The following is a 57,671-nucleotide window of genomic DNA, read 5'->3' on the forward strand; positions in this document are numbered from 1 at the left end:
ACAAAAACTAAACAACCTTAGTCCAATTGAGTACCGAACTAAGGTTGCTTAAGGCTGCTTTTTAAGGTTGTCTACTTGACAGGGTTAAGTTCATTAACCAGCAGCTTTCATCCATAAAGATCGATTACTGAAAGTTGTTTATGGCGTCAATGAAAACCCTAACCGGATAAATCTCCCTTGTTTCTGCGCGAAGCGAAAACGTTTAATAACTTACCAATTACACTGCTTCCGAAGGAGGGGTGTCCATGGATATGTTTATCGATTTAGGAGTCAAACTGATCATCAGCTTTTTCGGACTATGGATCATCACGTTTGTTACTGGGCGCAAAACCATCAGTCAGCTTACACCGCTTGACTTCTTATCCTCCTTAATCCTGAGTGAAATCGTTGGGGCAAGCCTCTATGATGATAAAGTAAAATTGTCCCATTTGTTATTCGCTTTAGCGTTATGGACAACCATGTCTTTCCTCTTCGAGAAGGCAACCACGCACTTTGTCAAGTTCGGCTATTTAACGGAAGGACGGGCGGTTCTTCTGATCGATAACGGAAAGCTCAACCAAAAGCTGCTCGATAAATACGACATGGAATATAAACAGCTGTTGTCCATGCTCAGACGGCAAAATATTTTCTCATTAACCGAAGTCAAATACGCCATTCTGGAAACGGACGGCTCGCTATCCGTCATGCGCAAACCCGAATACGAGCCGCCGACGGCCCAGGATCTTGGCATCGAAGCCAAGCCGGATCCCTTTACGGTAACGGTTGTCGACAAGGGAAGGCTGCTCGAGGAATCCATGCTGGGCAAGCACATCGAACACGATGAGATTCAATCGAAAGCGCGGGAACAAGGTTTTGAATCCTTGGAGGATATCGCATACGCGGAGTATGGGGATGACGGAAAGCTCTATGTATTCACCAAAAAAGAGGTTCAGGATTGAACTTATATCCTTAGATGATCACAACGCAAAAAAAGCCTGATTCCCAGGCTTTTTTATGTGTTTCATATATTCTAACGACAAAGTGAATGCGACGATACTCTTCCGGAGCACCAAGTCTATCCCTTTCTCAAAAGAAATCCATGAGGTAGGTTTGGCCTGCAGGAATCATCGTTTCCAGTTGTGCGGCAGCCTTGGCATCTCCGGTCAGGCGGTGGATGGAATACAGTGCCTGCGGTCTTTTATATCCGGTAAACAAGGCCGACAGTGTCTGAATGTCGGTAGACAGGTCCGCCTGCTCCCCTCGATCGGCTGGGAGCTCTGACAGCTCCGCTTTCCCCTCCCCATTCACCGACAGCCTCCACAGGCCTGCATTCCAAGGCGCTGCGGAATCCTCCACCTCGATGGTCAGGACAGCTCCCCGGCCCGCTTCAAATGCATACTGCTCCACGAAGAATTGTAAATCCACGATACGGGCCATGAAGTATGGGACCGTTTCCCGGGTAACGCGGGGATCCGGCAGCATGTAGGGCAGCTGGTCATCCGTCGGCACCATCGTCATGGTCACCTGCTCGATCCTGGAATCATGGTTTGCAAAAAAAGTCCAGAGCGCGCTTCGGGCTTCTTCATTCAGGAAAACAAATTCGTCGCACACCAGTTCTTTGTCTTTTAGCTCATATAACGCATAACCCGTCGGTTTGCCTTCAGCTGAATAATAAACAACGCTATGACTGTCCCCCTGCAGCACGGATCTTGTCCACCATGCTTCATCCCGCACAAGCGTACCGTTATAGCGGCTGGCATAGGCTTGATACATGCCGTCCAGCGTTGGAATATCGGTTACGCCTCTTACAATGCGGCCAGGCACTTCCACCTTACGCGGGAATTTAGACACCGGGATGATGTACTTTTTATATTCCGCGTAAAGTTCCCAGCCAAATTTACGATAGAACGGGATCGAAAACGGATGCAGGAAGGAAAGAGTCTGGCCTTTACTCTTCATCTCTTGCAATGCATGCTTGAGCAAGGTGGATACATGTCCCTGTCTGCGGTTCTCCGGCCATGTTGCCACACCGGCAATACCGCCCATATCGAATTGATTTCCATGCAAATACACTTGCAGCGGGATGATGGTCAGCTTCGCTTGCAGCTCTTCCCCATCAAAAATCCCCCAGAAGTTCTCCGGTTTAAAATGTTTTTGATTGGACTCGCGCTGCTCTGTCGTTAGCGTATATTGAAAGGCATATTCGGATAATTTCGTGCTGATCTCAAACTCGTCGGTTCTTAATTGTCTAAGTTCCATTCTTGCTTCACCTCTCCAATCTTCATATGTACGTTAATTGCTGAATAACGCGTGATATCCCGGGACGAAAAAGTTGGATCCAAGGCACATGACCAGTATAACATCGCAGCTGCCTGTGCGGTACAAAACAGCATCCGATTTCAGGTGAATATCCACCCGTCCATGGATGGAAAAAAACTCAGAAAATTTTACACAAACTTTTAGTAAGCTGCTTGACAAAGATAACCCACTAAGATTATGATTAGCACATGCAAAATAACAAGCACACCATGATCACAATATATTCAGAATAATCGGGAGGTAAGAACAGTGTCCAAATTGAATATCGGTATTATTTTAGGCAGTACCCGTCAAGGTCGTTTAAGTCCGCAAGTAGGTGAATGGGTTAAACGTATCGCTGACGAGCGCGGAGATGCAAACTACGAAATCGTTGATATCGCTGACTACAAGCTCCCGCTTTTGGGTGAAGCTGATGCTACAGAGCAAGCGACGGCTTGGAACAACAAGCTGAATAGTCTTGATGGCTTTGTATTCATCGTACAAGAATACAACCACAGTATTTCTGGCTCTTTGAAAAATGCACTCGATTTTGCTCGTGAGCCATGGAACAACAAAGCTGCAGGTATCGTAAGTTATGGTTCGGTTGGCGGCGCTCGTGCTGCCGAACATTTGCGTGGAATTCTGGGCGAATTGTCCGTAGCGGATGTTCGTGTACACCCAGCACTTTCGTTATTCACGGATTTCGAGAATGGCTCCGTGTTTAAACCGGCTGATCTGCATCTCGTCAACCTGAACGGCATGCTTGACCAAGTGCTTGCATGGAGCGGAGCATTGAAAACACTGCGTTAATTTCTGAATCAAGGACTGTCCCCTTCATCTTCGGATGAGGCGAGGACAGTTCTTTTTATTTTACTGCATCCATAAGTCTATCTGAGCCATATGACTATATCTAAGCCACGTTCCTACTCCACGTCAATATCGAATGTTTTCTTCAAGCCCTTCTTACCTTCGGTCGTGATCGTTATGGCTCTTGTTCTTGGAACGCGTTGTATCCAATGTAACTCGAGCAACCTATCTAGCAGGGCATGTCCCAATGCCCCGGCCAGGTGATGGCGTCTTTCACTCCAATCCAGGCATCGATGCGTGAAAGAGCGGCGTTTGCGCTTAACACGACTCAGATCAATCTGAAATTCCTTGAAAAAGTTCTCCCCTTTTTCTGTAACCATATATTGATCTTCCACTTCGGATATGACCCCGGCGCTTAGCAGCGAATTCGTCAATTGGATTCCCAAATTCCCCGCTAGATGATCGTAGCAAGTCCTTGCCCGACGTATGGCTTCAGTCTCGGAAGCTTGGTTCAATGACCTTATTTCGACAGGAGGCGTTATGGATAGAAGTGTCTCCATGGCCTGGGCAACCTCCTGATTCTGTATTCCGTAATAACGATGTCTTCCCTGTTGTTCGACGGTGACCAGATTCGCCGCTACCATTTTCGATAAATGGAAGCTGGCCGTTTGCGGTTTTATTTTTGCCATGTACGCCAGTTCGCTTGCCGGGTGATAACGCCCATCCAATAAGACGGTTAATATGGCCGCTCTCGATGCCTCACTAACGAGTGATGCTACCAAGGCTGCATTTGGATTCGCATGCATCTGTATCCCTCCTCATGTAATCCACATTTCGATGAGCATCGAATCTTTTCTATTTTACAATGATTTTGGATAGAACAGATCATTTGGGAGGAATCTTTTTATGAAGGAAGTTACTGGCAAGATAGGCACAAATATTATTAAACCGAAAATACTTTACTATGGAACCCCGGTTGTTTTACTCAATACCCTAAATGAAGATGATACCGTAAATATTAGTCCCATATCCTCTTCATGGGCGCTCGGAGATTACATTATTCTAGGAATCGGACTCGGGGGTAAAGCGATAGAGAACTTGGAAAGACATCCGGAATGTGTCATCAACCTTCCTGACCCTTCCATATGGGAAAATGTTGAGCAGTTAGCCCCTCATACAGGAAAATATCCGGTTCCTGAGGATAAGGCAAAGAACGGTTTTACATATGAAAAAGATAAATATGCAGTATGTAAGTTAACGCCTGCGGATTCTGTTGCCGTAAAGCCTACTCGCATCATGGAGTGCCCCATTCAAATCGAGGCCACCGTGAAAAATATCCGGATTCCTGACTATTCTTCCATGTTTGCTATTGTCGAAACACAGGCGATCCATGTACACGCCCATAGCAACATCATTTGGAATGACCATCACATTAATCCCGACCAATGGAGCCCGCTAATCTATAATTTCCGGCATTATTACGGCCTTGGCAACCCGTTAGGCAAAACATTTCGGGCCGAAACTTAAGCCAGAATGATGAAAGAGAGGCCGTCCCAAACGTAGATTTAGGTGCTTGACGTACGGCTTCTCATAAACAGAAAGTGTGTCAAATAAAGCCATGGCGGTGCTCAGGAAGTTATTCCCGACACACCGCTATGGCTTCTGTTTTGATCAAGAGGGCCTCCCGCAAGATCTAAGATCTTTTGGCCCCCTATTCTTGCACTCGTTGTTATGGCTGAACCGGAATGGTCAGTTCCAGATCCGTCAGATATGTTTTATCTCCGAAGCTGTCCTTCCCTTGACCGACTATGCTCCAATCCTTGTTGTTTACGGTCAGGGTAAACGGTTTAATCGTGATGGATTTCGGAGTTCCGTTTACAGGACTGTACAGTTGATCGATATGATATTCGGTCTCCGGCTTGCTGTTAAAGTAATCGAACTTCCGCGGAGTCAGCACATTCCCTTGATCATCCACCAGCTCGTAATAAACCATGCTGGCGCTGTAATCGCCTGTTTGCTCTGCAGAAGCCGGCACCTCGCCTTTACTGTCCAGAACCAAGCGGGTCGATACCGGTGAAATATCCAATTGCTTGACGGTATAACTGAATGGTCCATCCGATTTCGTAGCCTGGTCCGGCTTCACGACAACCGATTTATTAGTGACATTCACAGGGACCTTGAATTCAAAGGTTTCATTCACTTGAGTTACGTTGGCCTGAATAGTCAGCTCGAATTGATCGGGTAATTTCAGACCTTTGGTAAGCTCAACGATATAGGCATTGTCCTGTTGCGGATAATCTCCAAAGTTCCCTTCGTCCATCGCCACTTCTTGTCCGTCTACTAGGATTCGCGGTCTTTCGATATAGCCTTTTTCCTGATCTTCCTTAGCTACTGTCCTCGACTTAATATACTCGCTATCGGGATTACCGATGAATTTAGTGTCTTTGCTAAAATACGGAGAAGCTGTACTCGGTAAATTCACGCCCTCGCGCTCCAGAATAAAGGACAACCGGGTTCCATCATATAGAACGTCAGCTACCTTCAACGTCACGCCATCGTGAGTTACGCTCAAGTTAGGTTCGGATAGAATCCCTTGCTCTATAGCAGCTTTCACTGCATCTTCGCTGGTTCCTTCGAATAACACGCCGAGCACTGGGATTTGCTTCAGGGTTGCTGCCATGACCGGCGATACAAATCCTGACCCGATTACGCTTCCTCCCAGCACAGCAGCTGCGGATGCAACGAGTATTGTTCTTTTTAAAACGTTCGGTTTTCTTTTGGAAGATGTTCTTGTCCTTGTCATTTCACGTTCTCCAATCCTGTTCATAATTTGATAGCTCATGCTACTCTTCGGTAAAGACGATTCTCGAATCATATCTTCTAGTACGTTCATTTCAGCGAATTCCGTTTGTTTTGGCGATTGTCCCACGTGCTACCTCTCCTTTTTGGCTTATTCGGTCCATCAGTTTACGTCGTAACCGTTCATACTTCTTTCGTATCGTTGCCGACTTGAGTCCCATAATGTCGCTGATTTCCTCAAAGGTATACTGTTCAACGGCCTTCAGCAGCAATATGTGTCGTTCTTCTCCCGTCAAGTAGGCTAACAGCTCGTACACAACCGGCTCGTGCTGAGATATTTGCATAACCGGCTGTTGTTCCTTGTAATGCTCAATCAGGTTAAGAAAACGGCTCTGCTTCTTTTTGATATTGATCAAATGATGATAGGCCATTTTATACAACCAGGCGGAGAAAGACACCTGTCTCTTGTACTGATGAAGATGTACATAGGCACGAATAAATATTTCTTGCACCGCATCTTCGGTCTCCGCATGATTCTTCAGAATATAGTAGCAGTACGTGTACATCTGCCGCTCAAACTGGAGGATGATCGCTTGGTATGCGTGTTTATCTCCTGTTTTGACTTGTTCTACAACCGCTTCAATGGCTTCTCTCTTTCCTTCCGCTTCCCCGGGGATGGTTGGCTGCAAGCGAGCTCACCTCCTTCTGTGTTTACCTATATAACAATTCCAACAAGCGATTTTGTGACACGGATTGTTTTATGTAATGAAATAACATGAACGAAGCTCTTGCCTTGTAATAGAGCCTGGAAGCTGGGTATGAGCTTCATATCGCACCCGTCTGGTAGCTACAGCTTCGGGTAACTTTTAACGTAATTCAAGAATCGTTTCGTTGCCGGAGATACTTCCCGCAAGGAGCTTACCGCAATGCCAAGCGATCTGAAGCTCTTCTCCTTCAATTCGATCAGCCGTATATTCCGCCGCTGCCCTCGCAGCACAAGTTCGGGAAGAATGCTGATGCCCAGGCCCTTCTCCACCATGGCCATAATGGCATAATCGTCTCCAAGCGTATATTTGATATCCGGCTTGGTCGGGGCTTTCTCCAGCACCCGGTTCACATCGTAATCAGAGCCTTTGCTGGGCATAATAAACGGTTCATTCTCAATTTGGGCTAAGGCAATGGAGTCCTCGGAGCTAAGCGGATGTTCCACTGGCAGCAGTACGAGCATCGGGTCTTGATGCAGAGGAATCGCATCGAATGTATCCCATGTCGGAAGTGACAGAAAGCCGCAATCAATCTTGCCCTCCGCGATCCAATCCTCAATCTCCCGGTAATCTCCTTCGACCAAACGAATCTCGATATGGGGATAATCCTGCTGGAAATCCTGGATAATCCCAGGCAGCCAATGAACGCCGACGCTGGTAAAGGTACCAATGTGAATGGTTCCCAGCTCGATTCCATGAATGGAAGCCACCTGCTGCTCCAAATGCTCGTTCCATTTCAATATTTCCCGCATCGTCTTCACGATCTCCTCGCCATTGGTCGTCAGCTTCGCGCCTGAACGGTTTCGAATCAGCAGCGAGAAGCCGAACTCATCTTCCAGGCTGTTGATCATATGGCTGACGCCGGACTGCGTAAATCCCATCACTTCGGCGGCTTTGGTCAAGCTACCGAGCTCGACGACCTTTACTAGAACTTTGAATTTATTAATACTCATAGGGAATCCTCCGGCCATATTTTATACATGAATTTTACTCATGTTTATTATTAAGAACATTCGTTTTACTTGTCTATTGTACGTGAGTATACTGATTCTGTTCAATCACTTGAAGGAGGAAAAGAACTTGAAACCGCTGAAGGCCGATCTTATGATTTTGTTAATCACCATGTGCTGGGGCTCTTCCTATCTTTTTATGAAAATGGGACTGGATTCGATGGGAGCGTTCAATTTGATAGCCCTACGATTTGGATTGGCCTTTATGCTTGCAGGAGCGATTTTTTTCCCGCGCATGCGCCGGGTTAACCTGAAGACGATCCGTTACGCCATGCTCCTGGGCTTTATATTGTTTATCATGTTCACTGCCTTGACCTTTGGCCTGAAAACAACGACAGCATCCAATGCCGGGTTTCTGATCAGCTTAACGGTGGTGTTTGTCCCATTGATACATACGTTCCTCTTTAAGAAAAAAATAGAGAAGAAACTGATCGTCAGTATTTTGCTGGCCTTAACGGGCATCGCGCTGCTGACCATCCAGCTCCCTTTTGCGTTTAAGATCGGGGACCTGTTCTGCATAGCTGCGGCATTATGTTATGCGCTTCATATCAATATCGTCAGCACGGCTGCGCAGAAGGTCGACGCGTTAAGCCTCGGCATCCTGCAGCTGGGATTTACCGGATTGTATGCGTTCCTCTCGTCACTTCTCTTGGAAACACCGGCATGGCCAAGCTCCACCGACTCATGGACGGCTGTCCTGATCCTCAGCGTTGTATGCAGCGGATTGGGGTTCATCTTCCAGACGATCGCCCAGAAGTATACAACCGCCACCCGAACGGGTCTCGTATTTTCGCTGGAACCTGTATTCGCCGCGCTGTTCGGATACTGGTTTGCCAACGAGGTCATGGATTCCAATCAGTATGCCGGAGCTGTGCTTGTCCTTCTTAGCGTTGTTCTATCCAGCGTGGATGTGAACTTCAGAAAACGGTCAGCCATGAAAAACAGACCCGTTGCGTTGGAGTCCTATTCCGCTGAATTCAAGTAAAAAAGCTTGACTTATCTCTAAAAAATTTATATCTTTATATCACGGCTTAACTGAGGGCGATATCAGTTATGCAGGAACGTGATTAAAGGGGAGTAGCTGTCACAGCAAAGTCGTCATTACGGGAAATGTCCCCGGCTTTGTTGGCAACGATACGTTGTTTGCGAGACCTTTACCACACACTCTGTGGTGAAGGTCTCTTTTTGATTTCAAAAGACCTTCACCTGCCGGTGGAGGTCTTTTTTGTGCCTTCAATAATACGACAAGGAGGAAATGGCATGGAGCTTTTATTGGAGTATGGATGGGTGCTGTTAGTGCTCATCGCACTGGAAGGATTGCTGGCGGCGGATAATGCGCTGGTCCTTGCCATCATGGTCAAACATTTACCGGAGAACCAGCGCAAAAAGGCTTTATTCTACGGGCTGCTCGGAGCCTTTGTGTTCCGGATCGGATCGCTGTTCTTAATCTCGTTCCTGGTGGATGTATGGCAGGTACAAGCCATCGGCGCACTCTATCTTCTCTACATTTCGATCAATCACACGTTGAAACACTTTATTAAAGGCAAAAAACCGACGGAAGACGCAAAACCGAAACCGGACAAGCCCAAGAAGCAATCCGGCTTCTGGATGACCGTCTTCAAGGTCGAAGTGGCGGACATCGCGTTTGCCGTAGACTCGATCCTCGCAGCCGTTGCGTTGGCGGTTGCATTGCCTCCAAGCGGATTGTCGAACATCGGCGGCCTGGATGGAGGTCAATTCATCGTCATCTTCCTGGGCGGATTCATTGGTTTGATCATCATGCGCTTTGCGGCATCCTACTTCGTAAAATTGCTGCAGCAGCGTCCAGGTCTGGAAGTGGCGGCATTTCTGATTGTTGGTTGGGTAGGCGTCAAGCTTGCGGTGATTACCCTTGCACATCCTGATGTAGCCCTAATCGACCATCACTTCCCTGAGAGCTCGATCTGGAAGGCTTCCTTCTACATCGTTCTCGTGCTGATTGCCGTGATCGGATGGTTTAGCTCTTCGAAAGAGAACGTGCAGGATGAAGACAATGCCATCAAGGAAGTGGAAGAACAACAGCCGGGCAAAACGCTGCAAGGCTAAATCCCCTTCCGCGTGCAATGTATACCACGCATGTGGCAGCTTCATAACATGATTCATCTAACAAGACAAGGCGATTTGCTGACGGTGCTTGAACCGTTCACAAATCGCCTTTCTTCCATGCTTATATTGTCAATTGCATATGATATAAATTCGCATAAGCGCCTTGACGGGCAAGCAATTCTTCATGCGTGCCCTGTTCTTGGATCCCGTCCTCGGACAATACGACGATTCGCTGGGCATTCCGTACCGTTGTCAACCGATGAGCGATGACAAGCGTTGTTCGATTATCGCTTAACCGTTCCAGCGAATCTTGGACCGCTCTTTCGCTTTCATTGTCCAGGGAGCTGGTCGCTTCGTCCAATATGAGGATCGGCGGGTCCTTCAGGAACACACGCGCAATGCTCAGCCGCTGCTTCTGTCCTCCGGAGAGCTTGACGCCGCGCTGCCCGATATCCGTATCATAACCGTCCGGCAATGCCATGATGAAATCATGGGCATTCGCTCTTTTGGCTGCTGCGATGATCTCGTCCTCGCTAGCCTCCATGTTGCCATACCGGATGTTATCGTAGACGGAGCCGGCAAACAAATATACATCCTGCTGCACGATCCCGATATTTTTTCTTAAAGAGTGCTGCGTAATCTCCCGGATATCGCGCCCATCCAGCAGTATGCGTCCTTCACTTACTTCATAGAAACGCGGAATCAGCGAACACAGCGTGGTCTTGCCTACGCCTGAGGGACCAACCAGAGCAACATACTCGCCAGGCTTGATGTTCAGCGATACCTGGTTCAGCACGAATCCATAGCGGTCCTTGTATCTGAAGCTGACATTCTGAAACTCGATGTTCCCCTGAACCTGCGTGATCGTCTCGGCAAAATCGGCATCCTCGATATCGGGTTCTACCTCCAGGATCTCCATGAACCTGTCAAAACCCGTAATGCCTTCCTGGTACAGTCTGGCGAAATTAACCAGGCGCTGGATCGGTTCGATCAGAATGCCGATGCATAAGAAAAAAGTCAGCAAATCCGCCAGTTCCAGCGAGGCATCCACGATTGCGGCTCCGCCGAACACAATAACGGTTATCGTAATAAGTTGGGTAAAACCGACCAGCCCTTCGTGAAAGTACGTTTCGCTCTTATACCCTTCCCTTCTGCTATCAACGAACCGCTTGTTGGCATAGGCGAATTTCCCCTTCTCTATATGTTCGTTCGTAAAAGACTTCACCACGCGGATACCCGAAAGAGAATCCTCTACCTGTGCATTGATATCCTCGATCCGGTCCTTGCTTACCCGCAACGCCACATTCATCTTCTTATTAAAATAAAATGCAAACGCGGCCATGACCGGGAGAAAGAGAAACACGATCAGGGTAAGCTTCACGTCGATATACATTAAGATGATGAATGCACCCAGAAACTTCAGAACGGAAATGACGATATCTTCGGGACCATGGTGATACAATTCGGTCAGCGACAGAATGTCATTGGTGGTCCGTGTCATAAGCTGCCCGGTTTTGTGCTCATCGTAAAATCCAAAGGACAGCTTCTGAAAATGGTCAAACAGCTCCCGTCTCATGTCACTTTCCATATAAGCCCCCATCATATGTCCTTTGTATGAAATGAACATATCGCACAGAGTATGGATGATGACCATGGCCAGCATGACGGCACCCACCGCATAGATTTGAATCAGCGGGCTTTGAGAATTCCCTTCCAGCACGTTGATGGTGATGTATCGTATACAGAGCGGAAGCGTAAGCGTAATGGCCGAGACAACAAAAGCACATGCCAAATCTGCAAATAATAACCCCAGGTAGGGTTTATAATAGGATAAAAATTTCTTGGTCCGAGAATTCAATTCGCTCTCCTCCATTATGCCGGAGGGTTAATTATTCATATCCCTCCAAACTTGATTCATGATAAACTCCATGGTTGTTCTCATCGTAAACACCCTTCCTTGTACTTAATAATTTCATCATAGCCGATAAATGACCCCAATTCGGAGTGTAAGAATGATTTAGAATTAAAAAATCCCCTAGGAACGAAAAAACAGGCTTGGATGCTAACCAAAGCCTGCCTCTCATAGTTTAACGATTCCATTGTTCGTTAAGCAGCTCGCCGTTGATGGCGGCCGCTGCCAGGGCTCCCATCGAAGCGGCCGCAATGGCCTGATACATCTCGGTGGCTGCATCGCCGGCACTGTAGATGCCCGGCACGCTTGTTTTACCGAAGGCATCAATGACCACACTTCCGCCTTCGTTGATATCACAGCCTACAGCCGCCGGCAATTCAGAACCAGGGACCAGCTTCGGCGCGAAAAAGATGCCCGTGCACGGAATAACCGCTCCGTCCTCCAATACAACGTGCCGTACCATCCCCTCGTTCGATTCAATGCGCTGTATCGGGGAGTTGAACAGAGGGACGTCATGATCCTTTAATTCCTGCCGTTGTTCATCCGTCAGTTCATCCGGTCCGTTCGTACAGATGGCATACCGGTCGCTCCACCCTGCGATCACTTTGGCTAAATGCAGCGCCCCCGCACCCTTGGCAATGACGACGAGCGGTTGATCCCGCAGCTCCCATCCATCGCAGTAAGGGCAGACGAAGGCGCTCTTTCCGTATACGTCGGCTAATCCGCTGATATCCAGCGGGCTGTCCTTCTTCCCAACGGCGAACAGCAGCTTTTTACTGCGGACTACCGTTCCCTCTTCCGTGGTAATCCGGAAATCTCCGTCAACTCCCGCCACGGCGGCAGCTGTATTCTCTACGAAGCTAACGGAGGGATAGGCGGTAATCTGTTCTCTTGCAATGCGGCGAAACTCCGATGGGCTTGTGCCGTCTCTCGTAAGAAAACCGTGGGTTTCCCGCGTAACCCTGTTTCGCGGCTTTCCTTCGTCAATCAACACCACGTCTTTCCTCGCTCTTCCCAATACCAGCGCAGCATTCAATCCTGCCGGACCTCCGCCGATAATAACGACATCATGCAATTGCTCCGTCATGCACACCATCACCTTTCTGGATCTTTAATGTCCATAATATGAACGCAAGAAGACATGACTTCTTGTTTATTTCCTCTTTGCCCAAGAAAGAATGCCAAGGACGAATCATATTACGGACTTATGACATCCATTATAGATAATCAAGGTCTGTAATGCAATGCCCTCCTTCTATAAAATTTTAAAAGTTGGTCGAGTCGTAATGCCGTTACCTCTATTTATACTTTACATACTCTATTGTGATATAGGAATTATCCTCATAGATAAGGAGAGTGATGTAATGGCAGCAAGCTTCAACAATTTATCCAAAACGCAAGGCGTATCCATTATTACCTGTACGAATCGCCCTAATTATATTAAAAACCTGTTCCATAATTTCGCTAGACAATCCCATGCCAAGAAAGAGCTCATTATCGTTGTCAACGATAGTACAATCGCCCTCTCTCCTTACCAGCAAATAGCCAACAAGCATCGAAACATACAAATCTACCGCATGCCGGAGCATGTCACTTTGGGTGCGTGCCTAAATTACGCCGTAAGCAAAACGAAATACGGCATCGTTGCCAAATTCGATGATGACGACTATTACGCCCCCCACTATTTGTCGGACAGCCTGAAGTCGTTAAGAAGATCGAACGCCGATATTATAGGGAAACGTGCACATTATATGTATTTACAAGGCTCCAAAACACTAATTCTACGGTTTCCTAACGATGAAAATCGAACCGTAACCATGCTGCCGGGGGCTACGCTCATTTTTAAGAAGAACGTCTTTAACAAAGTGCGCTTTCCGAATCAAAACGTCGGTGAAGACGATCTTTTTTGTACAAGAAGTAAAAGCAAGGGCTTCAAAGTCTATTCCGGCAACAAGTATCATTTTACGGCAGTGCGGCGGAAAAATTCATCCGGTCATACATGGATCATTAGCGATCGGGAACTCATGGCCAAGCACCCTAAAGTTCCGGATGTGCGAGATTTCAAAAAATTGGTACAGCGGACGACCGGAGGCGGTCCAGCATGAGGCACCGGTCATCATCCCCATCACAGCCTGCCGTATCGATCATCACCTGCACCAAAAGACCGGAATGCCTGTACAATCTGTTGGAAAATTACGCCAGACAGAATTACAGGAACAAAGAGTTAATCGTCATCTTAAATCATAGCAGTCTCAAGCTACCGGAATATCAAATGGCAGCCAAGTCATATCGCAACGTCAGAATATATAGCAAACCGGAACGATTATCTCTCGGCAGCTGCCTTAATTATGGAGTAAAGACCTCCAAACACGGCCTCATTGCTAAATTTGATGATGATGACTATTACGCACCTGATTATTTGAACGAAAGCGTCCGTCTCATGATCAAGACTCGCGCTGATATTGTAGGAAAGAGAGCGCACTTCATGCAGCTTGCCGGACAAAAAGCTCTTCTCCACCGTTACCCTAACATGTCCAATCAATGGGTTCCCCTTGTACAAGGCGCGACCATGCTGATTAAACGGCATGTATTCGATCAAGTATCATTCCCGAATCAAAATCGCAGCGAGTGCGTCCAATTTTGTGCTGATTGTATAGCTCGTAACTATAGAATATACTCGGGCAGTCCGTATCATTTCTTAGCGAATCGAAGACGCAACTCCAACAATCACACCTGGATCGTCAGTGACAAGAATCTATTAACTCAACATGTTAAAAAGCTGGACGTAGACAATGCGAAGAAATTCGTGAGCAGAGGCTAAGCGCTTCATGCATCTCCACAGAAACAGCGAGCTCGAGTCTGGCGTGTAGTTTGTTTAACTGAATCGAAAGAACGGTTAAGAGCCACTCCATTGGAGCGGCTCTCATTCATGCCTAGCGAATCGAACGTCTCATTTCAAATAAACGCCATAATCCAAGATGATATTCCCCTGCTCATCCGGCGTCATGAAACGGACGGGATGATAACGTTCAAAGAACCACGGGTTCTCGCCCAAGCTCCAGCCTTGTTCGGCGATTTTCGCCATGCATCGTTTATGGGGATCCATACCGAATAGCTCCCCGTTATCCTTGCCATATAACCAACATATCCCCGCAGCGCCTTCTTCCAGATCCGCATGGTCAAATCCTTCCGGCACTTCGGTATGCTTCGGGAAAAGCAAACCGATCCAATATTCAAACTGAATCCCGTTCATTCGCATAAGACCGTAAGAAGCATCCTCCGATTCCGGCAAACAACCAAGCTGCCCGATCTTTTCGAACCAACCATTGGCGAACCATTCTTCCCATTGGTCCGCGAAGCTTCCTGCCGCATTTCGATGCTCGTCCGTATACCGTTTGCCGATCAAACGCGCTGACGGGATCTGTTCTTTGTACACCTTGGTTATTTCTGCAGCCATCTTCTTAACCTCCTGGGTTCATCTTTTTGAAATATTACCTAATGAATTCTCGTCTGCGCATGGGAATCCTGCAAGGGAGCAGCCCGGTTTCAACTTTTGACTTGAATTCCTGATAGTAGAGAACAGCGGTGTGACATTGTTCAAATCAGAAGAGAACATTTATACGGAACGAACCTTCATCCCGGCCTATGGGATCAGCCGGAGCTGTTCACGCCGGATCGTCATTCGAAAAGTAAAGGCCCTGCATTAAGGATGCGGTGAATCCAAGGTTGCTTCCGAAATCGCATGCGGGATCCATAACCCACATTGCTGCATGGGAGAGAAAATTAAGCTTGTACATTGCGCCGTCTGCATGTCACAATACACTAGAGACTGTCAGCATGAACCTATTCATCTAGTCGTTCGCTTACACGATCTCGGCTGCCCCTGCATTATAGCGCGGGGCCGTACAATCAACCTATTTTGAATGGGAGGACCGCAATCATGAAAACGATGAAACTAGGAAGCAGTTCACTGGAAGCACCTGTTGTAGCCGTGGGTTGCATGCGCATAAATTCGCTGGAAAAAGCCGAAGCCGAACGTTTCGTGCAATCCGCACTGGAGCAAGGAGCCAACTTCTTCGACCATGCCGACATCTATGGCGGCGGAGCTTGCGAGGAGATTTTTGCAGATGCGATACATATGAATGCGGAAGTCCGCGAGAAGATCATTCTTCAATCCAAATGCGGTATCCGTCAGGGCATGTTCGATTTCTCCAAAGAGCATATCTTGAATTCCGTCGACGGCATCCTCAAAAGACTTCGTACCGAATATCTCGACGTTCTCCTGCTCCACCGTCCGGATGCTTTGGTTGAGCCTGAAGAGGTGGCTGAAGCATTCGATCAGCTCGAAAGCTCCGGGAAAGTGCGTCATTTCGGCGTATCCAACCAGAATCCGATGCAGATCCAGCTGTTGAAAAAAGCAGTGAAACAGCCGCTCGTGGCCAACCAGCTGCAGCTTAGCATCACGAATACCACCATGATTCAAAGCGGAATCAACGTGAATATGGAGAACGACGCCGCGGTTAACCGCGATGGCAGCGTTCTGGATTTCTGCAGACTGCACGACATTACGATTCAGCCTTGGTCGCCTTTCCAATACGGGTTCTTCGAAGGCGTATTCCTTGGAAGCGACAAGTTCCCTGAGCTTAACCAGAAGATCGATGAAATCGCTGAAAAATATAACGTTACCAATACGACGATTGCCATTGCTTGGCTTCTTCGCCACCCTGCACAAATGCAGCCCATCATTGGAACAATGAATATCAACCGCTTGAATGACTGCATCAAAGCAGGCGATATTACGCTGACTCGCGAGGAATGGTACGCCATTTACCGCGCGGCCGGCAACATCCTTCCTTAAGCCATAACTGAAAACGGCCTCCTATCGACTTCGATAGGAGGCTGTTTCATTATTATGACTGGGGGGAGGATGACAACGATAAGGGGCCTTTTGCACAATTTTCCAAGGATGGACGACCTCCTGAACCTTACAGTTGTGCGATGCTCCGCCCCGCCTGCCTTCCCGTAAACAGGCAGCCGCCCAAAAACGTTCCCTCCAATGCACGGTAACCATGAACGCCCCCACCACCAAAGCCGGCCGCTTCTCCAACCGCGTAGAGCCCGGGAACCGGTTCGCCGGATGCACTCAGCACCCTCCCCGATAGATCCGTTTGAAGCCCGCCCAGTGTTTTCCGGCTAAGAATATGCAGGCGCACCGCAATCAATGGACCATGGGCCGGATCAAGAAATTTATGCGGCTTGGCTACGCGCACCAAGCGATCGCCTATATAATTCCTTGCTCCCCGGAGCGCCGTGATCTGCAGATCCTTAGTAAAAGCCTGGTCCATCTCGCGGTCTCTGGCGGCAAGCTGGCGCTTCAAATCGTCCAGCTTGACCAGATCGCTGCCTGCAAGCTTATTCATGCCGTCCACAAGCTCGTGCAGTGAATCGGCGACAACAAAATCCTCCCCGTGATCCAGAAATGCCTGCACAGGGCCAGGAATGCCCGAGCTTGCCCTTCCCAGCACTTTACGGATGCTCTTTCCGGTCAAATCCGGGTTTTGTTCCGAGCCGGACAGGGCAAATTCCTTCTCAATGACCTTTCTGGTCAGAAGAAACCAGGAATAGTCAAAGCCCGTATCCTGAATGGCTTTCAGGGTTCCCAGCGTATCGAAACCCGGGAAATTCGGAGCAGGAAGACGTTGCCCCTTGGCATCAAGCCATATTGACGATGGACCCGGCAGTATCCGGATGCCGTGCTTGGACCATACCGGGTCCCAGTTCTTAATCCCTTCCGTGTAATGCCACATCCGGTCTCGATTGACGACCCGCCCGCCGGCTTGCTCCGTTATTCCCAGCATCCGTCCATCCACATGCGCGGGAACGCCGGAGAGCATCGCTCGTGGAGGCTTGCCTAGCCGGGACGGCCAATGCTGCCTGATCAGCTCGTGGTTGGCGCCGATGCCTCCGCTGGAGACAACCACAGCCTCCGCATAATATTCATAGTCGCCAATGACCTCGCGGGAGCTTTCTTCGCCCCGGCCGGCCGAGCTCGGTGCAAGGACCGAGCCCCTTACTCCGATGACGGCATTCTCGCGCGTAATCAGCTCATCGACTTGGTGACGCGGACGATATTCAACTGCGCCGGAACGGATGGCGTCTCTGACCCTGGACTCAAATGGCTGTACGACACCTGGCCCTGTCCCCCACACAATATGAAAACGCGGAACGGAATTGCCGTGGCCCTCGGCGAGATATCCGCCGCGTTCCGCCCAGCCGACGACTGGGAAGAACCGAATTCCTAACGAATGCAGCCATGCCCGCTTCTCGCCGGCGGCAAAGTCGACATAGGCCTCGGCCCATTTCCGCCCCCACAGATCCTCGTCCTCCTCCCGATCGAAACCAGCGGCTCCAAGCCAATCCTGCCATGCCAGTTCACGGGAGTCCCGGATCCCCAATCTTCTCTGCTCGGGCGAATCGACAAGGAATAAACCGCCAAAAGACCACCATGCCTGCCCGCCAATAGAGCTTTCCGGTTCCTGGTCAAGCAGCAGCACCCGCTTGCCGGCATCGGCCATTTCGGCGGTAGCCACAAGACCCGATAAACCGGCTCCTATCACGATGACGTCATATTTCATGCATTTCCCCCGTTCTTTCCCTTTACTAAAACAAATAATTTCGACTTCACTCCAGCTTGATCGTTACAGATGGTGTAAACATGATATTCTTCGAGGTGTAAGCGTTTTCCTCTCTCAGCGGCAAAGAATCGGATATTCTCGAATGCCGGGTCCGTATTATTGTATGCCTTCCCATCCCCGCTAACATGTTCCACAGCAAAATAAAGTGAACCCCCAATCAAGAAGGGTTCACTCCATGGTTAAAAGTATCTAGCGTAATTGCAGGCTGCGCATACATCTCCTCATGTCTGCACAAGGGTTAACCTGTCTTCTCCTGCGCTCCGCCGCCAGTTTCAGGAGCTGCTCTCTGACCCGCACCACTTCTCCAATGATCAGCAGGGCCGGATTTTTCACGTTCATCCGATGAGAAATCCTGTAGATGGTTCCGAGCGTACCCGTGAAGATTCTCTCTTCCGCCCTGGTTCCCTGCTCGACGATGGCGGCGGGAGTCCACGGCGGCTTGCCATGAGCGATCATTTCTTTACAGATGCCGTCCATTCTGCTGACACCCATGTACACCACAAGCGTATCCACGCTGTGCGCCAGCAAGTCCCACCTCACGCTCTGCTCCTTACCATGGCAGCTCGTTCCGCTGACAAAAGCGACCGAGGTACTGGCTCCGCGGTGAGTCAGAGGAATTCCTGCGGACGAGGAAGCGCCCACAGCCGAGGTAACGCCTGGCACGAATTCGAAGGGAATGCCGCGTGCAGCCAATTCGCAAGCTTCTTCTCCCCCTCGACCGAAGATCAGCGGATCGCCTCCCTTGAGTCTGACGACATGATGACCGTCAAGGGCAAAGGCCACCAAGTTCTCGTTGATCCTCTCCTGTGTAAGAGAATGGCGTCCGGGTGCCTTGCCGCAGTATACAAGCACAGCATCCTTCTTCGCGTAATTCAACAGCTCCTCGTTCACCAGTCGATCGTACATGATGACGTCCGCTTCCTGGATACGCCGGAGGGCTTTCAGCGTAATCAGCTCCGGGTCTCCCGGTCCTGCGCCGACGATATGCACCATGCCCGGCCTCATCGTCTTTTCTCGACGGAAACGGCCGTCGCCTCCATAACCCCGCGGCCAGAATAACCGGTCGCCATCCGCGTAACCCCGCGTCTCTTACCGAATCCATATTGGGCAATGTACAGCATCGCCCCGGTACATACCGATCCGCCGATAAAGTTACCTATAAGCACGGGGATTTGATTCCAGAGCCACACCTTCTTCTGCAGGACGGCTAACGGCAAGAGTGCAAAGCTTCCGGTGACCAGTTCTAAACCCAGCACTACAATGATGACGAAGCCAACCGGAAATAGGAGCGCGCCCGCCATCGGGGTATTCGTTTGGGTCGAAGCTGTAAATGCTAGCGTGGTGGCGCATGCCAGGATAGAGCCGGACAGTATGCCGCGAATAAGCATCTGCGAAGTCTTCTGCCGCGCCTTCGCGGCCCCAGCCTCAACCATGTCATGCATCACCTGATCCGGTTTCACGTAATCCATGTCGGTCTACTCCTTCTAATGAGATCAATCCTTAACATTTATGACAGCCTCAGACATGACAGCGGAAAATGGCTGAAAACGCGTTATGCTGTAAGATCCAGCAAGTAAATCGCGCCGCTTGCCGGATCCACTTCGATCTGGTAAGTGTTTACATGACCCGTGTCCGGCTCTTGAACCTGCCCGCTGCACAGATCGATTTTCCAATCATGCAGCGGACAGTGTACTTGCTTCCCGCAGACCATCCCTTCTGAAAGCTTGCCTCCTTTATGCGGGCACTTGTTTTCGACGGCCAGAATATTCCCGTCCGACAAGCGGAACAGCGCAATTTCCGTTCCCCCGATTTCAATGGTTCTTGATCCCTTAGGATCGATTTCGTTCACATACCCTACATGCAGTTTCGCCATATTGGTTCTCCCCCTATTTCGTCACAGCTTCGGCGTCAGGCAATGGCACGAAATTTTTACGAAGCTCGCTGTCTGACGTAATCTCCTTCCACGGATCCTTTTGTTTGCTTAAAGCCAGCTTTATTCTGGAAACAAGAGCGGCGCGGTCCTCTTTCTTCTCCAATGCTTGTTTCACATGGTCCAGGCCCACCCGCTCGATCCAAACCGACGTCCGTTCATTCCATTGAGCGTTCTCGCGGTAATATTGGATAAAGGCTCCGGCCCATTCGACCACCTCGTCTTCGGTTTTAACGACGCATAACAATTCCGTGGCCCGGACATGAACGCCTCCATTGCCGCCGACGTGCAGTTCCCAGCCGCCATCAATTGCCACAACGCCAAAATCCTTAATGGTGGCTTCCGCGCAGTTTCGAGGACATCCGGAAACCGCCAGTTTCACTTTGGCCGGGGTGCTCAGCCGCTCAAATTCTTTCTCCAAACGCACGCCCATACCTATGGAATCCTGCGTGCCGAATCGGCAAAACGTGGACCCTACGCAAGTTTTAACCGTACGGAGGGCTTTACCGTAAGCATACCCGGAAGGCATATCCAGCTCCTCCCACATCCTCGGCAAATCCTCCTTCTTGACGCCGAGCAGGTCGATCCGCTGTCCGCCCGTAATCTTGACCATCGGCACATCGAATTTTTCCGCAATCTCGGCGATTTTCTTTAGCTCCGAAGGCGACGTCACCCCACCGTATATCCGGGGCACCACGGAATACTTGCCATCCTTCTGAATGTTGGCATGGTACCGCTCGTTCGTGAAACGGGATTCCTTCTCGTCTACGTAGGATTCCGGAAACAGCATGCCGAGATAGTAGTTCAGCGATGGACGACACTTGGAGCACCCCTCCGGATTGTCCCATCCCAGCACGTTCATCACTTCTTTCACGGTACCCAGTCCAAGACGGGTGATCTCGGCGATAATTTCATCTCTTCCAAGGGAAGTACACCCGCATATCCCTTCTTTTACCGGCTCCCCGGCAGCATCCCCGGCGTATAATTGAACGAGTCCCTCGACCAGAGGTTTGCAGCCGCCGCAGGATCCCGAAGCTTTGGTACAAGCTTTAACGGATGCGACGGTGTTGCAATTCTTCGTAAGAATGGCATCTTTGATCGCTTCTTTCGATACGCCGTTACAGCCGCAAATGATCTCATCATCCGCCAGCTGAGCCAGCCGCTGCTCCGTGGATACAACGCCTGCGTTAGACGCGAAGCCTAACAGAAGCTCCTTCTCTCTGCCTTTGATGGATTCCCCGCTCTTCATGAGCGAAAACAGCTTGGGTCCATCCCCCGTATCGCCGAACATAACAGCCCCGATGAGCCGGTCTTCGCGGACGACGATTTTTTTGTAAACCCCTTCGACCTCGTCTTGATATCGCATGGATCTGGTTCCTTCCGGGTCTGCAAAATGACCTGCGGAGAATACATCCACGCCGGACACCTTTAATTTCGTTGACGTGACGGAACCGGCATATCCGCTCGTCTCCACACCTGCCAGATGCTTGGCGAGTACCGCTCCTTGTTCGTACAGCGGGGCTACAAGCCCATAAGCGATGCCCCGATGTTCCGCGCATTCGCCCACCGCATAGACGCCGGGGACGTTCGTCTCCATATAGTCGTTAACGACGATTCCGCGGTTAACCTCAATCCCGGAGGACTGTGCCAGAGAAACGTTTGGCTTGATCCCGACGGCCATCACAATCAGATCGGTCTCGACGCTGCTGCCGTCCGTAAAATGGAGCGCCCTCACCCGCTTCCGACCCGAGATCGATTCCGAATGTTTATTCAGCAAAAACGTCATTCCTTGGGTTTCGAGTTCACGTTGCAGCATTTTGGCTGCCGTCTCGTCCAATTGCCGTTCCATTAAATAGGGATTCAGGTGAACCACGGATACATCCATGCCCAGATGCAGAAGACCTCGAGCAGCCTCCAGACCCAAGAGACCTCCGCCGATGACCACCGCTTTCTTATATTGCTGCGACGTCTTCACCATCGTTTCGCAATCCTGGATGTCCCTAAAGGCGATCACGCCTTCCTTGTCGGCACCCGGCAAAGGCAGCATAAACGGATTGGAGCCGGTCGCAATAATCAAAGCATCATAGGGAGCGACAGCTCCTTGCTCGGAGAATACTTTGCGATGCTGAGTATCGATCCGGTTCACCGTATGGCCTGGATGCAATTGGATCCGGTTCTCCTTGTACCAATCCCAGTCATTAATAATGATTTCCTTCAAATCGGTTCCGCCTGCGAGGACGGATGACAGCATGATCCGATTGTAGTTTGGATGAGGCTCCGCTCCGAATATCGTAATCTCATACGCATCGGGCGCAAGCTTGATTAGATGCTCGATAGCCCGTACTCCTGCCATGCCATTCCCGATCATCACTAGCTTCTTTTTTGTCATGGTTCGCTCTCCCTCCGTCTAACACCTTCGATATACTCATCCATCAACAAATCTTAAAAAAAACAAAATAGCCTGCATTCGATCCAGCAGAGTAGGCACACTCTGACCGGGAACGAAAACAGGCTTCTTTGCCGCTAATGGGATACACCGTTGTATCCGGGAAGTATAAAGTTCTTGAGGGAAATATACACTACGCATTTGAGTTCTGTCAACATATTTGACACGAAAACTAGGAATTTAATTAATTATCGACATCCACTTGTGATTTATGTTATATAAATTAACATAGTTTCTGTTTTGTGCTAAAGCTTAATCTCTGACAGGATTTCATTTATGAAGGGAGCGTCAATCCATGCGTTCATTGCTGGTTATCCACCATCCGGTCCCTGCTTCAGAGCGAAGTGACACAGCTGCCAAGGCGCTTCTTCCGGAATTTATCCTTCGTTCATACGGCTATAAGATCCACCTTGCTCGCAATGAGAAGCAAGCGTTGGCCGGAATCATGGAGGCTGACGGAACGGTTCTCCATCTTCCGGTCGCCTCGATCAAGCCATGGTGCAGCACCCTTGAACAACAAAAGCACGTGCCGGTTCTGTGGTGGTGCAGCGATCATGCCGCTTCGCAATCTCTCGAAGCATGTGAAGATGATGTTACAATTGATGGACTTTTATTCCCCTCCATGAAGGAGCACGAGCTGCATTGGACGCTTCATTTTAGTTCAAAGCATTTTTACGAACGTCAACAGTGGCATGACGAAAAAACGCAGCTCCTAGCCCGCATTGAAGAACGAAAATGGATTGATATGGCCAAAGGCATTCTATGCGAAATGAAACAAATTTCGGAATCCGAAGCCTACGATGTCCTGCGCAAACAGGCGATGAATGAAAGAAAAAGAATGGTGGACGTCGCCACCTCGATCGTAAAGCTGTATCAATTGCTCCAAGAGACCGGTTCAGGAGGTGCCAAAAAATCATGATTCATTTATTGAAAGAAGTCGGACGCGGCAAACGCGGAGCTCGGGACCTGACTTACGAGGAAGCCCTTCAGGCTGCCGCATCGATTCTGGGTGCACAGGCTACTCCTGCGCAGATCGGCGCCTTTTTCATCGCTGAACGCATCAAGATGGAAAGCGTGGAAGAATTGGAAGCATTCGTGAAGGTCAGTCGTGAATATGCGGACCGTTCGTTTCTTCATGAGGGTATCGACTGCGCAGGTCCTTATGACGGCAGAAAGTCTTCTTTTTTCTCGACGTTAGCTACTGCTTTTGTGCTCGCGGCTGCCGATCTTCCTGTTACGCTGCACGGGACTGCATCCCTCCCTCCAAAGTGGGGGATCACCTTGTCGGATATACTCGCGGCGAAAGGAATAACTGGACCGGCACTGGCAAAAGACTCTTGCATCCGGGTGGCTAAACGGACGGGCGTATTATATGTAGATGCGGAAGAATGGTGCCCTCCGCTAAAGCAGCTTCGCCCGATTCGTGAGGAACTGGGGATGCGGACCGTGCTCAACACGGCGGAAAAGTTTGTCGATTATTCCCACTCCCCTTATTTAACCTTCGGCGTATACCATAATACGGTCTTTGACCGGTTAAGCCGATTGATCATGAAACTCGATTATCGTAAAGCGATCATTATTCAAGGCAGTGAAGGCTCCGATGAACTATTCATTCACCGGCCCACGCGGACATACCGGATCGAAAACGGTAAGGCCTGCCTGCAGATCATCGATCCCGAGACGTACGGGCTAGATGTACCGGTTCCGGATATCGGTTGGACTCCTTCCGAACAAGCTGACGCTACGGAAAAGGTTCTGCTAGGCAAAGGGGATCTCGCTTTTATCTACCAGGTGCTGCTGAATGGTGCGGTACGTTTACAGTTGGCGGACAAGGTCAGGTCCGTCGAAGAAGGGATATATACCTGCAAAGCATTGCTGGACTCAGGGAAACCGTGGGAGTTATATAGCCAATGGTTGTCCTTGCTTATAGAATCCGATGCGATCTCGTCAACGGGAAGCCATGCCTCGCAATGAACGGAAGAAACCCGCACCGTGCAAACGGTGCGGGTTTTTTTCATTACCTATTAAACTCCAATTCCGAATCCGAAAGCAGACAAGATGATGACCATGACCAAGAGAATAAAGAGAACCAGCACCGCTCCAACCGATTCGTATCCTCCGCCATTGTATCCAGCAACTTCACTCAGGGTTCTAGCCTCCTTTATTTTCGGAACACAATATCCTATGCTTGTTATATGAAAGAGCTCAGACGTTAGAGCAAAAAATATAAACATGGGTTATTGCATCGAAAAGGCAGAGCTTCTACTTTTGAGCAAGCATATTTTGGGCATAGCGAAGAATATCAGACTTGACGTCTTCCGCCCAGATGCTGTAACGAATCTGTTGCTCCTCATCCACCCAATCCAGGTGATCCCTTCCCTTCGAGTCGGCGGTGTAGACACATTCGACACCGTTAATGACGATGGTTTCCTTGGATTCGTTCGGTTTCTCCTGCGGTACGGGCGTTCCGCCTATCGGCTGTTCGGGAACGATATCACTCGCTACGACTTGAAGCTTTACTTTGCCTTTTTCATAGTTCAGAATCGCGGCGGATGCTTCATTCACCTTCATGATCTCGGAATACACGAACTTCTCGCCGTTAGCAGCCTTCCCCTTCAATTCCTTGTCCAGCTTCTTGTATAAGCTCGACGTTCTTTCAGGACTCTTTAAGTATACAACCGCGTTCTTGAAAGTGTACCCTTTCGGCAAGGCTGCAGGCTTGGTCAGAGACGGTGCACTCATTGCCTTCGACTTCGCCAAATAATCCGTATACTTAGTGAAAGCAAAGCCTTTGGATGTAAAGTAGATTTGATCTGTTCGGTTAAATTCCTGATCGGCAGCATAGTAGGCAATCATCTGGCCTGGCTTAAGTCTGTTGACCAAGTCCGTGATTTGATCGTCATATGAAACGACTCCCTTCTCAGGTTTGGCAGACATCGTCTTTGAAATCGAAATGCCTTCGGTACTGGCTGCGTATGCGTTGACGGATCCGACCATCATCGTGGCTGCGAGAAATAATGCGACTTTCATCTTGTTTTTAATCATGTTCCATTCGTGCTCCTTTCGGCGGCAAAGCCCTTTGAGTTGGTTTTAATAACATCTTATATAACACCTTGCCGTCATCAAAAAGGGACATTTTGTAAAAAAAAGCGGCTCACCGTTTATTCCGAAACAAGACCAGCTGCGATCTTCGCAAACTCATCCTTGGACAACGGATCCTTTGGGTCATCCTTAATGATATACAGCACCTCTTCATTGTCACTTAGCCAAGTCAAGCTGCGCGAAGGGCTGGATGGACTGGCTGACAGAATCATTTCTTTCCCTTTCACCTTTATTTTTATGGCTTGGTTTGTGGGCACCCCGGCCTTGGAGCCCTTCTCTCGGGCAAAAGCTACCATCTTGATCCGATATTCGCCTTTACGATATTCCATTCCTGTAGATGCAATCTTGAACCAAGGAACAATCTTATAGAACAGTCCCTGTTCTACATCCGACTTCTCTGCCTGCTCTTTGAGTTCATTCAGAAGCGTTTCATACTCCGGTGTGCCCCATACGGGATTGTTCCTAATTTGAATCTGTCCATAATCAAAACGATACCCTTTCGGTACAAATTCAGGCTCTTGAAGCACGGGAGCGCCTTTATCCTCGATTTCTTTTGCGAGTTCCTGATAATTTGAATGCTTAGTCAACATATAAAAATAATTCAGAGGTTGTTCTTTGACGAGTGGCGTCATGTGCAGGTCCTTGATATAAAATACCGCCTGTTCTCCCGGCTTTAACCTCTTTCTCAGCTCTTCTTCCGTCTCTTTCACACGTTTGGCGTTATATTCCGATTCGGAATATTTCCATGGCTTTATGGTAGACAGAATGACTTCGCCTTCCTTGTTCTTGATCTGTATCAAATAATGACTGGCGTAAACACTAAGCGACGAAAGAATCAAAATCGCAGTAAGCATTGCGATCATTAAGGTTTTCTTCCAATTGCCGTCATTTCTTCCGTGTTTCTTCCGGTGAATTTGTCGCACCTTTTGCATGATGGCGGGAGTCACGTCTACTTCTTCATCCACAGAGTGCAATTCCATGCTTCTCAGAATTCGATCTTGCTCCGGCTGTCCCGAATCTCGCATAACCCCGTCCCCTCCTTCTCCTGAATCAGTTGGATGACTTTCTGTTTCATCCGAGCATATTTTTTCTTCACCGCGCTTAGATTCTTATCCAGAATCTGCGCAATCTCCGTAAATGGTCTATCTTCAAAAACCCGCAACACAAGCAGATTTCGCTCCTCTGCCGAGAGCTTGGTCATGGCATATTCCAACGGTTCGCTAAACCACTTGCGCTCCAGCGTCTCTTCCACGCTATCAGCATAACCCGTAGGTTTGATCAGTCGGCTTACTCGCATGCGAACTCGTCGCTTACGAAGAATATTGAGACAATGATGATATGCAATCTTGTATAACCATGATGAGAACGAAACCTTGGCTTCATAGGTATTAAGCTTGGTAAACGCTTTGATAAAGATTTCCTGGACGGCATCCTGCGCATCCTGCTTGCAGCCGAGCATTCGGCAGCAATATAGGTAAATCTGTTTTTTGTACGTTTCGACGATAGGCTCGAAACAATCCACCTCACCGGCCTTAACACGTCTCACGTACTCCTCGATCGAATCCAATTCGAAGACGCACCTCCATGTAAATCTTATTTACGTCTGTATAACCCCTCATCTTCCAAAAAAGGGACACCCGAACCATAAATAAAAAAACAACTCATACCTCAAGTATGAATTGTTTTTTCGCCATGTCGATCACTTCTTTTGTTTAGAAGACATATAGGTATGTCAGACTTTACACCCGCGATGTAACAAACTGAAAGATCAGCATCTCTTTGTCGTCCCTCGCTGCAACAAATTCCTGCATGGGAGAGGGCGAAACATAGTTGTGCATCGTCTTTCTCCAGAATGCCTGCGCCCGTTTATTGCGATCGGTGGCATTCGTCTGGACTTCCCAGCTGCCGGCATGCTTGCCGAACACTTGCGATGCAGCATTCTCAGCAACATGTTTGCCTCGGAAGGGTTTCATAACAAAAAACTCATTCATGTAAAATTCACTGCCAAACGTGTATGGCGGGGTTGCTACCAAGGCAAAGCCTGCCGGGATACCATCCACTCGAATCAGATAGGGAAACAAAACCGAGGGCTTCTCCCACCATATATCAAAAACTTGATTCTGGTCATATAAGGTTCTAGTATCGTCATCTTCAAAGACGCCGTATCGATTGGGCTTCCACCCCCATATCTCCGATAAATCATGCAAATATAGCGGATATAGATTGTTAATCATAAATTTGGTTGAAGCATCGGTTAACTCCACGGTAACTTTCATATATTTACCTCCATCCTAGACATATTCCAAACGCTTGAAATACTGCATTTTGCTATCTATAAAACCTTCATCAAAGTCGGCAATGCCCACAAATTCCGAATCGCGAAAGCATAGACCAAAGAGCCAAAGCTGCCGAGTGGCAACAAATACAGGGACTGCAGCTAGATCATTTTCGCCGAGAGATCTGGCGCTACAATACCCTCTCAGAAAGGCGTCCCATAATCTTTCGACTTCCTCGGGGTCATGTCTGCTATGTATTTCTCTGGCCAGCCTAAACTCCGCAATATCGTAAGCTCTCCAGCCGTAACCGCATAAATCAAAATCATAATGGGTCAGCTTTCCGTCCTCTGTCCACGCAGCATTCGTATTGCCGTGCAAATCTCCGTGGCACACGCCCCAATCTAAACCTTGAACCTTAAACTCCGAGATTCGTTTCTTAAGTTCCGTTGCCATTTCACTAAGGTAGTTAACATCCGTCAACCGATGCTCCATATAGGATCTGATGATGGATAAAGGCCGATCTATAAGAAACTCCATATCCAGCCGTTCCCTTGCAGACCGACTTTCAAATTGATCCGCCGCCTTATGCATATGGCCGATGGATTCACCGAACCGGTAACTGTCCGCTGCGGCGTGAATCGGCATCTCGTGTCCTTCCGCATATTGATATAGAACCCCGTACCGGGTTCCCTCCATGACGTTAAATCCGCTAAGGTACGCGCCGTCTTTTCCCGGAATGGGCTCTGACACGCTGATCCCGTTTGCACTGAGAAACCGCAGCAATTCCAATTCAAACTCGATGTCAGGCCTGTTTCTTCGATCAGCCCTATAGATACGGAAGATATACTTATCAACCTCGGTTTCTACAGCATACGTATCGTTCATACCCCGCAAGAAATACTGAATTTTCACAACGGAACCGATCTCATAATGGTGTTGGATATGTAACCCTACCGCTTGTTTAGACAGAAGCGAGTAAGTGACAGGAAATAAACGCATCCAAATCCCTCCTTGCACTCAAGGGTATCATCCTCAACAAACTCATATATATAGGCCGTATGATTATAATTATTTTTTATACAAACCGCCGGATCTTGCAGCACTTTCGCAACTGCGAGATCTGGTTTTTCCGGAACGATGAGGTTGATCTGGCCCTCTTTATCCTTGCGTCAGCATCCGATACAATGATTTCCTGCAAATTTCCGAGAATTTCGTTCTGATTAGAATGAAACAATACCCTCCTGTACATAATGACTCTGTTTGGATAAATATTAAAGGAGCGAATATGGATGGGTATATTAAGCGGAAACCCTAAAGATGAGCCCATGCATTACGGGGAGATTTTTAGCGTATGGGAATCCTCCATGCTGGCAAAGGGAATGGTGTCCTGCTACGAGGCATATTTGAATCATGCGGGAGATAAAGACCTTAAAAAAATTCTAAATGATCTGCTGGAACAGGCTAAACTCGAGATTAAAGAATGCGATGAGCTGCTTACCGACAACGGAATCCCGCCCGCACCGGGGCTTCCCGAAAGACCCCCTGTCAAACTTGAGGATATTCCGGCCGGCGCCAGATTCACGGATCCGGAAATCGCGGCCAAAATCGCAGCGGACACCTCGCTCGGACTGGTAGCATGCAGCCAAATCATGGGACAATCGATCCGGGAGGATATCGGTGCGTTATTCGCTAAATATCATCTCGCCAAGACGGCTCAGGGTGTACGGATTCTTCAAATGAATAAGGAAAAAGGATGGCTCATTCCGCCGCCGCTTCAAATCAAGAGACCCGAAGAAAAATAGCATTTAAGCATCATAGCATCCCAGTCTCTTGAAATGCTGAGCCTTGCCGATTCCTCAAGCCAAAGAAGCAGCGATCAACGCTGCTTCTTTTTGTTAACCTATTCCCTCACTCCAGCTAGGCTTCCATGTTCCGACTGAAGCTGTTTGGTCGACGGAGGGCTTATGGCCTGCTGCCTGCCAATGAGGAACATACCGAGAACGACCAGGATGCCTCCGCCCCACTGCTCCCATCCAGCGGGTTCTTTTAGTACCATGACAGATAACAATAGAGAAGTGAAAGGCATCATGCCGGAAAAAGCGGCAGCTGTTGAAACATGGCAGCGCTTGATGCCGGCATACCACATGATGAACGCCGCGGCCGTCACGATCGGACCATACCATATCAGTGCCAGCCATTCTCGTAACCCGATGGCGGCCAGAGAATGGACAGGATCCTCGAAACCTGCGGGAATCAAGCATAATAGGAAGGCGATCGCCGAGACGAGCGTTGTTTGGACTACAGGATGGATGGTATGGTTTGGAGAAGCCGTTTGCTTCACCGAACCGATACGAGATAGCAGGTTAAAGCCGGATTCGCTTAGAGCCGCGCAGATCACCAGCAGATTCCCGTATATGTGCTGCACCTTGAAAGAAAGGCCGGGCGTGAGCATGCCTTGTAATACGAGGATGCCTCCTACCGTGCTGAGAAAGCCTGCCAGCTTGCTGCCGCTAACCGATTCTTTCAGGATCGTGAATGCCAACATCACGGTAAAAGCGGGCGTAGTCCCCGTGAGTATTCCGGCTTCTGCCGTGCTGGTATGAAGAAGGCCATGCAATAGAAACATCCGGAACAGAAACATACCCAAGAGCGCCTGAAAAAACAGATACCCCCATACACCCCATGACAGCCTTCCAACCGTTCTCCTCAAATCCTTCATGCAAAGAGGAAGCATGCATAACAAAGCCAGCAATAAGCTGGCCGCCGTTATCGTAAACGCACCTAACTTTCCGTTCAACAGCCATGCCGTGATGACAGAGGTTCCTGCCAGCGTGAAGGCCCCCATTAAATAAAGCATCCCTTTCCATCGTTCCAACATGATCACACCCCCTTAAAATCTCCAATCGATAACCGCTAATCTATGCTACAATCATATGAAATTAACTGGTATGATCAAAGAGCCAGTTGAACACAAATATAAGCATACCAGTTGGAGGTCGATCCTACATGTGGGGAATCAAATTAGATCGGAACAGCGAAGTTTCGCTCAAACGCCAAATTTATTTGGCCATAAGGGATAAGATCGTTCAAGGAAACCTGCCGTCAGGAGAAGCCGTCCCCTCTTCCCGTCAATTGGCCAGGGTTCTGAACGTATCTCGTGCCACGGTCAACGAAGCTCTGGACATGCTGAACGTCGAGGGCTATGTGGTCAGCAGGCAAGGAGCGCCGACGCGCGTCGCCCCAGGCATCGTGCTGGAGCCTCCGACTGACGCCGCACCACGGGCGCAGAAAGAAGGTCCTCCTGACTTTGCAGCGGATTTTCGCACGGGCCAGCCAGAACTGAGATTATTCCCGCGGTACGCATGGCAGCAAATTTCATCGAAAACCCTTGGCGGCATGAGCTCCGCCCTGCTGGGTTATACGGGGCCCCAGGGCCTGCCGGCGCTGCGCAATGAAATCGCTTTATGGCTATATCGCAGCAAAGGGCTCAGCGTGGATGCCCAGGATATATACATAACGGCAGGCGCGACGCATGCGCTCAGCGTCCTTGCCGATTTGCTCTTTCGGGACCGTCAGGAGATATGGTTTGAAGATCCTTGCAATATCGAGATGCTGCAAACGTTTATCAATAAAGGGTATCGCATACATCCAGTTCCCGTGGACGAATGCGGCATGCAAACAGATCTGCTGGGCGGCAAATCAAGTGCTCCCGTGTATGTCACCCCCTCTCACCATTTTCCACTTGGCGGTATCCTGCCGGCCGACCGGCGCGCTGACCTTATTCGTTACGCCAGGAAGAACGGCAGCTATATCATTGAGGACGATTATGACAGCGAGTTCAGATATTACGGGGATTCCGTCTCGCCTTTATATGCCATGGATCCCGATAGGGTGGTCTATGTAGGCACATTCAGCAAGGTTCTATTCCCTGCGCTTCGCATCGGTTACGCGGTGGTTCCCCGTCAGCTTCAACAAAGCTGGAGCCGGTTACGTACCCATACCGATGTGCAGAATCCCCCTTTTGAACAGGCTGCTTTGGCCGAATTTTTACATACCCGAAAATTTGACAGGCATATCGGGAAAATGCGTAAGATCTACGGCGAACGCAGGCAGGTCCTCTTGTCTTCATTACATGAACACTTCGGAGATGATTGGTGTTCTTGGGGGGATGCAGCCGGTTTGCATATTGCTGTAGGGTTTCCCGGTGCTGTCTTTGACGAGGCTTTCAGGCAGAAGATCAGGCAAGATCGAATACGCATCACGCCGCTGGATTATCACAGCATTCAAAAAGGTCTCCACGCCAACAAGCTGCTGTTTGGCTACGGCCATCTTGAGCCTGGCGAGATCCGTGACGGAATGATGCTCCTGCATGCTTATTTAAAGGATCACGGATACATATAAACAAGGCTGCCATCAGGCAGCCTTGTTCATGGCACATTCCTATTCCGTTAATCCACTTTGTATCGGCTCTTTATTCGAAATCTCCGCCATAGCCAAGGCCTTCGCAGCTGTTTCGGCTTCCTGAAAAGCTTTCTCCAGAATTTCACCTGGATCCAGAATGGCATTCCCTTGCGCCCGGATGATCTGATCATCCATGATCCCCATGAAGTTAAACATGGATTTCAGGTATTTATGAGAGTATTCCACCTCGGTATACCAGTCATTATTCGTGTAAATGGCGTCACTTGCCTGAATAACCAGCAAACTTCGGCCATCGGTTAGCAAACCTTCCGAACCGTTCTCCGTGTATCGAAACGTCTCCCTTGCGATGAGGATGTTGTCGATATAATCCTTAAGCTTGGACGGAACGTTGAAATTGTGCAATGGCATGGCAATGACATACTTCCGCGCATCCTTAAACTGCCTCAGGATGACGGACATCCGGTCCGTGATCTGCTGCTCCTCTTCGTTAAGCGGCTCCCCTCTTCCCTTTTTGCTCCATGCCTCAAGAACCCTGTAGTCAATCGCAGGTATATGATCGCGGTATAAATCTACCTGTTCGATTATCCCTGCTGGATTCCATTTCGTGTACGCCTCTACAAAATGCTGAAGCACCTGTAAACTGACAGAGGCGGCTGCTTCCACCTTCGGATGAGCATTAATAATGAGCATTTTTTCCATTCAGTTTCTCTCCTTTTTCGTCTATTCCAACATATAGACAATTAAGGCAATGCGATTGTGACATCAGCGGGTCGTACTTTTCATGCATAAAGCAGAGGCTGAAATGGAAATGATATCTAACATTAAGTATGGCTTGGGAGCGGATGCAGATATGAATCTCAATGAAAGCCTGGCTGAATACTTCAAAGCGAACGCCGATTATTTCAATGTTGAAATTCGATTGCTGCAATATCATGTCCAGGTGATCGGTTTGGATTCATTAGTGGATATTCCCCAGAGCATCGCATCGCTTCAAACCCAAACCTCGAATCTAACCGAAATCGCCCTGCCGCCCGCTGATCTGCTTAAAATCGTGGGCGAGCTTGTTGAACCCAAATTGGAAGTGGTTGTACCCGACATCATGAAGGGCCACCTGATCATTCTGGAACCTGTGTCCGGAACCTGCAGCGCCGTTCTTCCGATATCGAAAACTGTCACCCGCTCCGTCGCATCTCCCGAAACCGAGAACACATTATACGGCTCCAGCAGCGCCTTTCTCGAAGATATCAATACGAACATCGGCATTCTTCGAAAACATTGCACCGGATCCTCCTTGCAAGTGGAAACGTACACCGTCGGAAAGAGCCATCCCAAATCCTTATTGTTAATCTATCAGCAAGACAAGATCAAACCCCGTTTATTACAATCCATTCAAGCCAAAATCAAAGCGGGTCTGGATCAGGATGTTCATCATATCCAGCAGCTCGAGAAGATGCTTGGCGTCAACACGTGGTCGCTCGTTACCAACCTCAACATGACGGAACTTCCGCAGAATGCAGCCCACTCCCTTCAGCAGGGCAAGGCCGTGTTAATGCTTGACCGTTATCCGTTCGCAATCATTATCCCCAGCCTTGTCATGGATATGTTCTGCATGAAGGACGATCATAATTATCCCCTCCCCTTCATGTACCTGATCCGATTCTTGAGAATCGTCGGCGTATTGATCGCGACGATTATTCCCGGACTCTATGTTGCCCTGGTATCCGTCAATCCTGAGGTTCTTCGGCTTCAACTGGCTCTCTCGATTGCTAACAGCCGGCAAGAAGTCCCTTATCCCGCCTTTGTCGAGACGCTGCTGCTCCTTATCGTTCTGGAGCTCATCCTGGAAGCGAGCATCCGTCTGCCCAAAAGCGTGGGTCCTACCATTACGATGGTTGGCGGCATTATACTTGGCCAAGCTGCCGTATCCGCCAAACTCGTCAGCAACCTGTTGATTATTGTGCTGGCGGGTACAACCATAGCTTCTTCTACGGTGGTAGGTTTCCAAAACTCCGTAACTGTGCGAGTGTTCAAGTATCTGCTGATCATACTATCCGCCATCTATGGCATGCTGGGATTACTTGCTGGAATCGTTGTCATCTGTGCGTATATGGGCCATCAAAAAAGTATGGGGATTCCTTACTTGTCGTTACCAATATTGAATCAGAAGGATGAACGAAATGGATAAGAACGGTTATCAAGCAACCATCCTGTACCTGATTTGTCATATGGGGCTTATTTTTTTCCTCTATCCCTCCGACATGTTTTCCGGCATGGACACGGGCCACTGGATCGGAATCTCCATCAGCTATGCGCTGCATGCAGCTGCCCTTTATATGTACATTAAAGGTCTCAAATGGGCCTCCCAGCCGAATGTCGTGGATATGTTCCGCAGCACCGGCAAATACCTGGCGTGGATCTTATTGCTTCCTGCTTTCTTTTACTTCGGCATCGCTATCATCGTAGCATTGAGGGCCTATTCCGAGATGTTAACTTTGGTCTTCTTATCGAGCACGCCGTTGTGGGCGGTCCAGCTGCTATTGATTGCGATTGGTTTTCTCATGGCGTGGCAAGGAATGTCCAGCATGGCTCGAACCAGCGTCCTGTTGGTTGTGTTGTTCATGTTCCCCATTTTGTTTGTTCTCTGCCTAGGCTTTCAAAATGTGGATTGGTATTATTTGCTGCCGCTCATTGACCGCGAGCAAACCTTGCATTTCATCGCAAAGCCCGATTTTCTGGTCAGTTTATTCGTTTACGCAGGCGGCTCCTTTTTCCTGGGATTGCTGCCTCCATCCATACATATCAGTCTCAAGAAAATGATGCTCGGCTCCCTTCTGCTGCTGCCCATGTTCTTCTTATCGGTCTATTTGCCGCTTCTGACCTTTGGCCAAGCCACTGCCGAGTTATACCAATTTCCTATGCTGATGACCATAGATACCGTGAATATCACCTGGCTGTTGTTTGATCGGATCACGATATTCTTCTTATTAAGTCTGATGGCGTTTGCGCTGATGTACTTGGGAGTAACCCTATGGGTCCTTGCGACGCTTGCCCAGAAGGCTGTCCCGAACGTCTCCAGGGTCTATCCGTTGATTGCTCTGACCGCTGGTCTGTTTGCCATATCCTTGGCCATCCCCAACTGGAATTACCTCAAGAATTTGCAGGTGTTGATCATTCCATTGCGATTGTATATTTTCCTGGTGCTTCCGCTGATCACGTTCCTTATCGGATGGCGGCACAAGCACAAAACAAACCGTGCAACGGAGGTAACCTGAAATGGACAACCCGCTCAACATCCGCCATCCTTTGAAGTGCTTCCTCATGCTGGCCGCCCTGGTCCCCTTGCTTGCAGGCTGTTGGGATAACAAAGACATTAACCATCGCTCGCTTCCGGTGATCATGGGCATTTCGTTAACCGAGGAGAATCAATATAAGGTGTTTCTGGACATTCCGGTCACGAATGAAACCAGCACTGTCAATATCGTTTCGGACACGGGCAACACCATCAATGAAATCATCGATCATATGAGCATGAACATGGAGACTCAAGTGGATCTGCTGCATTTGAAAATCGTCATCGTGGATAAGAACTTTGCCAGCAAGGGGATGGAAGACATTATTTCCGCTTTTAATCGGTCCAGGGACATCTCTTCCAAAACGCTTTTAGCGATCTGCGATGAAGAGCTGGATCAATTCTTTTCGGAATTGCAGGCGAAATCGGAGCACAGCGGCAGCATCGTTTATGATTTTTTTGAAAAAAACGCCGGTTGGAACCCCCAGTTGGCGGACACACGCGTATGGCAAATGTTTCGAAGCATTCATTCCTATACGCACGACGTGATCGTCCCGATCATTCGCGCAGGCAGATCCACCAGTATCGAATGCGTAGGCTCAGCCATCATCAAGAATGGCAGGATGACAGGTCGAATCGGTCCTGACGAAACCCTTGTTGCCAATGCCTTTTACGGAAAAAGCGCATTCGGGAAGGTCGAGGTTATGAACAGCGCCACCGTTCAAATCATTAGCAACAGGCTGACTCATCGCAGCTGGATGAAGGATGGAAGACCTTACCTTCGAAGCCATCTCAGGCTGAAAGTCACCATCCTGGACTCCAGGGGACACCCGACGGAAGAGCAGATCAACGGGAAGCTGGAAGAACTGCTCACCACCAGGCTGAATCGGATGTTTAAGCAAACGCAAAAAGAACAAGCGGATATACTGGCCTTGGGACAACATTTCAGAAACCATCTGACCCGCGAACAACTGCAGGATTGGAGAACGACGTATTATCCCGATCTGGATTTCAAGCTGAGCGTGACGACCGTCATTGAGAATCGTGGCAATCTTAAAAACCTGTAGGTCCCGGAAAAATGGATCAAAAACAGATGGAACTCAAAACAAAAAGAGCCGCGCCTGCGGCTCTTTTTTTGTTTAGGATGAGTTGGTTGCTGCAAGATTATTGACGTGATCCTTGCCTCCCGGGTAATGCCTTTGTATTCCTTCTTCAACGGTTTATGTTGAATGGACCAGGATCTCGCGTAAAGCGTCCAGCAAACCTTGATTTTCTTCCACGGTTCCTACCGAAATCCGAATATGACGCGGAAGCCCCCACCCTTTGGCTGACCGGACGATGATCCCCCGTTCCAGCAGCTGATGGTAGATGTCGTCTGCATGTTCGCCAAGCTCTGCCAGAATGAAATTGCTCATGCTCTCGACATAAGGAATCGATAATCGGCTCAGTCCCTCATAGATTTGGTGCCTTCCTTGTTCATTCATCCGGCGGGATGCATCGACATGTTCTTCATCTCCGAGCGCGGCCGCGGCCGCTGCCTGTGCCAATGCATTCACGTTAAAGGGCTCCTTAACCTGCAGCAGCGTGCGGATGATCCCTTCGGAAGCCGCGCCGTACCCGACTCGAATGCCCGCAAGCCCATAAATTTTAGAGAAGGTATTGAGGGTGATGACCGGATAACCCGACTTGATGAAATCGATGCCGTCCGAATAATCGGAGGCCGTGGCATAATGGCGGTATGCGGTATCGATGACCACCAGCACGCGATCCGGAAGGCTGTCGAGCAGCTTTCTCATTTCAGACTCTGGCATGTAGGTGCCTGTAGGATTATTCGGGGTGCACAGGTAAACGATTTTGGTACGTTCCGTAATGACGGCCAGCATATCTTCAGCTGAGAAAGCATATGGCTCGCGCAGCGGCACCTTAATGACCGTGCCCGACATGAGAAATGCGCCAAATTCGTATTCGCTAAATGTCGGATCGGGCACCACAATCTCGTCGCCAGGCTCCAGATACGCCCGTGAAATCAGCATGATCAGCTCATCTCCGCCGTTCGTCACGATGAATTGATTCGCTGCCAATCCCAGGTGCCGACCAAGCGCTTGCGCAAGAACCGACGAGCGTTCATCGGGATAACGGTGCAGGTCAGGCAGCTGATTCTGAATGGCTTGCAATGCTTTTGGCGAAGGACCAAGCGAATTTTCATTGGAAGCCAGCTTAATGACGCGATCCAGTCCGTATTCTTGCTGCACTTCCCAGATGGGTTTACCCGCCGTGTAAGGCTTCAGACGTCCAAGCGCCGGCCGCGGCGTTATTTGAGGCTCCAACCCTTCCCCTGCTCTAGTCAATGTTTTCTCCCCCTAACATGATTTATGGTGCCATTGCTTATGGGCCACTTCTATATCTCGCTGTAATCGATCTCCAGAAACTGCTCGACTTCCTTCTCCCAGCGATTTTCGACAAAATCAACATGCTGAGGATGCACATTGTAGGCCTCATAATCGGCTTCGCTCGCAAACTTCATGGAGAAGCCGAAATCGTATGTATTTTTGGGACTGATCTGCTTGAACACCTTAAACTCCTGAACCGTTGGAATCGTGCTGAGGGCAGCCCGTCCGTCCTCCAGAAAACGATGCTCCTCCTCCGAGCCTTTCTCGTGCTTAAGCGAAAAAATAACGGAATGAATCAAGCGGCTTGATGACATATTAGTCCAACTCCTTCTCTTTTTCTAGGCAAGAATTACATCATATTATAACGGCAAAGGCCAAAAAAATCCCTACTAAAAAGGCCCCCTTCTCCAGAAAAATTGGAAAAGGGTGCCTAGCACAGGCAAAACATCGGCAGCACTATTTTGCCTTTTGATTGTGATTCGCCAGCAAATCAAGCAAATAGGCTTTCAAGTCAACCATACGTAAATACGAAGGCTTCTCGTTTGTTCCGACAATGATCAGCGGAACAAGCGATTCCATGTGGCGAATCGATCCGTGGCCCCCGCCCCCCTCATGGGTCGGAGAGCTTCGGTCGGCCAATTCGTATCCCGGTTTCGCCGTGACCACCAAGAATTGCCCTTTATGGGAGTTCAGCGCCCCTGACAATCTCGCCAGCACATCCGGATATTGCCCGTAATCCAAAGTACGAGTCTGGGCGTTCAATTGAAGGTCCAGCACTTCGGCATCCTGCTTCACGGTCCACGCTTGCTTATAAGGGTCGATCAGGCTGCCCTTCTCTTTATATTGGAGCTCCTTATACGTGGATCCCTGCATGGCGTGAATCCATTCGTCTTCTTTCCATGCAACAAAATCAATGCGGTCATCCTTGCTAATGATTTCGGCCAAGCTTCGGAGCGTACGCTCCGGCTTGAACTTATATACGTAAGCCATCGTTTCATTCACCGCCAGCGCAATCTCGGTTTCATCCTTGAGATCCTCACCCGGCTTTAATATACGGATGCCTTTCAGCATAGCAGGCAAATCAATCTCCGAACGCTGCTCACGCGGAAGAAGCTGCGTCATGCCGCTGTCCCCGGCGATGATGAATATAGCCTCCTCAAACGCTTTTTCCGGCGATCCGAACGACTGCAACAAGGATTGAAGCTGCTGATCCACCTTTTTGACCCCTTCGAGCTCCGACGGCCCCTTTTTATGAAGCTTCTGGTCCAAGTCCGGCAGATATACATACAAAAAATCCGGCAGCTTATCAGCTTGGATCAGATGATTTACGGCCCCTATCGCGAACTTATTGTTCATCCCCATCCGTTCAGTGAGATCGTCAGGCAATTTCTCGTTGCCGTCGAAGGGATTGGACAGAGCTCCCAAGGTTAAAAAATTCGGGCCTTTAACTTTTATATTTTTCTGCAGCGACGTCGGACCCTGTATCCAATCCGGGATCGTCAGCGTATGCTCGGTCGTTCCGCGATATACCAAGCCGTTGATCGACCCCGATTTCAAGCCTCTGCGGGCTAAATCTTCGTAGATCGTACGCGAATCGGCATGTAAATGCTCCCCGTTCAGATGGATTAACGCATCGGTCAGGACCGGATTGATCCCCTGCCTCAGGATTTCCATCGGCCCGGTGCCGTAATTGATCAATTTTTTATCGTCGGTCGAATACCATAACAGACCCGGAACGCCATGGACGTTCGGATAGGCTCCCGTTAACATCGTGCTGTCGATCGTAACGGACATCGTAGGAAAAGAGCTGACCAGATCCTTGTAGTATTGCCCATGTTCAATCAGGGTCTGAAAGGTGGGCAGCTGCTTTTGGGATATGCCCTTATCAATGGCCTGAGCCATAAGGGAGTCGATCATCAAGAATATGACTTTCTTATGCGTCGCACCTTGTTCGGATTTTACCCGCAGCAAATCCTGCTCGGCAGGTTGTTGGTGCTGACATCCTATTACCGTGACCAATACAAGAGACAGCATTCCGAATAAGATTTTTTGTATCCGCATTTCCATTCACCACCTTCGTACATTTTGTCACAGAGTTGGGAATGTCATGCAAGGGATATTTTGCATATTCGCAGCATGTTCAAACTTAAAAGAGAGAGCGCGCTTTACCGCCCTCTCTCATGGTCAGTATCCATAATCCGCTGCCGTCCCCTGCGGTTTCGTCAGTTTGAAGAACGCACCCGCACCCAGCACGGAAGTGACGAACAGGATGGCACCCATCGGCACGGCGGTGGATTCGTTAATCCCGACCAGCGGTGACACCATCGAACCCAGCATTAAGGGAAGCAAACCGATGACTGCGCTCGCGCTTCCAGCCCGATGACCCTGGTTCTCCATGGCTAGTGTAAACGTGCTGGTAGCCACCATGCCGATCGTGATCATATACGTAAAGATCAAGATGACAATGACCGCAAGAGGTCCTTTGAGCATCGTCATGATCAGCAGCAGCAAGGTTGCACTTACCGAGACCATAACCCCGATGCGAAGCAGGCGCCGCTCATGTATGATGCCGCCAAATCGGCCGATGATGAAACTGCCTGTTATAATGGCGATTCCATTGATTCCGAACAGAATGCTAAAGACTTGCGGCGACACTCCGTAAATCCCTTGATATACAAAGGGAGTACCGGAAACGTAAGCGAAGCTTCCGCCGTGAATGAAGCCTACCGTCAACGCGTAACCGATGAAGGAACGATCCTTGAACAGGCTTCCCATCGTACGCACTGAATGGGCCAGGGAGCTTGGCGTTCTTCTCTCGCGAGGCAACGTTTCCTGGAGCCGTATGGCCACGATCAATACGATGACTGCCCCGAACATACTTAAAAAATAAAAAATGGAATGCCAGCTCGCTCCCGGCAATAGCAGTATGGCCCCGCCGGACATCGGCGCAACCATGGGGGCAACCGCGTTGATGACGGATAATAAGGCAAAAAACTTCGTAAGCTCGCGGCCGCTGAACACATCCCTTACAACGGCGCGCGAGATGACCAGACCTGCCGCTGCGGTAAAGCCCTGCAAGAATCTGGCGATGACAAGCGCCGTAATATGGGGTGCCAAAGCGCAGAACAAGGAGGAAAGGGCAAACAAAACCAGCGAAATGATGAGCGGCCTTCTTCTTCCTTGCGCATCGCTGATAGGTCCCACAAAAATCTGGCCGAGCGCAAGGCCGATCAGGCAGGATGTCAAGCTTAGCTGGACGAGCGATGCACGCGCGCCTAAGTCATCGGCGATTTCGGGAAAGCTGGGCAAATACATGTCGATATTGAACGGTCCTAATATGCCAAGCAAGCTAAGGAGCAAGGCTAATCCGAGGCGTTCTTTTCCTGTCGGGTTATGAAGCATAATGTGTCAAACACCTCTACTCTATGATTTTGTATTACATATCCATCCCAACCGACAAAAGAAGAGCCCGGTTCGAATCAAACCGTGCTCTTCCCGCTTTTATAGAGGATCCGGTTGACCTTTTCGGAGCTCAGCATCATGATCAGGGCAAACAGCAGGATGACGACGGGAAACAACCCGATGGATATCTGGGCTGCAACGATCCCAAAGAGCGGGGGCAGTATCGTTGTGCCTGTATAGGCAACAGCCATTTGATACCCCATGATTCTGGACGATTGGGCTCTGCCGAAGCGCGCCGGCGTTTCATGCAGCATGCAAGGAAATATGGGCGCAAGGCCGAGTCCGATGACAATCAATCCGATGAGGGACAGATAGGGATGCAGCGGCAGCAATAACAGGACGGCCCCTGCAATAGTCGTCATCTGCCCGGCCCGTATGAGGGTGAGATTGCTGATCTTCAGCGTCACGAATCCGGCTATGAAGCGGCCGACCGTAATGCCTCCGTAATACATGGATATCCAGACTGCCGCTGTTTCCAAAGGCAGCCCCCTGGTCCCTACCAGAAAGCTTGCTCCCCATAAACCGACGGTCACTTCCACACCGCAATAGAACAAAAATGCCAGCAAGGTAACCTTTACCCCTTTGATTTGCAGCGAATTCCCACGTTTCTTGACCATGGCTTCCCCTCTGCTCGCGGAGTCGGTTCCCGTATGTACATCCTGCATGTCTTGAGGCTGATGATGGCTCGCCACGATCTTCCATAGCGGTAACGTAAGCAGCAGAATGAAGACCAGCACGAATTGCAGAATCGATACGGTATAATATCCGTCTCTCCATGCATTGCCGGTCCCCATGGAATAGGACATGATGATCGGTCCTAACGTTGCGCCGACACCCCAGAAGCAGTGCAGCCAGCTCATATGATGGGCCTTGTAGTGGTTTGCCACGTAATTGTTCAACCCTGCATCAACGGCTCCTGCGCCTAAACCAAGGGGAATCGCCAACAGAATGAGCCAGAACAACGATGGCGCAAACGAAAACCCAAGCAGCGCGCTGGCTGTCAGCAAACAGCTGATAAGCGTAACGATCCCCGTCCCAAAGCGTTCGACCAAGCTTCCGCTGACCAGGCTGGACACGATCGTGCCTCCGGTCACCATCATCGACAGTACACCCGCGGATTCAAAGGCCGCTCCGATATCCGGCTGCATGGCCGGCCAGGCGACACCAAGCAGCGAATCCGGAAGCCCTAAACTAATGAAGGCAAGATAAATAATAAGAAGAAAAAATGTTACCACCATGAAGGTCCTTTCAACGTTGTAATCACTCTGGCAATATTCATCTATTCTAAACCTTGTTCGGTCTTATGAAAAGGCCAGGCACGGCTTTTGTCCTCAGAAAGCGGCGTGCTGAATGAAATGTCAGGAATGGAACGCCTTCCAGAATTCACCGTCGGTATTGATGATATCCCGGATCTGTGCGAACGGAATAGTGAATGTCGGAAAACCCGCGGCGTAAGGAGCAATCTCGTAAGGCGAAAACACCAGATGAATCGCATGATCCGTCACATAGAAGGACTGGTCGGGAGCGATTCCCGTATAACTGTCCGGGAACACGTACGAATACTGAGGATCTTCCTTGATCTGCTTGCCGACGATCCGGCTGAGCTCCCGCACATAATCGCTGCCTGGCTTAAACAAATCCTTCAGCGAATACATGCTGCCGTTCCCCAGGTTAATCAAGGCAAAGGTTCGGGTCGGCCTGCCATGCGCGGCACCGAAGGGATAGTGATAACCGTTCAGCTCGAGTACAAGCAGCTGCTCCTTGTAGAATATGACGTCAAAATCGCCTGTATAAGCATATTCCAGCTGCTGGTCTGCCGGGATGAACTTTACTTGAGACATTTCTTTAAGCTTGTTATTAACCGCTTGCTCGGCAGCCCGATCCCTCATTCCATCGATCTGAGGATAATAAACTAAGTAATCCGGATTGGGTTTATATTTCTCCTCTGCGACCTGATAAGGAGGCTGTAACGGAATTACCGTATTCTGCTTCCAGATGACGCGGCCTGATCGATCCAGATACGACAGCCTCTGATCGACCATGGCCTTTATCAAGCCGCCTGGTTCCAGCGTAAATGAACCGCTGCCGTTCAAGCGGGGATATCCCGGCGCCGGTTGGCCTGTTCGATCGATGAAATACGTCTGCTTTGCATCATATACCGAGGCCAAACCATGCTTGAATTCAAGAACGTCACGATATACATAATCGGACAGCCTCTTTCCTTCCCAATCGGCAATGGCATAGATAGATCCAATATACGGCTGTTCCGGAACAATCGCACGCCCGAGTGCAAACCGGTCTTCCTTCAAATCGCGGATATCGTTATATTCCGGCTGGATCACCCATGTTCCTAGTTTATTAATGACGCCATACTTCGATCGGTAATCTTCAGCCGTGTTAACGATAGCTCTCCCGTGATGGAAAGGGAATGCGGAAGAGAAAGCCGGCGGGATGACAACGTTCCCCTGTTCATCGATATAACCGTACTTGCCGGCGCTTTCCTTCTGGAAGGCCATCATGCCATCACCTAGCGGTCCAACGTAAGCGAACGGATAGGAAGCCAATTGGCGTCCATGGAGATCGATGAGGGCATACAGATTTTCTTTTATTTTCACAACGGCTTTGCCGCCTGCAAAATCATTCGCTTCCTCATACTGCGCAGGGATCGCCTCCTGACCCTCGGCATCGAGGTAGCCGTATCGGCTGTTTGCGCCATCTCCGTCGCCGGAATCGGTAACATCGAAAACGGCTCTTCCTTCGCTAAGCCCCGCGATATACGGATAACTCCGCCTTGTCAGCACTCGCCCTTGTTCGTTGATCATCTGAAAGCCTTGACGATCGATCACGGTTGCTCGATGTTCCAAGAATGGGCTAATGGATTGATACTTGGGCTTCACGACGAAACGGGCGAACCGGTCGATGAGCCCATAAAGTCCGTCTGCGCCAACGACTGCAAGGCCATTGTCCTGGAAATCCTGAGCATCCTCATACTTGGGTTGAATGACCATGCTGCCGCTACGGTCAATGTATCCCCACTTTGTTCCGCTCGTTGTTTTCACGGATGCCGGAAATAAACGGCCAAGGGTCTGCGATTGCCCCCTGCTTGCCAGCATTTCCTTGATCCGGCTCTCAAGCTCAAACAGAATCTCGCGTGAAGGGTAAGGCTCTGCGAACTCAAGTGCTTTACGGACCGACACAAGCGCGGCCTCCGGCATCCCTGCCCGGTATTGCGCGTCCGCCAAGTAGTACCAATAATAAGCGTAATCCGGATGTTCGTGCGTCAATCTTTCGTAATACTGAACAACGGCAGGAAAATAATAAGGGTAAGCATCCGTTGCAGGCACTAACGTTCCTCGGTCCCACCTGACCACCTCGACTCGGTACGCTTCTCCCGTATCGTGGATCCATAACGCGATTTCAACAAGACCATCCGAGCCCGCCGGACCGGGCAGATCCACGATATCGATATAACTGAAATTCACGTCAGCAGGCGCGATATCCTTATATCCCTCCGGAGTCCATGCGTAGATCGACAATTTGGACCAGATAGAGCCGAGCTGCCAACCTACGATCACATGGTTCAGGCTGGGGTTTAACACCGGAGCTGCCGTCAGTAAAGTAACCCCATACCCCTGTCCCATGACATTGGCAACGACTTCGTAACCATTATTTCGATAATGCAGCACAAATAGATATAATACTTCATTCAATCGATAGACTCCAACGATTTCTGGCACATGATCTCCCGTGACATCGGCGGTTATAACGGCAGCATGTTTGGCAGAATGACCTATGTGTATAATTTCCGCGCCGTTTGGCAGATAATCCTTAACCATCTGAATCAGCTGCGGATCATAAACGGACATGAAGTTTTCCTCCCTATTCGCAAGCTTTCTCGCCTAATCGTATGCAGACGATGGTCAAATATGCGCTTGCGCCAGAGGGAGGCGGCGCTTCACTCGACATGTTTTCGTTGCGGACGTTAACTAAAAACGACCCGATCGCCGTTTAGCGATCAGGTCGTCATTATCGTTCAGAATGATTTGCTCACCATGAGGTATAAAATAACGAACGGCAGCAGTGTTGCTATCGTCCCGCCTATCGCCCAATACGTTGAAGCTCGCTTATAACTTGCTGAGATTCCTCCATCCTTTACGGACTGCAAACTATGCCGAATCATTCCTTTTTGCAGAGGAATCAATATGCCCGCCCACAGAATTCCCGTAATGCCGAACAAAACCAAGGAAGCCGTAAGCCAGCTCATCCCGCTCAATCCATATCCGGCTTGCACGGCCATCACTATGCCTGAAACGATGATTAGCAGCAAACCTGGAAGCGTGAACACGGCATCGGCTAACATGACATTTTTTACCGTGTGATGGATCTCTGCAGGATCCCCTTTCAGGTCCGCCCGCACCTTCCAGAATGCCGCCGTGACGATATTGCCCAGAAACAATACACATCCGGCAATGTGAAGGAATAACCATAACGTCATCGGTTATCGCCCTCCTTCCGATGTCCGGGCCGCAAGATATCGATGATGAAATCCGAATATTCCTTCGTGCTGAATACATCGCTTGTTACGCCGATAAGCCCACGCATCCGCAATCCGAAAGACAACAGCTCGAACAGCTCCGCCGTCCGTTCCGCATCGATGGATTTCGTTATGACGCCGGCTGCCTGGCCCGTCACAATCCATTCCTTGGAAGTGGCCATCGCTTCCCTGTAGAAGCCAGCCACGATGTTGGCTATTTCCGGCTGATCACTTTTGCCGATCAGGTACATCAAGATCAGGTTGCTGACATCGTCCCTGCTTTCCAATCTCCACATGCTGTTTGCAATGGCATTCATCGGCCCGTCAAACTGTTTATTGTCCCCTTGCTTGTTCACCTCGTTCATGAACTGCTCGTTCTGTTCGGCAAGCTTTGCTCTTAACACGAGGACAAACAACTCATCCTTGCTTGATACATAATGAAAAATAGCTCCCTTGGATAAGCCGGAACGCTTCATGATGTCATTGAGCGTGGTTCGGCTTGCGCCCTGCTCACGTATCAGTTCTTCCGTGGCTTCAAGCAGTACTCGCTTGGTCTGCTCTCGTCGTTCTTCCTGCTTCATCAGTTATCCTCCTTGATGATGGTTGGTTACCCCTGAGGCGAAAGCCATCCCGCCATGATGACCGCCGCCAGAAACACGATTTGCAGCAGCGTTCTCGTTCCGATCGGAGTGGCCGGCTTGCCGTCGAGCGGCAATCGGTGATTTGCAGCGTACACATTGGCCGGAAACATGGCCAGCAGCATAAGGGCAAGGCCTGCAGAGGCGAAGGCGGTCGTGGCCGGAATAAGGATCAGAATCGCACCCGCAATCTCCAGCACCCCGGTTATGCTAACGATAAACGCGGCATTAGGGATCCCCGGCGGGACCATCGCGATCAGATCGGCTCGACGGTTTCCCCAATGGGCAGAAGCCGTAATCAGGAACATGACCGCTACCGCCAACCGGAGCGAAATAACCCAATCATTCGTATACTCCCAACCTGCAAAGCCCAGTGCCCGAAACAAAAGAAGCGAAACGAACATGGCTATGAACGGTATCATGGCCTTCACCAACCTTCCGTGAATTTGTAACTCTATTATATATACCGACCGGCGGTTTGTAAATACGAAAATACAACATTTTTCCAAACCTCCACGGCGAGACTCGAATGAAAATGTAAAGAACCAAACCGGTTGCGTCCCAACCCGGCTTGGCCCTTTCGTTTTACGATCCCATTTCAAGCGTCCGCTAGCTTTGCCTTTTTTCTACATACATTCGAAATAGCAGAATATACAACACCGTGCTGATCAAGGCCGATAACAATATGATGCCGAATACGCCCATCGGCGGTACCCAAGCCGACAGAAATACCGTCACCGGCGCCAGCAATCTTCCTACCGTAAACTGCAAACTGTCCGCTCCCATATACTGTCCTCTTGCATGCTCCGGCGCATAATGGCTGATAAAGCTTTGCGTCACCGGCGAGCGGACAATTTCCCCGAAAGTAAAAATAATGGTTACGAAGAATAGAAACCAGATGTTGGTGTTCAGCCCGAGCGCAAACGTGCCTACACCGGATAGCAAGGAAGAAAGAACGAATACGTCACGCTCCTTCCAGTTCCGAAACCACTTGGTTACCGGAAGAATAAATAGAACGAACAGGAGCCCGTTAAGGCCCAGCACCCACCCAAGAATCTCCGTGCTCGATAACATTAGCGAATGACCGTTCCAGGAGAACAGCGTCTGGGATGGCACATAATCGATGACATATACCGCCAAATACAGGTCCAGCTGCATGATGGTCACAAGGGCAAATATCCCTGCCAGTATGTATACCAGAAACACTTTATCCCTAAAAATGATGCCATATCCCTTCCACTGCGCCTTAAATACCTGAAAGATCGAATCAGTTCGCTCCGGACTGTTCGCTGAAGCCGGTAAGGTTTCCTGAACAATGAAGTAAATCGCGATGAAATAGACCAGCAATACGAATGAACATGACCACAGGAGCTCTTGCCGATACTGAAAAAAGAAAATGGCTCCAAGAGCCGGACCAAGCACGGCCCCTAAGTTGTTTGCCGTCGTAAACGTTGCGAATACCTGCCGTCGTTCTTGAACGGGAACCAAATCCGCTACCATCGCCGAACTGGCCGGCCTGTAGATGGCTCCCCCCAATCCGATGCCGATAAATGCGGCATAATCGGTCCAGTGCGAAGGCGACAGCGCGAACAGCGCAAACATGACCGTTTGCAGCGAGGCGCCAAGCAGCATGACGGGGCGTCGTCCCAGCCGATCGGCTATAGCGCCGCCGAGCAGGCTGCCGACGATGCTGAATATCGGAGGAACCGTCATCAGGATTCCCGCGATATGATTGCCTAGTGCAGCGCCGAAATAAACCGTTATGAAAGGAAAATACATCCAAAACAGCATATTGAACAGCGCTTCGCCGAATAATCGAACCTTTAAATTGGTATTCCATAATCGTATTGGCATAAAACTCCCTCTCTTCAGTCCAAACAGCCACAAGTTAAACATTGGCGATGCAGTTTCTATCCCGGCCGGGTATTACACACTATAGGGCATTTTCCTGGCAAAATATAGACTTATATTTAACGCTACGTTATACTAATAATATCAAAGCCGAATATAGTGATTTTCAATTTAGATGACCCATAAAACGAACATTTGTTCCAAATAAAAAAGACGCTCCTTCCGGAGCGTCTTTTTTTGTTGCAGGGCTGAATTCACTTGGCCTGCTGTCAGGGCGGGCATGAATAACGAAAACGCCCGTCAGATAGCAGTAGTCAGGATCAAGTAATAGGATAATCCCTCAGACTTAATCCGCCAGCTTTTTCAGTTCATGCAAATGATCAAAGATCATCTGGCTGACCTCGGAGACCCGTGCCCGATCCTTATACGTAAGCCATGCTAGCTCTTCAATCTCCGAAGCCGGTCTTAACTCCCCTTCATATTCAGCCGTGTAACAGGACATCGTTACCCGAACGCCCTCCGATTTACTGTGGGCGGAAGCGCGGAAGCTCCCTGCATTCGCCGCGGTCTCCGGTTTGATGCGAACGGAGAGCTCCTCCTCGATTTCCCGAACCAGGGTTTCGATATCGGATTCTCCCGGTTCCCGCTTTCCTCCGGGCAGGTAATACGTGTCCTTGCCCTTGGAACGAGCGCCCAATATGCGTCCATCCAGGATGTGGATCCAAGCGATTTTATCAATTTCCGTGATCATGTGGATTCCTCCCTCATTCTTCGATTGCCGATGGCTATGCCGTCTCTTGCTGCTCCTGTTTACCGCCTAACTTAAATACTAGTATACCCCCGACAATCACAAGAACACCGATCAGCTGATTGCTCGTAAACGGGACCTTCTCCAGGCCCAACCAGCCCAAGGAGTCCCACAGCAGCGCGAAGCCGAGCTGCGAGGTCATAACGATCGAAATCGCGAATGTAGCACCAAGCAGCCTTGTCGCTTGTACCAAACAGATCACGACCCCGACTCCGATCATTCCGCTGATCCAGTACCAGGGCTCCATGTTTTGAATGTCGAATGTCCCTTTTCCCTCTACGGCAAGACTCATGACGAACGAAGCCACAAAGCCCATGCCTAGCACCAACGTCGTTGTAGACCAGGAGCCTGTTTTTTCATTCACCCTGTTATTGAAAATGTTCTGCAAGCTAACCAACGAACCCGCGATCAGCGCTAATACCAATCCTGCTACCATGCTCTATCTCCCTTACGGTTTCTTTCACCAACGTCATTCTTCGTAGATATTGCCGCCGGCTACACTCATCAACGCTTCCCGATCTTTGATCAGAATGGAACCCTTGCGACGCACGATCAGCCCTTCATGGCTGAATTTCTGGATTACCCGGTTCAAATGCCGATAACTGGTTCCGAGCAGATTCGCGACATCGGTAAGATGGTATGCGGCCGGGTCGCTCATGACGAACGTGCCCGACTCTTCCTCTGAAACGGACAGTAAATAACTGGCCAGTCGCACCTCCACCGGGTGCAGCAAATTAAAACTCAAGAAATTGGATTTGATATAAAATTTCCGCGTGATGATCCGCAGCAAAAATTGAAGCAGCGGCGGATGCTCCTGCCCGTATTTGCGAAGCCAGCGATAATGCACGCCGATCATGTAGACGGGCGACACGGCCTGTACCGTATTGATCATCGGATTTCCCTGAACGTATTCGATGTCTCCGATCACCTCGAGCGGCGTTTTGAATGAAAGGACCAGCGCCTTGCCTTCCGCGGATGTCGTGAAGATTTTAATTTTCCCTTCAACCAGGACGTACAGCATCTCCGCAGGCTCGCCTTGCGTACAGATGATGTCGCCTTGGTCATAATGGTATAACACCAAATAAGGCTTTAGCCCATCGGGAAATATGGAATTGATTTGGTTGTTTAACAAAAAATCCCGCATGAGCTCGGCATCATGAATTTCCTTCACGTCCCTGTCTCCTTTCCCCTTCACCCGTCTAAAGGCCCCTTGTTATCCGCATCATAATTTGATAATCACGACTCCGGCAATCATCATCCCGATCCCGATGAATTGAGGCAAACTCATTCTCTTCTTCGCCACGCCGAACCATCCGTTGCTGTCAATCAGGAACGTCAAGAATAACTGGGCGATTAATAACGCGGATATCGTTAATGTCACGCCGATGTTCTGAATCGCCGTCACCTCGCTGAATATGATGGGCGCGCCCAACGCTCCGCCGATCAGATACAGTGGCTTCACTTGCCCGAAGCCTTGCCTGCTGCCATCCCGGACGAACAGCAGAATGACCAATGCCATCAAAAACCCGGTCAGCTGCGTAACCGCGGCGGCTTGCCAGGTGCCCATATCCTGGCTGATCCTTGCATTGGCTACACCCTGCAGCGTAATGCAGGCACCGCCAATGAATGCAAATAAAATTCCTCTCACGATACAAACTCCTTCATCTATAGATCTGTATACTATTAAAAGTGATCTCACCGGACGCAGGAAAGGACATATGTCCTAAAATAAACGGGATTCCACATCCAGCCTATCCGAAGACACGAATTTCATTATATACTATCTGTTGGCTTTTCATCGATCATGCAAAAAAAACTGCCTAAATTTCCTTGGCAGCCTAAACGAGGGTTGCGCAGATCCGGCTCTCGCGCATTCTTAAGGTATAAAACAGTTATAACCAACATTGCATCTATGACTCTATCCTTGTTTTGTTTTAAAATAGAACTATAATTAGTCATTTATTGACGTTTCTATGACCGGAAGGAGCCCCTTTACGCATGCTAGACAGACAAGAACACAACCCTGATGAACAGAAACGAATTCAATTGCAATCGGATTGCGAACGCTGCTTTGGATTATGCTGCGTCGCTTTGCCTTTCGCTGCCTCTGCCGATTTTGCCATCGACAAAGACGGCGGGACCCCTTGCCGCCATCTGCAATCCGACTTCCGATGCGGCGTTCACAATAGCCTGCGGCAGCGCGGCATGCGGGGATGCACCGTTTATGAGTGCTTCGGCGCGGGACAAATGGTTTCACAGGTCACCTATAACGGACGCGACTGGCGGCAGGCCCCGGAGACGGCAAAAGAAATGTTCGACGTATTTCCGATTATGCGACAGCTTCACGAGCTGTTATGGTATCTGAACGAAGCGCTGAGTTTGGAGCCGGCGCATGCCATACATTCTGATCTTAAATCGTCGCTGGAAGCGACGAGGAGGTTGACCCAGCTTCCTGCCGCATCCCTGTTACGGCTGGATGTGGCAGCTCATCGCGCTGAAGTGAACCAGCTGCTTCTTCGAACCAGTGAGCTTGTGCGGAACGATGCGCGACAGAAGCATACAGGGCCGCCCGTGCGTCAGAAGATCGGGGGCCGCGGTGCCGATCTCATGGGAGCAAAGCTTAAAGGAGCTGACCTGAGATACGCCAATCTGAGAGGAGCTTACCTCATTGCGGCGGACCTCAGAGGAGCCGATCTGCGGGCCGCTGATTTGATCGGGGCCGATTTCCGGGATGCGGATCTAAGGGGAGCTAATTTAACGAACAGCATCTTCCTGACTCAATTCCAGGTTAACGCGGCGAAGGGAGACGCAACCACCCGGCTACCTTCTTCCTTAGCCCGGCCGGCACATTGGACGTCTTAACGTCCCATGAATAGCAGCATACACAGGATCATTGATCAAGAGCGCAGCAAAGGAATCTCCGGCAGCCACACGCTGCCGGCTTCTTTGTGCTGCCTGAAGGTCCGTACCCGACGATCGCGGCCCCTTGATCGCATTCCTTAATTCTTGCCGGTCTTCTTCCATGAATCCTTCAACGAAACGACCCGGTTAAACACCAGCCTATGCTCTGTTGCATGCTTGGAATCCAAGCAGAAATAGCCGTGTCTGATAAATTGGTACGTTTGGTTCATGGCCGGTTCCTTCATGGAGGGCTCCAGTATGGCGTCTTTGACCCGAATCAACGAATCGGGGTTCAGGAGATCCGCCCAAATATTATCCGATTCCAACAGCTCGGCCGTTTCCTTCAACAAGGTATCGTATAAGTGAAGCTCCGCCGGAATCCCATGCTTCGCAGAGACCCAGTGCAGCGTGGATTTCACCTTGCGCCCTTTGAATCCGCTGCCGCTCTTCGTCAGTGGATCATACGTGCAGTGAATTTCCATGATGCCCCCCGTTGCCGGGTCTTTCACGACATGCTCGCATTTGATGAAGTAGGCTCCTTTCAGACGCACTTCCTTGCCGGGCGATAACCGGTGAAATCCGGGATCCGGCTCCTCCATGAAATCCTCCCGTTCGATGTACAGTTCCCGTGAAAAAGGAACCTCCCGCATCCCTAACGTTTCGTCATGTTCATGGTTCGGTATGCTCAGCAACTCAGTGCGATCTTCCGGAACATTCGTAATGATCACCTTCAGCGGGTTCATGACCGCCATCGCGTTGCTGCACCGATCCTTCAAGTCCTGACGGATGAAATGGTCGAGCATCGCCGAGTCCACCATGCTGTTGCCGCGAATCACGCCGAGTTCGTCCAGGAAATGCCGGATTCCCTCGGGATTCACCCCCCGTCGCCGAAGTCCTTTCAGCGTAGGCAGTCTGGGGTCATCCCACCCATCCACAAAACCTCCCTCGACGAGTTCCCTCAGGTATCGCTTGCTTGTTACGTATCCGGAGATGTTCAATCTGCCAAACTCCCGCTGCTTCGGGGGCTCCATCACTTCCAGCTCAGCCAGCACCCATTCGTACAGCGGTCGATGCTCTTTAAATTCGGCAGAGCATAGCGAATGAGTGATTCCTTCGATCCAATCCTGGATCGGATGGGCGAAATCATACATCGGATAAACGCACCACTTGGTTCCGGTACGATAATGCTCGGCATGAATAATCCGGTATAAGACAGGGTCTCTCAGATTCATGTTGGGCGAAGACATATCGATTTTGGCCCGGAGCACTTTCGCGGACGTTTGGAATGCCCCTGCCAGCATTTGTTCGAATAACGATACATTCTCCTCGATGCTGCGCTCTCGAAACGGGCTGTTCATGCCGGCTTCGTTCAGCGTCCCCCGAAATTCCGTCATTTGCTCTGGCGTGAGATCACAGACATATGCCTTCCCTTTGGTGATGAGTTTCCTGGCTGCCTCAGCGATTTGATGCGCATAATCCGATCCGAAATAAACGCCCGGCTTCAGTCCGAGCCACTCGATATCCTCCCGGATCGCATCCACGTATTTCATGTCTTCCTTCAGCGGATTCGTATCGTCGAACCGAAGATTGAATGTCCCGTTAAACCGGCTGGCGATGGCATGGTTAATGTGGATTGCATAGGCGCTGCCGATGTGCAGATAACCGTTGGGCTCTGGCGGGAACCGCGTAGCCACCGGCCTGTGATATACGTTGTTCTCCACATCCTCCCTGACCATCCTGGTCAAAAAATCCGCCGTTTCCGCTCCCTTGTTGTAATCGTTGCTCATACCTGAATCCTCCTTATGTTTGATTACTGCCGCCATGCCGTATAAAACAAAAAATCCCGTCTCCAAGACATCAGTCTTGGGGACGAGATTCGTTTCGCGGTGCCACCCCGGTTTGCCGATATCTCTCGATACCAGCCTTATCGGGTACGGCCATCACGCGATCGCATATACCCTAGCTCTGTAACAGGAGCTCCTGTCGCACCATCCCTTATCCATAAGTTCCGATGCGCCGCTCGGAGGCTTGGTTCAATGAAGGGCTTCCCGCTCCTTTTCAGCATACCGAAGCTCTCTGCAGGGATTCCTGTTCATCTACTCTTCTCTTCATGGCGTTTATAATTTGATCCATAATATCACCAGAATATCAAAAAGTAAACCGCTAAACGTCACGTAAAATGAAACGCCCTTGTAAGAGGTTCCGCAAGATTATACCGGCAGCAACTTCACCGCAGCCTGTTTGCCGCTGACCTGAATACCCGTTTCCTTCTTGCCCACCCCGGCCAGATCTTGAACGAGTCGTTCAAGCAGCTTACGGGCCGCTTCGCCTTCCTTGCCTTGAATGCGTATGACCGGCTGGACGGCTTTGCCCGCTGCCAGCAGCTTATGCATCTGCGAGAGCTTGGTGTCGTAATCATGCTCTTCGATATGTACGGACAGGCGGAATTCCTTGACTTTGACCGGACCGCCCGAAACCTGCTGCTTCGCTTTAACCGCCTCCTGCTTCGCTTGGCCGCGGCTTACGAGCTTGCATGGCGGCGGGCTGCTGAACAACGAAGTGCATACCAAATCGGCTTTGTGACGTTTGGCCAGAGCAAGCGCCTCATCTCTGGAGACGACGCCCAACTCCTCGCCGTTCAGGCCGGTAAGCTCGACTTCGCGCGCTTTGATCTTTTCGTTCATCATCAACATGGACTGATCCTCCTATTCTGTCTGTTAAACCATGGCTTTAATGATAGAATAACATACTCTTCCTATCACTCCGCAGGCACAGACCGGACAAAATACGTTCGATATTCCAGTTGTTCCGTGATTTCCAGGCAGTTCAACTGTTTACCGTATACGCATGCTCCATCGATGCCGATTTTGTCCCCATCGCCACAGAACCAAATATGCTCCGAGTCATGCAAGTTGACGGCAGGGGTATGCCCGAATACCACGGTTTTGTCGATGCCGGTGGGATAATTGAAGAATGGTTCCCGAATCCAGATGAAATCATGTGGAGGCTGCTGCTTCCAGTCTTCCACGCCCGGATTGATACCGGCATGCACGAATATGTGGGTGTCTGTTTCATAATACAGGGGCAGCGTATCGAGAAATGATAGATGATGCTCATATTGCCGTTTTATGTAAGCCTTGCCTTCATTGTATCTGGAACGATCCAGATCGCCATCAAAAAAATCGGCGCCGCAATAACTTTCAATCGTATTTCGCGCACCATTGCGAATCCAGCGTGAGTTTACTTCATCCGTATCCAGCAGAATGGCATCCAGCATCATTTGATCATGATTCCCGCGAAGGGTGATGACGCCGGAATCCCGCATTCCCATCACCTGCTCAATCACTTCTTTGCTTTTTGATCCGCGATCCACATAATCCCCAAGCAGGACCAGCTTATCCTGTGCGGGATGATACCGCACTTCGGACAATAATTGATTGAATTCATCATAGCAGCCATGAATGTCGCTTATCGCTAAGGTTCGAATCGCAGTTCCCTCCCTTCCTCTTGGATAGTGCCGCCATAAGTTATGACAGAACGCACGGTTTTATATTATGAACGTCTATATTATACAAAACTATATTTAGCCATCACATCTCCCCAGGGAGCATAACCGGCTTCCGTAAACCCGATTTGGGTATATAGCCTTTTGGCACGCTCGTTCCCGGGCTTGTAACACAGCATAACATCGTTCGTACGATTCGGCGAATGGTGAATCTCATCAAGAACCAGGCGAATCGCAGGCTTGGCATAATGCATTCCCTGAAAATTCCCGTCGATCATAAATCGGTATATCCAATAGTTGTCATCGTGCGGGTGCAGTCCGTACATAACAAATCCGATCATTTCGTCATCATGGAAAATGGCTCTCGTTTCGAAACCCTCCATAAATTGAGCTTCCGCTATGGAATATAGATTAGGGGCAATCCATTTCTCCTGTTCGGGTTTGGGTTTAAGGCGGATGCAATCCTCCCAATTATCTTTATCTATGACATGAAGTGATATCAAATGCAAGACTCCTTCAACATGGTTTATGTCTCTATCCTAATTCAACTCGGGCGATATTTCACGGTAATAAATATGTAAATCCAAACAGAACGCAGCACGTTGTCGGGTGCCGTGCAAGATAATGAATGATTATAAGCGTTTATTCCATATTCCGATCACTTCCCAATGGATAAACTAGAAGTAACTTTATTCTACATGGAGGCGATATCTATGCGGCAATTTTACAACGACACCCAACCGAAAGGAATACAAATGATGAAACGAATGAGGGTTACGATATATGAAGAACATATTGAACATTGGAGTTTTGGCCCATGTTGACGCCGGTAAAACTACCCTAACGGAGCAAATTCTTTTTAAGGCCGGTATTATCGAACAAGCAGGCTCGGTGGACCATGGCAATACGACTACGGATTCACTGGACATCGAACGGAGACGGGGCATTACGATCAAATCCGCCGCGGTATCGTTCATGCTGGGCGATCTGCAAGTCAATCTCATCGACACGCCCGGTCATGCCGACTTCATCTCGGAAGTCGAGCATTCGCTTAGTGTACTGGATGGCGTCATTCTGGTCATTTCCGCCGTTGAAGGCGTACAGTCCCAAACCCGCGTGCTCATGCAGACATTGAAGGAACAAAAGATACCCACCCTATTGTTCATGAACAAAATCGATCGAATGGGCGCCGACTACCGGAAGGTTTATGCGATGATACGCCATCTGCTTGACGAACATATTTGCGAAATGAGTTCGGTCATCAAGGAAGGCAGCGCAGCCGTTCAGGTGGACGCGGCCGATCCCCACCACGCAGGCTGGGTGGAAACTCTGGCATTGTCCAATGACGATCTGCTGAACGATTATGCCCTGGATATTCCGATATCACACCAACGGCTGCAGGAGGAATTGCGGAGGCAAACGCGCCAAGGCAAAGCTTATCCCCTATTTGCAGGTTCAGCAGCCAAAGGCCTCGGCATTGAACCGCTGCTTCAAGCGCTCGGAGATTTTTTCCCGGTTAACCCATCGTCGATGCTTCAGCAAGAACCGTTATCCGGCTTGGTATTCAAAGTGATCAGACGACCGAATGGAGAGCGGAATGTATACCTCCGCCTGTACGCAGGCAGCATCCAGTATCGTGATGAAATTCCGGTGATCCATCAGAACGGACAAACCTCGACGCTCAAGGTGAAGCAGCTTCATGCCCTGCACCAAGGCAAATCCATTCCGGTCCATGGAATCGGCGCAGGCGACATCGCCATTCTTATCG

General features: G+C 49.7%; 55 protein-coding genes and 1 other annotated feature (1 of these 56 running past the window's edge). Of the genes, 17 read left to right on the forward strand and 38 right to left on the reverse strand.

Features of this window, described 5'->3' with window-relative positions; all coding sequences use genetic code 11:
* The first annotated feature begins 245 nt into the window (after positions 1–245).
* Positions 246–938: a DUF421 domain-containing protein gene (locus BMX45_RS20405; RefSeq protein WP_090911310.1), complete on the forward strand. Its 693-nt coding sequence runs from the start codon at positions 246–248 to the stop codon at positions 936–938.
* 127 nt (positions 939–1,065) lie between these two features.
* On the opposite strand, the gene BMX45_RS20410 is transcribed toward BMX45_RS20405, so the two are convergent.
* Complete coding sequence (locus BMX45_RS20410) at positions 1,066–2,238, reverse strand: GNAT family N-acetyltransferase (protein ID WP_090911312.1); 1,173 nt, start codon at positions 2,236–2,238, stop codon at positions 1,066–1,068.
* A gap of 309 nt (positions 2,239–2,547) precedes the next feature.
* Between BMX45_RS20410 and BMX45_RS20415 the strand changes: the two genes are divergently transcribed.
* Positions 2,548–3,087 (forward strand): NADPH-dependent FMN reductase, encoded by a 540-nt coding sequence (locus tag BMX45_RS20415; protein ID WP_090911314.1) that lies wholly within the window; start codon positions 2,548–2,550, stop codon positions 3,085–3,087.
* Between the two features lie 113 nt (positions 3,088–3,200).
* Here BMX45_RS20415 and BMX45_RS20420 read toward each other — a convergent pair whose 3' ends face one another.
* On the reverse strand, positions 3,201–3,890 hold the full coding sequence (locus tag BMX45_RS20420) for an ArsR/SmtB family transcription factor (RefSeq protein WP_090911316.1): 690 nt from the start codon (positions 3,888–3,890) through the stop codon (positions 3,201–3,203).
* 100 nt (positions 3,891–3,990) lie between these two features.
* Between BMX45_RS20420 and BMX45_RS20425 the strand changes: the two genes are divergently transcribed.
* Entirely contained in the window at positions 3,991–4,611 is a 621-nt protein-coding gene (locus tag BMX45_RS20425) for a flavin reductase family protein (protein ID WP_090911318.1), read from the forward strand.
* A gap of 202 nt (positions 4,612–4,813) precedes the next feature.
* On the opposite strand, the gene BMX45_RS20430 is transcribed toward BMX45_RS20425, so the two are convergent.
* The 3 genes from BMX45_RS20430 to BMX45_RS20440 form a co-directional block, all read right to left on the reverse strand.
* A complete protein-coding gene (locus BMX45_RS20430; protein ID WP_090911320.1) occupies positions 4,814–6,013 on the reverse strand; it encodes a DUF4179 domain-containing protein in 1,200 nt (399 codons plus the stop codon).
* Positions 5,979–6,572 (reverse strand): RNA polymerase sigma factor, encoded by a 594-nt coding sequence (locus tag BMX45_RS20435; RefSeq protein WP_090911322.1) that lies wholly within the window; start codon positions 6,570–6,572, stop codon positions 5,979–5,981. The genes BMX45_RS20430 and BMX45_RS20435 overlap by 35 nt, the downstream gene beginning before the upstream one ends.
* Before the next feature lie 158 nt (positions 6,573–6,730).
* Positions 6,731–7,600: a LysR family transcriptional regulator gene (locus BMX45_RS20440; protein WP_090911324.1), complete on the reverse strand. Its 870-nt coding sequence runs from the start codon at positions 7,598–7,600 to the stop codon at positions 6,731–6,733.
* A 127-nt stretch (positions 7,601–7,727) separates the two neighbouring features.
* On the opposite strand from BMX45_RS20440, the gene BMX45_RS20445 reads away from it, so the two are divergent.
* A complete protein-coding gene (locus tag BMX45_RS20445; RefSeq protein ID WP_090911326.1) occupies positions 7,728–8,642 on the forward strand; it encodes a DMT family transporter in 915 nt (304 codons plus the stop codon).
* 275 nt (positions 8,643–8,917) lie between these two features.
* The gene (locus BMX45_RS20450) at positions 8,918–9,742 is read left to right on the forward strand and encodes a TerC family protein (RefSeq protein WP_090911328.1); all 825 of its coding nucleotides are present in this window, start codon (positions 8,918–8,920) and stop codon (positions 9,740–9,742) included.
* A gap of 121 nt (positions 9,743–9,863) precedes the next feature.
* Here the strand turns inward: BMX45_RS20450 and BMX45_RS20455 are convergent, their stop codons facing one another.
* Together BMX45_RS20455 and BMX45_RS20460 are read right to left on the reverse strand one after the other, a co-directional pair.
* Complete coding sequence (locus tag BMX45_RS20455) at positions 9,864–11,600, reverse strand: ABC transporter ATP-binding protein (protein ID WP_090911750.1); 1,737 nt, start codon at positions 11,598–11,600, stop codon at positions 9,864–9,866.
* A gap of 229 nt (positions 11,601–11,829) precedes the next feature.
* Positions 11,830–12,741 (reverse strand): NAD(P)/FAD-dependent oxidoreductase, encoded by a 912-nt coding sequence (locus tag BMX45_RS20460; protein ID WP_090911330.1) that lies wholly within the window; start codon positions 12,739–12,741, stop codon positions 11,830–11,832.
* A 277-nt stretch (positions 12,742–13,018) separates the two neighbouring features.
* On the opposite strand from BMX45_RS20460, the gene BMX45_RS20465 reads away from it, so the two are divergent.
* Together BMX45_RS20465 and BMX45_RS20470 are read left to right on the forward strand one after the other, a co-directional pair.
* A complete protein-coding gene (locus BMX45_RS20465) occupies positions 13,019–13,759 on the forward strand; it encodes a glycosyltransferase family 2 protein (protein ID WP_090911332.1) in 741 nt (246 codons plus the stop codon).
* The gene (locus BMX45_RS20470; protein ID WP_090911334.1) at positions 13,756–14,475 is read left to right on the forward strand and encodes a glycosyltransferase family 2 protein; all 720 of its coding nucleotides are present in this window, start codon (positions 13,756–13,758) and stop codon (positions 14,473–14,475) included. Before BMX45_RS20465 ends, BMX45_RS20470 begins: the two co-directional genes overlap by 4 nt.
* Before the next feature lie 129 nt (positions 14,476–14,604).
* Here the strand turns inward: BMX45_RS20470 and BMX45_RS20475 are convergent, their stop codons facing one another.
* Positions 14,605–15,111: an AraC family transcriptional regulator gene (locus BMX45_RS20475; protein ID WP_090911336.1), complete on the reverse strand. Its 507-nt coding sequence runs from the start codon at positions 15,109–15,111 to the stop codon at positions 14,605–14,607.
* A 483-nt stretch (positions 15,112–15,594) separates the two neighbouring features.
* Here BMX45_RS20475 and BMX45_RS20480 point away from each other — a divergent pair, with 483 nt between their 5' ends.
* A complete protein-coding gene (locus BMX45_RS20480; RefSeq protein ID WP_090911338.1) occupies positions 15,595–16,512 on the forward strand; it encodes an aldo/keto reductase in 918 nt (305 codons plus the stop codon).
* A gap of 127 nt (positions 16,513–16,639) precedes the next feature.
* Here the strand turns inward: BMX45_RS20480 and BMX45_RS20485 are convergent, their stop codons facing one another.
* The 5 genes from BMX45_RS20485 to nirB all read right to left on the reverse strand — a co-directional run bounded on the left by BMX45_RS20485 (position 16,640) and on the right by nirB (position 22,668).
* Complete coding sequence (locus BMX45_RS20485) at positions 16,640–18,289, reverse strand: FAD-binding dehydrogenase (protein WP_090911339.1); 1,650 nt, start codon at positions 18,287–18,289, stop codon at positions 16,640–16,642.
* Between the two features lie 249 nt (positions 18,290–18,538).
* On the reverse strand, positions 18,539–19,342 hold the full coding sequence (cobA, locus tag BMX45_RS20495) for a uroporphyrinogen-III C-methyltransferase (protein ID WP_254778161.1): 804 nt from the start codon (positions 19,340–19,342) through the stop codon (positions 18,539–18,541).
* Positions 19,343–19,350: 8 nt separating this feature from the next.
* Positions 19,351–19,818, reverse strand: a complete 468-nt coding sequence (locus BMX45_RS20500) for a formate/nitrite transporter family protein (RefSeq protein ID WP_090911343.1) — start codon at positions 19,816–19,818, stop codon at positions 19,351–19,353.
* An 83-nt stretch (positions 19,819–19,901) separates the two neighbouring features.
* Positions 19,902–20,222, reverse strand: a complete 321-nt coding sequence (nirD, locus tag BMX45_RS20505; RefSeq protein WP_090911345.1) for a nitrite reductase small subunit NirD — start codon at positions 20,220–20,222, stop codon at positions 19,902–19,904.
* 13 nt (positions 20,223–20,235) lie between these two features.
* Positions 20,236–22,668 carry a nitrite reductase large subunit NirB gene (nirB, locus tag BMX45_RS20510; protein WP_090911347.1) on the reverse strand — a complete coding sequence of 811 codons (2,433 nt, stop codon included), beginning with the start codon at positions 22,666–22,668 and terminating at the stop codon, positions 20,236–20,238.
* 352 nt (positions 22,669–23,020) lie between these two features.
* On the opposite strand from nirB, the gene BMX45_RS20515 reads away from it, so the two are divergent.
* Together BMX45_RS20515 and BMX45_RS20520 are read left to right on the forward strand one after the other, a co-directional pair.
* Positions 23,021–23,644, forward strand: coding sequence for an ANTAR domain-containing response regulator (locus BMX45_RS20515; protein WP_090911349.1), 624 nt, complete (start codon positions 23,021–23,023; stop codon positions 23,642–23,644).
* A complete protein-coding gene (locus BMX45_RS20520; protein WP_090911351.1) occupies positions 23,641–24,699 on the forward strand; it encodes an anthranilate phosphoribosyltransferase in 1,059 nt (352 codons plus the stop codon). The genes BMX45_RS20515 and BMX45_RS20520 overlap by 4 nt, the downstream gene beginning before the upstream one ends.
* Before the next feature lie 288 nt (positions 24,700–24,987).
* Here the strand turns inward: BMX45_RS20520 and BMX45_RS20530 are convergent, their stop codons facing one another.
* The 5 genes from BMX45_RS20530 to BMX45_RS20550 all read right to left on the reverse strand — a co-directional run bounded on the left by BMX45_RS20530 (position 24,988) and on the right by BMX45_RS20550 (position 29,102).
* Positions 24,988–25,770, reverse strand: coding sequence for a hypothetical protein (locus BMX45_RS20530; protein WP_090911356.1), 783 nt, complete (start codon positions 25,768–25,770; stop codon positions 24,988–24,990).
* A 116-nt stretch (positions 25,771–25,886) separates the two neighbouring features.
* Positions 25,887–26,852, reverse strand: coding sequence for a hypothetical protein (locus BMX45_RS20535; RefSeq protein WP_254778162.1), 966 nt, complete (start codon positions 26,850–26,852; stop codon positions 25,887–25,889).
* A complete protein-coding gene (locus BMX45_RS20540; protein WP_254778163.1) occupies positions 26,813–27,373 on the reverse strand; it encodes an RNA polymerase sigma factor in 561 nt (186 codons plus the stop codon). Before BMX45_RS20540 ends, BMX45_RS20535 begins: the two co-directional genes overlap by 40 nt.
* 193 nt (positions 27,374–27,566) lie before the next feature.
* Positions 27,567–28,103, reverse strand: coding sequence for a GNAT family N-acetyltransferase (locus BMX45_RS20545; RefSeq protein ID WP_090911361.1), 537 nt, complete (start codon positions 28,101–28,103; stop codon positions 27,567–27,569).
* 15 nt (positions 28,104–28,118) lie between these two features.
* Entirely contained in the window at positions 28,119–29,102 is a 984-nt protein-coding gene (locus BMX45_RS20550) for a phosphotransferase (protein ID WP_090911363.1), read from the reverse strand.
* Between the two features lie 290 nt (positions 29,103–29,392).
* Here BMX45_RS20550 and BMX45_RS20555 point away from each other — a divergent pair, with 290 nt between their 5' ends.
* Positions 29,393–29,905 carry a DUF3231 family protein gene (locus BMX45_RS20555; protein ID WP_090911365.1) on the forward strand — a complete coding sequence of 171 codons (513 nt, stop codon included), beginning with the start codon at positions 29,393–29,395 and terminating at the stop codon, positions 29,903–29,905.
* Positions 29,906–30,003: 98 nt separating this feature from the next.
* On the opposite strand, the gene BMX45_RS20560 is transcribed toward BMX45_RS20555, so the two are convergent.
* Positions 30,004–30,981 carry a DMT family transporter gene (locus BMX45_RS20560; protein ID WP_254778164.1) on the reverse strand — a complete coding sequence of 326 codons (978 nt, stop codon included), beginning with the start codon at positions 30,979–30,981 and terminating at the stop codon, positions 30,004–30,006.
* A 128-nt stretch (positions 30,982–31,109) separates the two neighbouring features.
* Here BMX45_RS20560 and BMX45_RS20565 point away from each other — a divergent pair, with 128 nt between their 5' ends.
* Positions 31,110–32,504, forward strand: coding sequence for a MocR-like pyridoxine biosynthesis transcription factor PdxR (locus BMX45_RS20565; RefSeq protein ID WP_090911369.1), 1,395 nt, complete (start codon positions 31,110–31,112; stop codon positions 32,502–32,504).
* Positions 32,505–32,543: 39 nt separating this feature from the next.
* Here the strand turns inward: BMX45_RS20565 and BMX45_RS20570 are convergent, their stop codons facing one another.
* Positions 32,544–33,224, reverse strand: a complete 681-nt coding sequence (locus BMX45_RS20570; protein ID WP_090911371.1) for an FMN-dependent NADH-azoreductase — start codon at positions 33,222–33,224, stop codon at positions 32,544–32,546.
* Positions 33,225–33,306: 82 nt separating this feature from the next.
* On the opposite strand from BMX45_RS20570, the gene BMX45_RS20575 reads away from it, so the two are divergent.
* From BMX45_RS20575 to BMX45_RS20585, 3 genes are read left to right on the forward strand one after another with little or no spacing between them, the layout of a single operon-like run.
* The gene (locus tag BMX45_RS20575) at positions 33,307–34,710 is read left to right on the forward strand and encodes a spore germination protein (protein ID WP_254778165.1); all 1,404 of its coding nucleotides are present in this window, start codon (positions 33,307–33,309) and stop codon (positions 34,708–34,710) included.
* Entirely contained in the window at positions 34,703–35,797 is a 1,095-nt protein-coding gene (locus BMX45_RS20580) for a GerAB/ArcD/ProY family transporter (RefSeq protein ID WP_090911374.1), read from the forward strand. Before BMX45_RS20575 ends, BMX45_RS20580 begins: the two co-directional genes overlap by 8 nt.
* Position 35,798: 1 nt before the next feature.
* Positions 35,799–36,881, forward strand: a complete 1,083-nt coding sequence (locus BMX45_RS20585) for a Ger(x)C family spore germination protein (RefSeq protein ID WP_090911376.1) — start codon at positions 35,799–35,801, stop codon at positions 36,879–36,881.
* A gap of 153 nt (positions 36,882–37,034) precedes the next feature.
* On the opposite strand, the gene hisC is transcribed toward BMX45_RS20585, so the two are convergent.
* The 14 genes from hisC to BMX45_RS20655 form a co-directional block, all read right to left on the reverse strand.
* The gene (gene hisC, locus BMX45_RS20590) at positions 37,035–38,162 is read right to left on the reverse strand and encodes a histidinol-phosphate transaminase (RefSeq protein ID WP_090911379.1); all 1,128 of its coding nucleotides are present in this window, start codon (positions 38,160–38,162) and stop codon (positions 37,035–37,037) included.
* A 50-nt stretch (positions 38,163–38,212) separates the two neighbouring features.
* Positions 38,213–38,518 carry a Dabb family protein gene (locus tag BMX45_RS20595; protein WP_090911381.1) on the reverse strand — a complete coding sequence of 102 codons (306 nt, stop codon included), beginning with the start codon at positions 38,516–38,518 and terminating at the stop codon, positions 38,213–38,215.
* A 142-nt stretch (positions 38,519–38,660) separates the two neighbouring features.
* Positions 38,661–40,265, reverse strand: a complete 1,605-nt coding sequence (locus BMX45_RS20600; protein ID WP_090911383.1) for an alkaline phosphatase family protein — start codon at positions 40,263–40,265, stop codon at positions 38,661–38,663.
* Between the two features lie 123 nt (positions 40,266–40,388).
* Positions 40,389–41,606, reverse strand: coding sequence for a Bcr/CflA family efflux MFS transporter (locus BMX45_RS20605; RefSeq protein WP_090911385.1), 1,218 nt, complete (start codon positions 41,604–41,606; stop codon positions 40,389–40,391).
* A gap of 77 nt (positions 41,607–41,683) precedes the next feature.
* Positions 41,684–42,904 carry an MFS transporter gene (locus tag BMX45_RS20610; RefSeq protein WP_090911387.1) on the reverse strand — a complete coding sequence of 407 codons (1,221 nt, stop codon included), beginning with the start codon at positions 42,902–42,904 and terminating at the stop codon, positions 41,684–41,686.
* Positions 42,905–43,024: 120 nt separating this feature from the next.
* Complete coding sequence (locus tag BMX45_RS20615) at positions 43,025–45,532, reverse strand: WG repeat-containing protein (protein ID WP_090911389.1); 2,508 nt, start codon at positions 45,530–45,532, stop codon at positions 43,025–43,027.
* A gap of 167 nt (positions 45,533–45,699) precedes the next feature.
* Positions 45,700–46,161, reverse strand: a complete 462-nt coding sequence (locus BMX45_RS20620; protein WP_090911391.1) for a DUF2269 family protein — start codon at positions 46,159–46,161, stop codon at positions 45,700–45,702.
* Entirely contained in the window at positions 46,158–46,781 is a 624-nt protein-coding gene (locus BMX45_RS20625) for a TetR/AcrR family transcriptional regulator (RefSeq protein WP_090911393.1), read from the reverse strand. The genes BMX45_RS20620 and BMX45_RS20625 overlap by 4 nt, the downstream gene beginning before the upstream one ends.
* A gap of 26 nt (positions 46,782–46,807) precedes the next feature.
* Complete coding sequence (locus BMX45_RS20630) at positions 46,808–47,260, reverse strand: DoxX family protein (protein ID WP_090911395.1); 453 nt, start codon at positions 47,258–47,260, stop codon at positions 46,808–46,810.
* A 187-nt stretch (positions 47,261–47,447) separates the two neighbouring features.
* Positions 47,448–48,692 carry an MDR family MFS transporter gene (locus tag BMX45_RS20635; RefSeq protein WP_090911397.1) on the reverse strand — a complete coding sequence of 415 codons (1,245 nt, stop codon included), beginning with the start codon at positions 48,690–48,692 and terminating at the stop codon, positions 47,448–47,450.
* A gap of 343 nt (positions 48,693–49,035) precedes the next feature.
* Positions 49,036–49,440, reverse strand: a complete 405-nt coding sequence (locus tag BMX45_RS20640; protein WP_090911399.1) for an NUDIX hydrolase — start codon at positions 49,438–49,440, stop codon at positions 49,036–49,038.
* Between the two features lie 34 nt (positions 49,441–49,474).
* Positions 49,475–49,933 carry a DMT family transporter gene (locus BMX45_RS20645; protein WP_015734835.1) on the reverse strand — a complete coding sequence of 153 codons (459 nt, stop codon included), beginning with the start codon at positions 49,931–49,933 and terminating at the stop codon, positions 49,475–49,477.
* 33 nt (positions 49,934–49,966) lie between these two features.
* The gene (locus BMX45_RS20650; RefSeq protein WP_090911401.1) at positions 49,967–50,668 is read right to left on the reverse strand and encodes a Crp/Fnr family transcriptional regulator; all 702 of its coding nucleotides are present in this window, start codon (positions 50,666–50,668) and stop codon (positions 49,967–49,969) included.
* Positions 50,669–50,719: 51 nt separating this feature from the next.
* Positions 50,720–51,145 (reverse strand): DMT family transporter, encoded by a 426-nt coding sequence (locus BMX45_RS20655; protein WP_015734833.1) that lies wholly within the window; start codon positions 51,143–51,145, stop codon positions 50,720–50,722.
* Between the two features lie 350 nt (positions 51,146–51,495).
* On the opposite strand from BMX45_RS20655, the gene BMX45_RS20660 reads away from it, so the two are divergent.
* Complete coding sequence (locus BMX45_RS20660; RefSeq protein WP_090911403.1) at positions 51,496–52,359, forward strand: pentapeptide repeat-containing protein; 864 nt, start codon at positions 51,496–51,498, stop codon at positions 52,357–52,359.
* 137 nt (positions 52,360–52,496) lie between these two features.
* On the opposite strand, the gene BMX45_RS20665 is transcribed toward BMX45_RS20660, so the two are convergent.
* From BMX45_RS20665 to BMX45_RS20680, 4 genes are all read right to left on the reverse strand, one after another.
* Positions 52,497–54,185, reverse strand: coding sequence for a glutamine--tRNA ligase/YqeY domain fusion protein (locus BMX45_RS20665; protein WP_090911405.1), 1,689 nt, complete (start codon positions 54,183–54,185; stop codon positions 52,497–52,499).
* Between the two features lie 75 nt (positions 54,186–54,260).
* Positions 54,261–54,519, reverse strand: a binding site (T-box leader).
* An 89-nt stretch (positions 54,520–54,608) separates the two neighbouring features.
* Positions 54,609–55,091 (reverse strand): translation initiation factor IF-3, encoded by a 483-nt coding sequence (gene infC / locus BMX45_RS20670; RefSeq protein WP_090911407.1) that lies wholly within the window; start codon positions 55,089–55,091, stop codon positions 54,609–54,611.
* 65 nt (positions 55,092–55,156) lie between these two features.
* Positions 55,157–55,885, reverse strand: coding sequence for a metallophosphoesterase family protein (locus BMX45_RS20675; RefSeq protein WP_090911409.1), 729 nt, complete (start codon positions 55,883–55,885; stop codon positions 55,157–55,159).
* A gap of 80 nt (positions 55,886–55,965) precedes the next feature.
* Complete coding sequence (locus BMX45_RS20680) at positions 55,966–56,406, reverse strand: GNAT family N-acetyltransferase (protein WP_090911411.1); 441 nt, start codon at positions 56,404–56,406, stop codon at positions 55,966–55,968.
* Positions 56,407–56,686: 280 nt separating this feature from the next.
* On the opposite strand from BMX45_RS20680, the gene BMX45_RS20685 reads away from it, so the two are divergent.
* Positions 56,687–57,671: the 5' portion of an elongation factor G gene (locus BMX45_RS20685; RefSeq protein ID WP_090911413.1), read on the forward strand. The gene runs 962 nt beyond the window's last position; the window shows 985 of its 1,947 coding nt (coding positions 1–985); its start codon is at positions 56,687–56,689; the stop codon falls past the right edge of the window.

It is taken from the genome of Paenibacillus sp. cl141a, assembly GCF_900109305.1.
Classification (GTDB): Bacteria; Bacillota; Bacilli; order Paenibacillales; family Paenibacillaceae; genus Paenibacillus_AQ; species Paenibacillus_AQ lautus_A.

What these genes read in the sequence shown, in the direction of transcription:
- BMX45_RS20460 (WP_090911330.1), bottom strand. Translation starts at nt 12,741, where the DNA reads ATGACGGAGCAATTGCATGATGTCGTTATTATCGGCGGAGGTCCGGCA.
- BMX45_RS20635 (WP_090911397.1), bottom strand. Translation starts at nt 48,692, where the DNA reads ATGCCAATACGATTATGGAATACCAATTTAAAGGTTCGATTATTCGGC.
- BMX45_RS20575 (WP_254778165.1), top strand. Translation starts at nt 33,307, where the DNA reads ATGCATAAAGCAGAGGCTGAAATGGAAATGATATCTAACATTAAGTAT.
- BMX45_RS20450 (WP_090911328.1), top strand. Translation starts at nt 8,918, where the DNA reads ATGGAGCTTTTATTGGAGTATGGATGGGTGCTGTTAGTGCTCATCGCA.
- BMX45_RS20545 (WP_090911361.1), bottom strand. Translation starts at nt 28,103, where the DNA reads ATGAAAGTTACCGTGGAGTTAACCGATGCTTCAACCAAATTTATGATT.
- BMX45_RS20600 (WP_090911383.1), bottom strand. Translation starts at nt 40,265, where the DNA reads ATGCGGATACAAAAAATCTTATTCGGAATGCTGTCTCTTGTATTGGTC.
- BMX45_RS20480 (WP_090911338.1), top strand. Translation starts at nt 15,595, where the DNA reads ATGAAAACGATGAAACTAGGAAGCAGTTCACTGGAAGCACCTGTTGTA.
- BMX45_RS20440 (WP_090911324.1), bottom strand. Translation starts at nt 7,600, where the DNA reads ATGAGTATTAATAAATTCAAAGTTCTAGTAAAGGTCGTCGAGCTCGGT.
- BMX45_RS20485 (WP_090911339.1), bottom strand. Translation starts at nt 18,289, where the DNA reads ATGAAATATGACGTCATCGTGATAGGAGCCGGTTTATCGGGTCTTGTG.
- nirD (WP_090911345.1), bottom strand. Translation starts at nt 20,222, where the DNA reads ATGGCGAAACTGCATGTAGGGTATGTGAACGAAATCGATCCTAAGGGA.
- BMX45_RS20640 (WP_090911399.1), bottom strand. Translation starts at nt 49,440, where the DNA reads ATGATCACGGAAATTGATAAAATCGCTTGGATCCACATCCTGGATGGA.
- BMX45_RS20615 (WP_090911389.1), bottom strand. Translation starts at nt 45,532, where the DNA reads ATGTCCGTTTATGATCCGCAGCTGATTCAGATGGTTAAGGATTATCTG.
- BMX45_RS20465 (WP_090911332.1), top strand. Translation starts at nt 13,019, where the DNA reads ATGGCAGCAAGCTTCAACAATTTATCCAAAACGCAAGGCGTATCCATT.
- cobA (WP_254778161.1), bottom strand. Translation starts at nt 19,342, where the DNA reads ATGGTGCATATCGTCGGCGCAGGACCGGGAGACCCGGAGCTGATTACG.
- BMX45_RS20595 (WP_090911381.1), bottom strand. Translation starts at nt 38,518, where the DNA reads ATGTCATCAAGCCGCTTGATTCATTCCGTTATTTTTTCGCTTAAGCAC.
- BMX45_RS20645 (WP_015734835.1), bottom strand. Translation starts at nt 49,933, where the DNA reads ATGGTAGCAGGATTGGTATTAGCGCTGATCGCGGGTTCGTTGGTTAGC.
- BMX45_RS20535 (WP_254778162.1), bottom strand. Translation starts at nt 26,852, where the DNA reads ATGCGAGATTCGGGACAGCCGGAGCAAGATCGAATTCTGAGAAGCATG.
- BMX45_RS20625 (WP_090911393.1), bottom strand. Translation starts at nt 46,781, where the DNA reads ATGAAGCAGGAAGAACGACGAGAGCAGACCAAGCGAGTACTGCTTGAA.
- BMX45_RS20410 (WP_090911312.1), bottom strand. Translation starts at nt 2,238, where the DNA reads ATGGAACTTAGACAATTAAGAACCGACGAGTTTGAGATCAGCACGAAA.
- BMX45_RS20620 (WP_090911391.1), bottom strand. Translation starts at nt 46,161, where the DNA reads ATGACGTTATGGTTATTCCTTCACATTGCCGGATGTGTATTGTTTCTG.
- BMX45_RS20420 (WP_090911316.1), bottom strand. Translation starts at nt 3,890, where the DNA reads ATGCATGCGAATCCAAATGCAGCCTTGGTAGCATCACTCGTTAGTGAG.
- BMX45_RS20405 (WP_090911310.1), top strand. Translation starts at nt 246, where the DNA reads ATGGATATGTTTATCGATTTAGGAGTCAAACTGATCATCAGCTTTTTC.
- BMX45_RS20570 (WP_090911371.1), bottom strand. Translation starts at nt 33,224, where the DNA reads ATGGAAAAAATGCTCATTATTAATGCTCATCCGAAGGTGGAAGCAGCC.
- BMX45_RS20585 (WP_090911376.1), top strand. Translation starts at nt 35,799, where the DNA reads ATGGACAACCCGCTCAACATCCGCCATCCTTTGAAGTGCTTCCTCATG.
- BMX45_RS20610 (WP_090911387.1), bottom strand. Translation starts at nt 42,904, where the DNA reads ATGGTGGTAACATTTTTTCTTCTTATTATTTATCTTGCCTTCATTAGT.
- nirB (WP_090911347.1), bottom strand. Translation starts at nt 22,668, where the DNA reads ATGACAAAAAAGAAGCTAGTGATGATCGGGAATGGCATGGCAGGAGTA.
- BMX45_RS20425 (WP_090911318.1), top strand. Translation starts at nt 3,991, where the DNA reads ATGAAGGAAGTTACTGGCAAGATAGGCACAAATATTATTAAACCGAAA.
- BMX45_RS20565 (WP_090911369.1), top strand. Translation starts at nt 31,110, where the DNA reads ATGTGGGGAATCAAATTAGATCGGAACAGCGAAGTTTCGCTCAAACGC.
- BMX45_RS20555 (WP_090911365.1), top strand. Translation starts at nt 29,393, where the DNA reads ATGGGTATATTAAGCGGAAACCCTAAAGATGAGCCCATGCATTACGGG.
- BMX45_RS20515 (WP_090911349.1), top strand. Translation starts at nt 23,021, where the DNA reads ATGCGTTCATTGCTGGTTATCCACCATCCGGTCCCTGCTTCAGAGCGA.
- BMX45_RS20500 (WP_090911343.1), bottom strand. Translation starts at nt 19,818, where the DNA reads ATGGATTACGTGAAACCGGATCAGGTGATGCATGACATGGTTGAGGCT.
- BMX45_RS20665 (WP_090911405.1), bottom strand. Translation starts at nt 54,185, where the DNA reads ATGAGCAACGATTACAACAAGGGAGCGGAAACGGCGGATTTTTTGACC.
- infC (WP_090911407.1), bottom strand. Translation starts at nt 55,091, where the DNA reads ATGTTGATGATGAACGAAAAGATCAAAGCGCGCGAAGTCGAGCTTACC.
- BMX45_RS20470 (WP_090911334.1), top strand. Translation starts at nt 13,756, where the DNA reads ATGAGGCACCGGTCATCATCCCCATCACAGCCTGCCGTATCGATCATC.
- BMX45_RS20630 (WP_090911395.1), bottom strand. Translation starts at nt 47,260, where the DNA reads ATGATACCGTTCATAGCCATGTTCGTTTCGCTTCTTTTGTTTCGGGCA.
- BMX45_RS20660 (WP_090911403.1), top strand. Translation starts at nt 51,496, where the DNA reads ATGCTAGACAGACAAGAACACAACCCTGATGAACAGAAACGAATTCAA.
- BMX45_RS20550 (WP_090911363.1), bottom strand. Translation starts at nt 29,102, where the DNA reads ATGCGTTTATTTCCTGTCACTTACTCGCTTCTGTCTAAACAAGCGGTA.
- BMX45_RS20605 (WP_090911385.1), bottom strand. Translation starts at nt 41,606, where the DNA reads ATGCTTCATAACCCGACAGGAAAAGAACGCCTCGGATTAGCCTTGCTC.
- BMX45_RS20580 (WP_090911374.1), top strand. Translation starts at nt 34,703, where the DNA reads ATGGATAAGAACGGTTATCAAGCAACCATCCTGTACCTGATTTGTCAT.
- BMX45_RS20530 (WP_090911356.1), bottom strand. Translation starts at nt 25,770, where the DNA reads ATGATTAAAAACAAGATGAAAGTCGCATTATTTCTCGCAGCCACGATG.
- BMX45_RS20560 (WP_254778164.1), bottom strand. Translation starts at nt 30,981, where the DNA reads ATGTTGGAACGATGGAAAGGGATGCTTTATTTAATGGGGGCCTTCACG.
- BMX45_RS20475 (WP_090911336.1), bottom strand. Translation starts at nt 15,111, where the DNA reads ATGGCTGCAGAAATAACCAAGGTGTACAAAGAACAGATCCCGTCAGCG.
- BMX45_RS20520 (WP_090911351.1), top strand. Translation starts at nt 23,641, where the DNA reads ATGATTCATTTATTGAAAGAAGTCGGACGCGGCAAACGCGGAGCTCGG.